Origin of the sequence: Edwardsiella tarda ATCC 15947 = NBRC 105688, assembly GCF_003113495.2 — a bacterium.
GTDB lineage: Bacteria > Pseudomonadota > Gammaproteobacteria > Enterobacterales > Enterobacteriaceae > Edwardsiella > Edwardsiella tarda.
In genome coordinates this window covers 1,322,638-1,379,917 of sequence record NZ_CP084506.1, presented here as the reverse complement: position 1 = coordinate 1,379,917, position 57,280 = coordinate 1,322,638, and the positions used below count along the sequence as shown (strand labels likewise).

Annotated in this window: 55 protein-coding genes (2 of these 55 running past the window's edge); 29 read left to right on the top strand and 26 right to left on the bottom strand. The window is 58.7% G+C overall.

Translation table 11 applies throughout. The features are described from left to right. From DCL27_RS06375 to fetB, 11 genes are all read left to right on the top strand, one after another. On the top strand, positions 1–1,093 hold the 3' portion of the coding sequence (locus DCL27_RS06375) for an undecaprenyl-phosphate alpha-N-acetylglucosaminyl 1-phosphate transferase (RefSeq protein WP_035601087.1). The gene continues 5 nt to the left of window position 1, outside the view; the window shows 1,093 of its 1,098 coding nt (coding positions 6–1,098); its start codon lies off the left edge, out of view; the stop codon is at positions 1,091–1,093. 190 nt (positions 1,094–1,283) lie between these two features. Continuing rightward, entirely contained in the window at positions 1,284–2,399 is a 1,116-nt protein-coding gene (locus DCL27_RS06370; RefSeq protein ID WP_035601084.1) for a polysaccharide export protein, read from the top strand. A gap of 89 nt (positions 2,400–2,488) precedes the next feature. Further along, positions 2,489–2,917 (top strand): low molecular weight protein-tyrosine-phosphatase, encoded by a 429-nt coding sequence (locus DCL27_RS06365; protein WP_035601093.1) that lies wholly within the window; start codon positions 2,489–2,491, stop codon positions 2,915–2,917. Positions 2,918–2,978: 61 nt separating this feature from the next. Further along, positions 2,979–5,174, top strand: coding sequence for a polysaccharide biosynthesis tyrosine autokinase (locus DCL27_RS06360; protein WP_035601081.1), 2,196 nt, complete (start codon positions 2,979–2,981; stop codon positions 5,172–5,174). Between the two features lie 232 nt (positions 5,175–5,406). Further along, the gene (locus DCL27_RS06355; RefSeq protein WP_170114861.1) at positions 5,407–5,658 is read left to right on the top strand and encodes a hypothetical protein; all 252 of its coding nucleotides are present in this window, start codon (positions 5,407–5,409) and stop codon (positions 5,656–5,658) included. Between the two features lie 89 nt (positions 5,659–5,747). Beyond that, positions 5,748–6,356 carry a YjbF family lipoprotein gene (locus tag DCL27_RS06350; RefSeq protein WP_223931145.1) on the top strand — a complete coding sequence of 203 codons (609 nt, stop codon included), beginning with the start codon at positions 5,748–5,750 and terminating at the stop codon, positions 6,354–6,356. Continuing rightward, the gene (locus tag DCL27_RS06345) at positions 6,353–7,099 is read left to right on the top strand and encodes a capsule biosynthesis GfcC D2 domain-containing protein (RefSeq protein WP_035599510.1); all 747 of its coding nucleotides are present in this window, start codon (positions 6,353–6,355) and stop codon (positions 7,097–7,099) included. Before DCL27_RS06350 ends, DCL27_RS06345 begins: the two co-directional genes overlap by 4 nt. After that, positions 7,096–9,195: a YjbH domain-containing protein gene (locus tag DCL27_RS06340; RefSeq protein ID WP_035599513.1), complete on the top strand. Its 2,100-nt coding sequence runs from the start codon at positions 7,096–7,098 to the stop codon at positions 9,193–9,195. The genes DCL27_RS06345 and DCL27_RS06340 overlap by 4 nt, the downstream gene beginning before the upstream one ends. Before the next feature lie 275 nt (positions 9,196–9,470). Beyond that, positions 9,471–10,517, top strand: coding sequence for a dihydroorotase (gene pyrC, locus DCL27_RS06335; RefSeq protein WP_005293811.1), 1,047 nt, complete (start codon positions 9,471–9,473; stop codon positions 10,515–10,517). 72 nt (positions 10,518–10,589) lie between these two features. Further along, a complete protein-coding gene (gene fetA, locus DCL27_RS06330; protein WP_005293807.1) occupies positions 10,590–11,291 on the top strand; it encodes an iron efflux ABC transporter ATP-binding subunit FetA in 702 nt (233 codons plus the stop codon). Next, positions 11,284–12,042, top strand: a complete 759-nt coding sequence (fetB, locus tag DCL27_RS06325; protein WP_005287357.1) for an iron efflux ABC transporter permease subunit FetB — start codon at positions 11,284–11,286, stop codon at positions 12,040–12,042. The genes fetA and fetB overlap by 8 nt, the downstream gene beginning before the upstream one ends. 84 nt (positions 12,043–12,126) lie before the next feature. Here fetB and fumA read toward each other — a convergent pair whose 3' ends face one another. From fumA to DCL27_RS06290, 7 genes are all read right to left on the bottom strand, one after another. Then, the gene (gene fumA, locus DCL27_RS06320) at positions 12,127–13,773 is read right to left on the bottom strand and encodes a class I fumarate hydratase FumA (protein ID WP_005287361.1); all 1,647 of its coding nucleotides are present in this window, start codon (positions 13,771–13,773) and stop codon (positions 12,127–12,129) included. A 538-nt stretch (positions 13,774–14,311) separates the two neighbouring features. Next, complete coding sequence (locus DCL27_RS06315; RefSeq protein ID WP_005293801.1) at positions 14,312–14,473, bottom strand: hypothetical protein; 162 nt, start codon at positions 14,471–14,473, stop codon at positions 14,312–14,314. A 373-nt stretch (positions 14,474–14,846) separates the two neighbouring features. After that, positions 14,847–15,623, bottom strand: a complete 777-nt coding sequence (gene tcyN, locus DCL27_RS06310; RefSeq protein WP_035599515.1) for an L-cystine ABC transporter ATP-binding protein TcyN — start codon at positions 15,621–15,623, stop codon at positions 14,847–14,849. Between the two features lie 98 nt (positions 15,624–15,721). Then, entirely contained in the window at positions 15,722–16,276 is a 555-nt protein-coding gene (gene fliZ / locus DCL27_RS06305; protein ID WP_005293799.1) for a flagella biosynthesis regulatory protein FliZ, read from the bottom strand. A gap of 31 nt (positions 16,277–16,307) precedes the next feature. Next, positions 16,308–17,030, bottom strand: coding sequence for an RNA polymerase sigma factor FliA (locus tag DCL27_RS06300; RefSeq protein ID WP_005287369.1), 723 nt, complete (start codon positions 17,028–17,030; stop codon positions 16,308–16,310). A gap of 189 nt (positions 17,031–17,219) precedes the next feature. Next, positions 17,220–18,479: a FliC/FljB family flagellin gene (locus DCL27_RS06295; protein ID WP_109691543.1), complete on the bottom strand. Its 1,260-nt coding sequence runs from the start codon at positions 18,477–18,479 to the stop codon at positions 17,220–17,222. 271 nt (positions 18,480–18,750) lie between these two features. After that, entirely contained in the window at positions 18,751–20,001 is a 1,251-nt protein-coding gene (locus DCL27_RS06290) for a FliC/FljB family flagellin (protein ID WP_109691544.1), read from the bottom strand. Positions 20,002–20,282: 281 nt separating this feature from the next. On the opposite strand from DCL27_RS06290, the gene fliD reads away from it, so the two are divergent. From fliD to fliT, 3 genes are read left to right on the top strand one after another with little or no spacing between them, the layout of a single operon-like run. Beyond that, positions 20,283–21,701: a flagellar filament capping protein FliD gene (gene fliD, locus DCL27_RS06285; protein WP_035599443.1), complete on the top strand. Its 1,419-nt coding sequence runs from the start codon at positions 20,283–20,285 to the stop codon at positions 21,699–21,701. A gap of 14 nt (positions 21,702–21,715) precedes the next feature. Then, positions 21,716–22,123 carry a flagellar export chaperone FliS gene (gene fliS / locus DCL27_RS06280; RefSeq protein ID WP_035599440.1) on the top strand — a complete coding sequence of 136 codons (408 nt, stop codon included), beginning with the start codon at positions 21,716–21,718 and terminating at the stop codon, positions 22,121–22,123. Between the two features lie 4 nt (positions 22,124–22,127). Further along, the gene (gene fliT, locus DCL27_RS06275; protein WP_035599437.1) at positions 22,128–22,490 is read left to right on the top strand and encodes a flagella biosynthesis regulatory protein FliT; all 363 of its coding nucleotides are present in this window, start codon (positions 22,128–22,130) and stop codon (positions 22,488–22,490) included. Between the two features lie 308 nt (positions 22,491–22,798). Here the strand turns inward: fliT and DCL27_RS06270 are convergent, their stop codons facing one another. Further along, positions 22,799–23,095 carry a hypothetical protein gene (locus tag DCL27_RS06270; RefSeq protein WP_005287388.1) on the bottom strand — a complete coding sequence of 99 codons (297 nt, stop codon included), beginning with the start codon at positions 23,093–23,095 and terminating at the stop codon, positions 22,799–22,801. 73 nt (positions 23,096–23,168) lie between these two features. Further along, complete coding sequence (gene fliE, locus DCL27_RS06265; protein WP_005297033.1) at positions 23,169–23,483, bottom strand: flagellar hook-basal body complex protein FliE; 315 nt, start codon at positions 23,481–23,483, stop codon at positions 23,169–23,171. A gap of 251 nt (positions 23,484–23,734) precedes the next feature. Here fliE and fliF point away from each other — a divergent pair, with 251 nt between their 5' ends. The 13 genes from fliF (at position 23,735) to fliR (ending at position 34,532) form a co-directional block, all read left to right on the top strand. Next, positions 23,735–25,456: a flagellar basal-body MS-ring/collar protein FliF gene (gene fliF / locus DCL27_RS06260; protein WP_035599435.1), complete on the top strand. Its 1,722-nt coding sequence runs from the start codon at positions 23,735–23,737 to the stop codon at positions 25,454–25,456. Further along, positions 25,453–26,445: a flagellar motor switch protein FliG gene (gene fliG / locus DCL27_RS06255; RefSeq protein WP_005287405.1), complete on the top strand. Its 993-nt coding sequence runs from the start codon at positions 25,453–25,455 to the stop codon at positions 26,443–26,445. The genes fliF and fliG overlap by 4 nt, the downstream gene beginning before the upstream one ends. Next, positions 26,438–27,190 carry a flagellar assembly protein FliH gene (gene fliH / locus DCL27_RS06250; RefSeq protein WP_035599431.1) on the top strand — a complete coding sequence of 251 codons (753 nt, stop codon included), beginning with the start codon at positions 26,438–26,440 and terminating at the stop codon, positions 27,188–27,190. Before fliG ends, fliH begins: the two co-directional genes overlap by 8 nt. Then, the gene (gene fliI, locus DCL27_RS06245) at positions 27,187–28,545 is read left to right on the top strand and encodes a flagellar protein export ATPase FliI (RefSeq protein WP_035599427.1); all 1,359 of its coding nucleotides are present in this window, start codon (positions 27,187–27,189) and stop codon (positions 28,543–28,545) included. Before fliH ends, fliI begins: the two co-directional genes overlap by 4 nt. A gap of 26 nt (positions 28,546–28,571) precedes the next feature. Next, positions 28,572–29,012: a flagellar export protein FliJ gene (fliJ, locus tag DCL27_RS06240; RefSeq protein ID WP_005297020.1), complete on the top strand. Its 441-nt coding sequence runs from the start codon at positions 28,572–28,574 to the stop codon at positions 29,010–29,012. Continuing rightward, on the top strand, positions 29,009–30,262 hold the full coding sequence (locus DCL27_RS06235; RefSeq protein WP_035599424.1) for a flagellar hook-length control protein FliK: 1,254 nt from the start codon (positions 29,009–29,011) through the stop codon (positions 30,260–30,262). The genes fliJ and DCL27_RS06235 overlap by 4 nt, the downstream gene beginning before the upstream one ends. Positions 30,263–30,411: 149 nt before the next feature. Continuing rightward, entirely contained in the window at positions 30,412–30,891 is a 480-nt protein-coding gene (gene fliL, locus DCL27_RS06230) for a flagellar basal body-associated protein FliL (RefSeq protein WP_005287421.1), read from the top strand. Between the two features lie 5 nt (positions 30,892–30,896). Beyond that, on the top strand, positions 30,897–31,910 hold the full coding sequence (gene fliM, locus DCL27_RS06225) for a flagellar motor switch protein FliM (RefSeq protein WP_005287424.1): 1,014 nt from the start codon (positions 30,897–30,899) through the stop codon (positions 31,908–31,910). Beyond that, positions 31,903–32,316 carry a flagellar motor switch protein FliN gene (gene fliN, locus DCL27_RS06220; protein WP_005287426.1) on the top strand — a complete coding sequence of 138 codons (414 nt, stop codon included), beginning with the start codon at positions 31,903–31,905 and terminating at the stop codon, positions 32,314–32,316. Before fliM ends, fliN begins: the two co-directional genes overlap by 8 nt. A 1-nt stretch (position 32,317) precedes the next feature. Then, complete coding sequence (fliO, locus tag DCL27_RS06215; protein ID WP_005287429.1) at positions 32,318–32,722, top strand: flagellar biosynthetic protein FliO; 405 nt, start codon at positions 32,318–32,320, stop codon at positions 32,720–32,722. After that, positions 32,722–33,462 carry a flagellar type III secretion system pore protein FliP gene (fliP, locus tag DCL27_RS06210; RefSeq protein ID WP_005287433.1) on the top strand — a complete coding sequence of 247 codons (741 nt, stop codon included), beginning with the start codon at positions 32,722–32,724 and terminating at the stop codon, positions 33,460–33,462. The genes fliO and fliP overlap by 1 nt, the downstream gene beginning before the upstream one ends. Positions 33,463–33,474: 12 nt before the next feature. Beyond that, positions 33,475–33,744 carry a flagellar biosynthesis protein FliQ gene (gene fliQ / locus DCL27_RS06205; RefSeq protein WP_005297013.1) on the top strand — a complete coding sequence of 90 codons (270 nt, stop codon included), beginning with the start codon at positions 33,475–33,477 and terminating at the stop codon, positions 33,742–33,744. A 2-nt stretch (positions 33,745–33,746) separates the two neighbouring features. After that, positions 33,747–34,532, top strand: coding sequence for a flagellar biosynthetic protein FliR (fliR, locus tag DCL27_RS06200; RefSeq protein ID WP_035599417.1), 786 nt, complete (start codon positions 33,747–33,749; stop codon positions 34,530–34,532). 60 nt (positions 34,533–34,592) lie between these two features. Here fliR and DCL27_RS06195 read toward each other — a convergent pair whose 3' ends face one another. The 7 genes from DCL27_RS06195 to cmoM form a co-directional block, all read right to left on the bottom strand. Then, positions 34,593–35,240 carry an MBL fold metallo-hydrolase gene (locus tag DCL27_RS06195; protein ID WP_005297009.1) on the bottom strand — a complete coding sequence of 216 codons (648 nt, stop codon included), beginning with the start codon at positions 35,238–35,240 and terminating at the stop codon, positions 34,593–34,595. An 81-nt stretch (positions 35,241–35,321) separates the two neighbouring features. After that, positions 35,322–35,870, bottom strand: a complete 549-nt coding sequence (locus DCL27_RS06190; RefSeq protein ID WP_005287445.1) for a YcbK family protein — start codon at positions 35,868–35,870, stop codon at positions 35,322–35,324. 271 nt (positions 35,871–36,141) lie between these two features. Further along, a complete protein-coding gene (ldtD, locus tag DCL27_RS06185) occupies positions 36,142–37,794 on the bottom strand; it encodes a L,D-transpeptidase (RefSeq protein WP_035599414.1) in 1,653 nt (550 codons plus the stop codon). 449 nt (positions 37,795–38,243) lie between these two features. Continuing rightward, complete coding sequence (gene mukB / locus DCL27_RS06180; protein WP_035599411.1) at positions 38,244–42,701, bottom strand: chromosome partition protein MukB; 4,458 nt, start codon at positions 42,699–42,701, stop codon at positions 38,244–38,246. Continuing rightward, complete coding sequence (gene mukE, locus DCL27_RS06175) at positions 42,698–43,429, bottom strand: chromosome partition protein MukE (RefSeq protein ID WP_005297001.1); 732 nt, start codon at positions 43,427–43,429, stop codon at positions 42,698–42,700. The genes mukB and mukE overlap by 4 nt, the downstream gene beginning before the upstream one ends. Next, positions 43,410–44,732 (bottom strand): chromosome partition protein MukF, encoded by a 1,323-nt coding sequence (gene mukF, locus DCL27_RS06170; RefSeq protein ID WP_005287459.1) that lies wholly within the window; start codon positions 44,730–44,732, stop codon positions 43,410–43,412. Before mukF ends, mukE begins: the two co-directional genes overlap by 20 nt. Further along, positions 44,729–45,514 (bottom strand): tRNA uridine 5-oxyacetic acid(34) methyltransferase CmoM, encoded by a 786-nt coding sequence (cmoM, locus tag DCL27_RS06165; protein WP_005287462.1) that lies wholly within the window; start codon positions 45,512–45,514, stop codon positions 44,729–44,731. Before cmoM ends, mukF begins: the two co-directional genes overlap by 4 nt. A gap of 194 nt (positions 45,515–45,708) precedes the next feature. Here cmoM and elyC point away from each other — a divergent pair, with 194 nt between their 5' ends. Both elyC and DCL27_RS06155 read left to right on the top strand, forming a co-directional pair. Next, entirely contained in the window at positions 45,709–46,506 is a 798-nt protein-coding gene (elyC, locus tag DCL27_RS06160; protein WP_035600704.1) for an envelope biogenesis factor ElyC, read from the top strand. Beyond that, positions 46,503–46,787, top strand: coding sequence for a hypothetical protein (locus DCL27_RS06155; protein ID WP_223931147.1), 285 nt, complete (start codon positions 46,503–46,505; stop codon positions 46,785–46,787). Before elyC ends, DCL27_RS06155 begins: the two co-directional genes overlap by 4 nt. 18 nt (positions 46,788–46,805) lie before the next feature. Here the strand turns inward: DCL27_RS06155 and DCL27_RS06150 are convergent, their stop codons facing one another. The 10 genes from DCL27_RS06150 to DCL27_RS06105 all read right to left on the bottom strand — a co-directional run. Then, positions 46,806–48,176 carry an 8-oxoguanine deaminase gene (locus DCL27_RS06150; protein ID WP_035600701.1) on the bottom strand — a complete coding sequence of 457 codons (1,371 nt, stop codon included), beginning with the start codon at positions 48,174–48,176 and terminating at the stop codon, positions 46,806–46,808. Positions 48,177–48,222: 46 nt separating this feature from the next. Further along, positions 48,223–49,629, bottom strand: a complete 1,407-nt coding sequence (locus DCL27_RS06145) for a nucleobase:cation symporter-2 family protein (RefSeq protein ID WP_035600698.1) — start codon at positions 49,627–49,629, stop codon at positions 48,223–48,225. A 369-nt stretch (positions 49,630–49,998) separates the two neighbouring features. After that, the gene (locus DCL27_RS06140; protein ID WP_005296991.1) at positions 49,999–50,892 is read right to left on the bottom strand and encodes a YcbJ family phosphotransferase; all 894 of its coding nucleotides are present in this window, start codon (positions 50,890–50,892) and stop codon (positions 49,999–50,001) included. Positions 50,893–51,012: 120 nt separating this feature from the next. Continuing rightward, positions 51,013–51,765, bottom strand: a complete 753-nt coding sequence (gene kdsB / locus DCL27_RS06135) for a 3-deoxy-manno-octulosonate cytidylyltransferase (RefSeq protein WP_035600695.1) — start codon at positions 51,763–51,765, stop codon at positions 51,013–51,015. After that, the gene (locus tag DCL27_RS06130; RefSeq protein ID WP_005287482.1) at positions 51,765–51,941 is read right to left on the bottom strand and encodes a Trm112 family protein; all 177 of its coding nucleotides are present in this window, start codon (positions 51,939–51,941) and stop codon (positions 51,765–51,767) included. Before DCL27_RS06130 ends, kdsB begins: the two co-directional genes overlap by 1 nt. Positions 51,942–52,204: 263 nt before the next feature. Next, positions 52,205–52,414 (bottom strand): cold-shock protein, encoded by a 210-nt coding sequence (locus DCL27_RS06125; protein ID WP_005287486.1) that lies wholly within the window; start codon positions 52,412–52,414, stop codon positions 52,205–52,207. A 217-nt stretch (positions 52,415–52,631) separates the two neighbouring features. After that, positions 52,632–52,841: a transcription antiterminator/RNA stability regulator CspE gene (gene cspE / locus DCL27_RS06120; RefSeq protein ID WP_005296986.1), complete on the bottom strand. Its 210-nt coding sequence runs from the start codon at positions 52,839–52,841 to the stop codon at positions 52,632–52,634. Positions 52,842–53,146: 305 nt separating this feature from the next. Beyond that, on the bottom strand, positions 53,147–54,142 hold the full coding sequence (gene lpxK, locus DCL27_RS06115; RefSeq protein ID WP_035600693.1) for a tetraacyldisaccharide 4'-kinase: 996 nt from the start codon (positions 54,140–54,142) through the stop codon (positions 53,147–53,149). Further along, complete coding sequence (gene msbA / locus DCL27_RS06110) at positions 54,139–55,893, bottom strand: lipid A ABC transporter ATP-binding protein/permease MsbA (RefSeq protein WP_035600690.1); 1,755 nt, start codon at positions 55,891–55,893, stop codon at positions 54,139–54,141. Before msbA ends, lpxK begins: the two co-directional genes overlap by 4 nt. Positions 55,894–55,929: 36 nt before the next feature. Further along, a protein-coding gene (locus DCL27_RS06105; protein WP_223931148.1) for a DNA internalization-related competence protein ComEC/Rec2 crosses the window boundary here: on the bottom strand, positions 55,930–57,280 show its 3' portion. Its footprint extends 950 nt past the window's final position; 1,351 of the gene's 2,301 nt are visible here — the last part of the coding sequence; the start codon falls outside the window, past its right edge; it ends in the stop codon at positions 55,930–55,932.

Genomic DNA, 57,280 nt, shown 5'->3' with positions numbered 1-57,280 from the left:
AACCTCTGCGTTTATAGCGTTCTCTGGCACATTATTAGCCATTGGTGGTTTACGTCCATTATCAGCCAAGTTTCACCTGCTCGATCTTCCTAACCAGCGCAAACAGCATGATGGCGCTATTCCACTTATCGGTGGCCTCGCCATTTGCATCGGTATCTATCTTAGTGTATGGCTGACATTGCCGCTTGAACCCACGTTACTCTTCTTATTAGCCTGCGCAGGATGTATCACCCTGATGGGCGCTGTTGACGACGCAAAAGACATCTCCCCTTGGCTTCGCCTGACACTACAGGCGCTGCTGATCTTGATTCTCTGCTTCGCCACCGATATCAGCCTACACCAATTCGGTGATGTATTGGGCATCGGCAATCTGACGATCCCTTTCCCGGCGCTCAGTCTTGTCATCACGGTTATCGCAGTCTGTGCGGCGATTAATGCCTATAATATGATGGATGGTATTGATGGTTTAGCAGGTAGCATGGCCGGCATCACACTGCTGGGACTCGCCGTACTCTTTGCCGATACCATGCCGATAATAAGCCAACTCTGCCTGGTGAGTGTCATCGCCCTCATCCCTTACATGATCATTAATCTGACCATTCCCCCCTTTAAGCACAAGATCTTCTTAGGTGACGCAGGTTCGATGTTCTTGGGTTTCATCATCGGTTATCTGGTGCTGTTGGGCTCACAACATCTGAATACCCTGCCTGCATTTCGTCCGGTCATCGCCCTATGGTTAATCGGCTTACCGCTCATGGATATGGTGGGAATAATGATACGCCGTATTCGTAAGGGGCAGTCACCATTGCGCCCTGACCGTAATCATATGCACCATATTTTACTGCATGCGGGATTCAGTGCGCGTGAATCGCTGTTATTGATGGTGCTAGTCGATATTGCCATCGTCTGCTTCGGTGTGTTCGCTGAGCAACTACAGTTTCCCGAGTGGCTGATGATGGCACTCTACTTGTTATTATTTGTTGTCTACACCTTGGCTTTATCTTACGCTTGGAAGCTTGGACGCTGGGCCAAACGCATAAAGAATACCAGACACTGTCCGTCAGCCAAGACGAACCATCTACGGCATCACTGAATATTGCCGCATGAGTAAAATTTACCGCTCATGATAAGGCAGATATCGCATCGTAGTCCCCTTATTATTTCGCGGGACACAAAGCACTGAGGTAATTTTCCCTCATGTGCAGGTTAGCATAGAGATGGATAGTCGCGTCAGCACTCGAATATTCGATCATTTCTCATTTTACGCTTAATAAGGTTTAGCAGTGAAAACGATCCAACTGATTCCACTATTACCGGCGGTACTATTACTCAGTGCCTGCACCGTAGTACCGGGTACCAATTTATCCACCTCCGGCAAGAGTCGAGTCGCCACAGGCCAAGTCGATATCGACAATTTAGCCGATATTTATCCGGTCACCCCAACCCTGCTCGACCAAATGCGTAAGGCCCCTGTCGTCGGGAAAGCTAACCCTGAACTTAATCGTCAAATCAGCGCCTATGAATACCATATTGGCGTGGGTGATATCCTCAATGTCACCGTCTGGGATCATCCTGAGCTCACTATTCCTGCGGGATCTTATCGTAGCGCGAGCGAAGCCGGTAACTGGGTACATGCCGATGGTACGATCTTCTATCCATATATTGGGAAAGTCTCCGTCGTCGGTAAAACCGTTTCCGCAGTACGCAGCGATATCGCCCGCCGACTGGCACAGTTTATTGAAAGTCCACAAGTCGATGTCAATGTAGCCGCCTTCCGCTCACAAAAAGTATATATCTCCGGCGAAGTCGCCAAGCCGGGAGCTCAACCGATCACCAACGTCCCCATGACGTTGTTGGATGCCTTCAATCTCGCAGGGGGGTTGACTGCAACCGCGGACTGGCAGCACGTGGTATTAACCCGCAAGGGCAAGGAGCAGACCCTGTCGCTGCAAGACCTATTACAGTATGGCGATCTCTCCCGTAACCAATTGATGCAAGATGGCGACATGCTCTATGTGCCACGTAACGATGCTCAGAAGGTCTTCGTCATGGGTGAGGTGAATAAGGCGTCCACCCTAACCATCGGTCGGGAAGGAATGAGCCTCACTGAGGCACTCAGTTCGGCCGAAGGGCTCAATCAGAATGCGGCGAATGCCACGGGGATCTTTGTCCTACGCCCTGCCGGGAAGAACCAGCCTAAGGCATCGATCTATCAGCTCGACTTGAGTGATGCGACTGCGCTGGTAATGGGGACCGAGTTTACGCTACAGCCTTACGACGTTGTGTATGTGACGACGGCGCCGGTAACGCGCTGGAACCGTGTGTTGAGTCAGATCCTCCCCACAATCGATGGGTTTAACAAGCTGACCGAAGGGATGCAACGGATACGTCGCTGGTAACCCAGCGACACTCACACGCCGCGTCCGCCATATTACGCTTATGACCGGGTGCGGGAATCATGACCAACAACGACGCCCTATTTAAAACTATGTTCAAAAAAATTCTTATCGTCTGTATCGGGAATATCTGCCGTTCCCCGACCGGTGAGTATTTGCTGCGCCAACGTCTCACCGATCGCCATATCAGCTCTGCGGGTATTAGCGCACGTGTCGGGGAGCCGGCCGATACGCTCGCAGCGGAGGTCGCCCAGCAACACGGTCTCCTCATGACAGGGCATTGCGCCCGCCAACTCACACGCGCCTTATGCCAAGACGCCGACCTCATCCTGGTGATGGAAAAAAGCCATATCTCCGCCGTGGCCTCCATCGATCCTGGCGCTCGCGGCAAGACGATGCTCTTCGGCCACTGGTCTGGTGAGAGTGAAGTGCCTGACCCCTATCGCCTGAGTCGTGAAGCCTATGAACACGTGTACGCATTATTAGAGCGTGGTGCCGATAGTTGGGCCAAAAAACTATGACACGCCTCGTCATGTCTAATCAGACCTGGATTTCTTCTGATAAAAAAATGGATTGTGTTTAATGACCATGTCTTCTGTTTCGTCCCAGCCACGTAATGCTGCGGTGGAAAATGATGAGATCGATCTGGGGCGCTTGCTCGGCTACTTGATCGACGGCCGTTGGTGGATTATCACCATCACGGCCCTGTTTATGATCCTCGGACTGGCCTATGCCCTGATGGCCACTCCCGTCTATAAGGCGAATGCGCTCCTTCAAGTCGAGAAAAAAGCCAACGCCTCCGCGCTATTAGGTAATTTAAGTAATATGGCAGACATGCTCGGTGACGATCAGCCTGACGCCGCCGCAGAGATCGAACTAATCACATCACGGATGGTATTGGGGCGAACCGTACACGAGCTTAATCTGAACACCCTCGCCACACCGGACTATTTCCCGTTACTCGGGCGGGGCGTTGCGCGTCTCCTGGGACAGTCGACGCCACATCTCTCCATTAAACACTTCAGCATCACTCCCAATCTGCTGAATACGCCGTTGACCCTGACCGCACTCGGAGACAACCGTTTTACTCTCGACGTAGAGGGGAAAACCGTGCAAGGTGAGGTCGGTAAGACGCTAACCACCCCCGAGTTGACGCTCCTAATCAGCGACATTGAAGCCGATAAAAATCAGACGTTCACCCTGCGCCAGGAGCCTGCGCTGGACGCCATTACCCGACTCCAGCAACAACTCCAGGTCAGCGAGAAAGGCAAAAATACTGGGATCATCGAATTAGCATTAGAGGGCACCAATAAGCGCCGGATTCGCGAGATTCTAAATAATATCAGTCAAAACTATCTCCAACAGAATATCGTCCGGAAAACCGAAGAGACGCAAAAGAGCTTAGACTTCCTGAAGGAGCAACTCCCTCAGGTTAAGAGCGCGCTGAATGACGCGGAAGAGAAACTCAACCTGTATCGACAAAAAAACGAGTCTGTCGATCTCTCGCTGGAAGCCAAGGCGGCGCTAGAGACCATGGTTGGACTGGAGAAGCAGTTAAACGAGCTAACCTTCCGTGAAGCAGAGTTACAACAGTTATATACCCGCCAGCATCCCGCCTATATCGCCTTGCTGGAAAAGCGTCAGACCTTGCTGAACACCAAAAATGCCATCAATAAATCGATCCAACGCTTGCCTAAGACACAACAAGAAATCCTACGTCTGACGCGCGATGTGCAAGTCGATCAGCAGATCTTCGTACAGTTACTGAACAAGCAGCAAGAGCTTAGCGTGATGAAGGCCGGCACCATCGGCAACGTCCGCATCATCGACGAAGCCGCCGTGGTAACCCAAGCCGTTAAACCGAAGAAGGCTTTGATCGTGATTCTGGCGACACTGCTGGGCGCGATGCTTTCTGTCGGCCTGATTTTGGTGCGTGCCGCCTTCCATCGCGGCATTGAGAGTCCCGAACAGCTGGAAGAGATCGGCCTCTCCGTTTACGCCACCATCCCCTACTCCGGGGAGCAGTCCGGTATCGAGCAGAAACAGAAGAAGCATAAAAGGATTATGCCGCTCAACGAGTCGTTACTCGCCGTCCGTAACCCGGCCGATCTGGCGATGGAGGCGCTGCGTAGCTTACGTACCAGCCTACACTTCGCCATGATGGAGACACAAAACAACACCGTGATGATTTCCGGCCCCGGGCCAAACCTGGGCAAAACCTTCGTATCGACCAACTTCGCGGCCACCTTGGCGATGGGGGGTAAAAAGGTGCTGCTCATCGATGCCGATATGCGTAAAGGCTATATCCACAAGGTAATGGGCCGCTCATTGGATAGCGGGTTAAGCGATTATCTCTCCGGCCAGAGTGAGCTGCCTCAAACGATCAACCAGACGGGATTCGATGGACTAGACTTTATCTGTCGCGGTAGTCCCCCGCCCAACCCCTCCGAGCTGCTGATGCATCCGCGCTTCCAGGCACTACTGGATTGGGCTAACCAACACTACGATTTCGTCATCATCGACTCGCCGCCGATCCTCGCGGTGACGGATGCCGCGATCATTGGTCAGCATGCCGGTACCTCGCTGCTTGTCGCCCGTTTCGCCAAGACCGCCGTGAAAGAGGTGGAGGTCGCGGTACGTCGCTTCGAACAGAATGGCGTCGTCATTAAGGGCATTCTGCTCAATGCGGTAGAGAAAAAGGCCAGCAGCTATTACGGCAACTACAGCAATGGTTATTACCATTATGGCTATAGCAATAAGGGGGGGAAATCGTCCTGATAAATACGCTAGCAAGGATGATTGCAGCCCTGGCCTCCGCCAATAAGAGCCATTCGCGAAGCAGTGGACGAGGGAATACGCTACCTCTGCCCTCCATCGCCTAGACCGTGGTTAGTCATGACATGATTTATCGATTGACTAAGACAGGGTACGACAAGCAAGAGGGTTACCGTGTCTTGGATCATCTGCAGGTAGTAGTAACTAGATAACAAATCAACAAGGAGTTGTACTTATGAAGAAAATAGCCTTAATGCTGGCGACGGCCTTAGCCTTGTCCCCTTGTGCCATGGCGGCCGGTACCCCGGTAGCTGCTGGAGCTGCATCAACCAGCGGCACCGCTGCAGGCGTCGGCGCCGGTGCCGCTGCGATCGGAACCAGCACGATCGTCGCTGTCGGTGTGGCGACCGCCGTCGTAGCCGGCGTCGCCATCGCCAGCTCAAACGATGACTCTAGCAGCACTGGTACTACCACCAGCACGCGCTAATCCCTTTAAGGCTGCATCAGCAGCCTTATTTTTTAACTGACTCCCTACCGACTATGCCTCTTATTCGTAATTTGCTGCTTATTAGTGTGATGGCTCTCAGTGCGTGCTCCAATACTGCATCGATCACGGGAGAGACCCTAAAATATGCCCTCATCGGCCCCGGCGATGTCACGGTCAGCGCGACCCAGGTAACACAACTCCCTTATGCCAGCGCCTATTTAAAGATCGGTGACAATCCTAGAGCATTTGTCGTATTAGCCTACGTCAACGGCGATGAGCTTTCCTGGTTAACGGCGGACAATGTCATGATCGTCACCCGCCATGGTCGTATCATCAAAACGGTTGGTCTAGAGAACGATCTGGTATTAAACGCAGAGAAATCAGCCGACCCACTCGCTCAACCCGCACGCGCCGTCGCCGAGTGGCAAATGCTCGCCGAGTGGCAATCCCGTTATGTCAGCGGCTACCGACTGAACGGCCAACTCACCCGCCAGACAAGCGAGACGCTGGACCTCGTGACCCGCCGCCTGGTTAGCGAGCGTTTTGACGAATACGTCACCACAACCCCCGATATCGGCAGCTGGCATAACCAATTCTGGCGTGACCCACAGAGCGGACAAATCGTAAAGACTCGCCAACAGTTGGGCCCAGACATGCCGATCATTGAACTCACTATCTTGAAACCTTTCTCGTCATGAAAATAGCGCTCCTTTCTCTGTTACTCGTCAGCGGCCTGTGCCAGGCGCAGGCCGACGTTCAACTCTCCTATCAGGGGAAGCCATTACCCGAGATCAAACTCGGCGATGATGCTCGCCTGGCCACCCTGCTCAACGATAGCCGACTACCGTCAGACATCTATTGGCGTAGTGCGCAAATCACCACACCGGCCCACCAAGTCGCTATCGAACAACAACGTCGTGCACTCCTGAATGAACTGGGCGCATTGGAGACACTGTGGCGACAGCAAGGCGAGGAGGCCTGGGCAGAGAGTACCCGCCATCTCATCCGACAACTGTCGGCATTACGCCTCACGGGGCGCCTGCCTATCGTGCTCGATCCCCGCCAAGCGCAACGCTCACAGGCCGACAATCCCCGTCTCGTCGGCGATTACCAGCTCTTTATCGCGCCGCGCCGAGCACAGGTTATGATGTTGGGACTGATACACGCATTACCGACGCTCCCCTTGATCCCGGCCCAAGGCGTCAATGAATACTGGCGACGCGATGCGCTCTTACCCGCTGCCGATAGCGCCCATGTCTGGCTCATCCAACCGACAGGTGACATCAGTCAAGTGCCGGTCGCCGTCTGGAATAAGCGCCTACGCGAGCCCATGGCTGGTGCCAGCATCTTGATCGGGTTTGACCCGAATACGCTTCCCTCTCGCTTCCAAGGGATTAACCAACGTATCGCCGAGATAATTTCAAACCGAGTACCCGAATGATGATTTCACGACTTTCCTATATGGCCCTAGCTATCTCGGCAACGTGTAGCGCGGCGCCCAGTTATCCCGATCCTTACGCGCCTTCGCAAGATGATTTCGGCGGCGTCGGTCTACTGCAAATGCCAAGCGCCAGGATGGCCGAAGAGGGAGAGTTCAGCTTCAACTACGTCGATAACGATGAGTACCGACGCTGGTCAATTTCCCTGCAGCCGTTTGACTGGTTAGAAACCACACTACGCTATACCGATGTCCGTACCCGTCATTACAGCGCCAACACCGATTTTAGCGGTGATCAAAGCTATAAAGATAAATCCTTCGATGTGAAGTTCCGCCTCTGGCAGGAGTCTGATTATCTGCCACAAATCGCGCTTGGTTTTCGTGATTTGATGGGCACCGGCCTGTTTGACAGCGAATATATCGTCGCCAGTAAACGCTATGGCCCCTTCGACTTCACCTTAGGCGTCGGCTGGGGCAACATGGCGCAGAGCGGTAACATCCGTAACCCCTTCTGCGACTATCGCACAGGCTGGTGCCAACGCAGCAATAGCTACTCGGCTAATGGTGGCAAATTCGAGTTCGACAACCTATTCCATGGCCCGGCGGCGCTCTTTGGCGGTATCGAATATCAAACGCCCTGGCGCCCACTACGTCTGAAACTCGAATACGATGGCAACGACTATAGCCAAGAGTTCGCCAATCGATACGGGGCACTTCCACAAAGCTCTCCTATCAACGTGGGCGCCGTATATCGCCTATCGGAAAATCTGGAGACCCACCTCAGCTACCAACGAGGTAATACCCTGATGTGGGGGGTGACGTTACGCACCAACTTCAACCATCTCTATCAGGCACATCTGGATGAGCCCAAAGTGACGCCGCGCCACCAAGCCGCGCCGCAAAACCTGGCACAGGTAGATTGGCCGACCCTCAGTCAGCAGGCGAAGGAGAACGCGGGCTACCGGGATACTATCTGGTCCGGCGACGCTCAACGCCTCACCGTCAGCGGTGAACAGACGAAGTACCGCCAACCCGGCGTCGCGGAGGAGCGTCTCGCCCTGCTCGGTGCCAACGCGTTGCCGCCCTCCGTCAAGTCATTGCACATCGTTGAACGCAAGAAAGGATTGGCTATCCGAGATACCGACATCGATCTCGAATCGGTACGCCAGGCTCATAGCGATCAGCCCTTGGGCCAAGAAACCGTGATGCACTCCACGGTCACGCCCGTGTCTCTCGCCCCCGCAACCACGCAATTCGCCAGTCGCAATGCGCCGCTCAGTTACAGCATAGATCCCGTCCTGACACAGTCGATCGGTGGACCGGAATCATTCTATATGTACCAAGTCGGCGTTAATCTGAATGGCGAGTGGCGCATGAGTGAAGAGAACTGGTTGAGCAGCACGCTCTTCGTCAATCTGGCCAACAACTACGACAAATTCAACTACACGACCCCACCGGCGGATGGTGCGGCCTTACCGCGCGTCCGTACCTGGATCCGCGAGTATGTCAGCTCCTCCGATGTGCTGCTCAACAACCTCCAAGCCACTCACTTTACCCAGTTCTCTCCCGAGTGGTATGGCCAGGCCTATGCCGGCTATCTAGAGATGATGTACGCCGGTGGCGGTACAGAACTGCTCTATCGTCCCTTCGGGCGCTCATGGGCCGTCGCCGCTAACCTCAACTGGGTCAAGCAGCGCGACTGGAATAACACGTTAAAAATGGCCGATTACGATGTGGTAACCGGGCATATTACAGGCTATTGGCAGCCGCCCTATGTCGATGATGTCAGCGTACGCCTCTCGCTAGGACGTTATTTAGCCGGGGATTATGGCGCGACCCTCGATCTTGCCAAACGCTTCTCCTCGGGGATTGTCGCCGGCGTCTTTGCCACCAAAACCAATGTGTCATCCGACGAGTATGGCGAGGGCAGTTTCACCAAGGGGATCTATATCACCATCCCATTTGATTTAATGTTAGTTCGTCCGACCACCAACAAAGGCACCATCAGTTGGCTACCGCTGACGCGTGACGGTGGGCAAATGTTGAATCGGAAATATACGCTATACGACTTAACCAGCCACGCGTCCGCCCCCTTCTAAGCGCGACACGACAATGGAGCGTAGGCCGATCGGCCTGCGCTCCCTTTTTTCAGATATCCCCTCTCCGACGAACGCGCGACGTCTCCATCACGCCCCTCACCCCACTCTCTGCGCACAAATTCGTCCCGCCGGTGTAACTAACGGATGCATCATGCACCGTTTCCCGTTATCCTTACCGCCCGGCACCGTTTACTGTACCGCGTCGTGACCCGTTGCTATTCGGCAACGCAATCGCTACGCAACCTCGCAAACATCTCTATCAGCCGGAGTTCGTAATGACCGTAATGCAGTCCACCTTGAAGATCCGCCGCCCCGATGATTGGCACCTCCATTTGCGTGACGACGAGATGTTGCACAGCGTATTACCCTATACCAGCCGCCACTTCGCCCGTGCCATGGTGATGCCGAACCTGACGCCACCGGTCTCCTCCGTGCAGCAGTGCCTCGCCTATCGCCAACGTATCCTAGATGCCGTGCCGCAAGGGCAACGCTTTACCCCGCTGATGACCTGTTACCTCACCGACGCCCTGAGCGTCGATGAGCTGATGCTCGGCCAGCGCGAGGGGGTCTTCAGCGCCGCCAAACTCTACCCGGCCAACGCCACCACCAACTCGGCCGCCGGTGTCACCTCTATCCCGGCGCTCTACCCGCTGTTCGAGGCGATGCAACAGAGCGGTCTGCCGCTATTGATCCACGGTGAAGTGACCCAGGCTGACATCGATATCTTCGATCGCGAGGCGCGTTTTATCGACCAGGTGATGATCCCGCTACGCCGTGACTTCCCGCAGCTGCGCATCGTCTTCGAACACATCACCACCCAAGAGGCCGCCCAATTCGTTGCCGAGGGCGATCGCTACCTGGCGGCGACCATCACCCCGCAGCACCTGATGTTTAACCGCAACCACATGTTGGTGGGGGGCATCCGTCCCCATCTCTACTGCCTGCCGATCCTCAAGCGCAGCGTGCACCAACAGGCGCTACGTAAGGCGGCCACCAGCGGCCAATCCTGTTTCTTCCTCGGCACCGACTCCGCCCCGCATCTCCGCGGACGGAAAGAGTCCGCCTGTGGCTGCGCCGGCGTCTTCAATGCCCCCAGCGCCCTGCAGGCTTACGCCACCGTCTTCGAACAGGAGCAGGCGCTGCAACACCTGGAAGCCTTCTGCTCGCTGAATGGCCCGGCGTTCTATGGACTCCCGGCAAATGAAGAGTATATTGAGTTGGTTCAAGAACCTGCGACGATGGTCGACAGCATTGCCTGCGGCGAAGAGACCCTGATTCCCTTCCTGGCTGGCGAAACGCTGCGCTGGTCGGTTCGCGACTAATCTTGCCTAACACATGCTACGGGCCTGTCCCCCCGGGACGGGCCTTTTTATTGCTACTCCATGAGGGAAAACATGGTGACCACCCCCTTACTGGCGCTCGACCACATCCACTTCAGCGCCAATGGACGCCCCATCCTGCACGATGTCTCGCTGGCGCTACAACCCGGCGAATTTAAAGTCATTACCGGCCCCTCGGGCTGCGGCAAAAGCACCCTACTGAAGATCGCCGCCTCGCTGCTAGATCCGCAGCAGGGCGAGATCCGCCTCCAGGGTAAGCCGCTGAGTGACTACTCGCCGGAGGCGTACCGCAAGCAAGTCTCCTATAGCTTCCAGACGCCGGTCCTGTTCGGCGACACGGTACGGGATAATCTGCTATTCCCTTACCAAATCCGTAATGACCCGCCCGACATGGACCGCATTCGCCGTGGCCTGATGCAGTTCGCCCTGCCGCTGCATACCCTGGATCAACGCATCGAAGATCTCTCCGGGGGCGAACGCCAACGTGTGGCGCTGTTACGCAACATCCAATATATGCCGCAGGTGCTGCTGCTGGATGAGATCACCAGTGCACTGGATAACCACAACCGCGCCATCGTCCACGAGGTGATCAACCAACTGAATCAGCAACAGGGGATCGCCATCATCTGGGTAACGCACAATAGCGACGAGATCACCCAGTGCGATAACATCCTGACGCTACCGCGTCTGGCCGATGATGAAGACGAAGCAGAGCAGGATGATAGTCCGGCTCAGGAGGGAACACGCCATGAATAGTCACAACATTACCGACCAATCTCTGGTGATGGCGCTGGCGTTAGTCGCCATCGCCCTGGTCATCAGCGGACGCGAGAAGCTGGGGCTCGGCAAGGATATTCTGTGGAGCGTCAGCCGTGCCATCGTCCAGTTGATCGTGGTCGGCTACGTCCTGAAATATATCTTCCATCTGGATAATGCGCTGCTAACCCTGCTGATGGTGCTCTTTATCTGCGTCAACGCCGCCTGGAACGCCAAGAAACGCAGTAAAAATCTGAGCAATGCCTTCGCCATGTCGCTGATCGCCATCGTCACCGGCACTGCCCTGACGCTGACCATCCTGATCGTCAGCGGCTCCATCGTCTTTACCCCCATGCAGGTGATCCCGATCGCCGGGATGATCGCCGGTAATGCGATGGTGGCCGTCGGCCTGTGCTACAACAACCTGCGTCAACGCTTCCACGACGAGCGTCAGCGCGTGCAGGAGATGCTTAGCCTGGGCGCCAGCCCGAAGCAGGCCTCGGCGGCGATCATTCGCGCCAGCATCAAGGCGGCGATGATCCCGACGGTCGACTCCGCCAAGACCGTCGGTCTGGTCAGCCTGCCGGGTATGATGTCCGGGCTGATCTTCGCCGGTATCGATCCAGTCAAGGCCATCCGTTACCAGATCATGGTGACCTTTATGCTGCTGTCGACCGCCAGCCTCTCCACCATCATCGCCGGCTATCTGGCCTACGCCAAGTTCTACACCGCGCGCGACCAGTTGCGTTAAGGCATAAAAAATCCCCGCAGCATACCTCTGCGGGGATCGATTCATGCTGTGCAGCGCCGCCGCTATCCTGGCGGCACGGACGGCTTACTTCATGCAGCCATTGCAGCGTGTGCTCAGGATCTGCTGGAAGAAGTCGTTACCCTTATCATCCACCAGAATGAAGGCCGGGAAGTCTTCTACCTCGATCTTCCAGATCGCTTCCATTCCCAGCTCCGGGTAGGCCACACAGGTCAGGCTCTTGATGCTCTGCTGTGCCAACACCGCCGCCGGACCGCCGATGCTGCCCAGGTAGAAACCGCCATGTTTATGGCAGGCATCGGTCACCTGCTGGCTACGGTTACCCTTCGCCAGCATGATCATGCTGCCACCGTTAGCCTGGAACAGATCGACATAGGAGTCCATACGCCCCGCCGTGGTCGGCCCCAAGGAGCCGGAAGCGTGGCCTGCCGGTGTCTTGGCCGGGCCGGCGTAGTAGATCGGATGATCTTTCACGTACTGCGGCAACGGTTTGCCCTCGTCCAGCAACGCCTTCAGCTTGGCATGGGCGATGTCGCGCCCGACGATGATGGTGCCGGAGAGAGAGAGGCGGGTCGATACCGGGTACTGAGAGAGCTGAGCCAGGATCTCTTTCATCGGGCGGTTAAGATCGACCTTGATGGCCTCCCCTTCGCCAGCCTGACGCAATGCTTCGGGAATATATTTGCCCGGATTGTGCTCCAGCTTCTCGATCCAGATCCCCTCACGGTTGATCTTGGCCTTGATGTTGCGGTCGGCGGAGCAGGAAACCCCCATACCTACCGGGCAAGAGGCGCCGTGACGCGGCAGGCGGATCACCCGGACGTCATGCGCGAAGTATTTACCGCCGAACTGCGCACCCAGCCCCAGCTCCTGTGCCGCTTGCAACAACTCCTGCTCCAGCGCCACATCGCGGAAGGCCTGGCCGTATTCGTTACCCTCGGTCGGCAACGCATCGTAGTATTTCGTCGAGGCCAGCTTGACCGTCTTCAGGGTCGACTCGGCAGAGGTCCCACCGATCACGAAGGCGACATGGTACGGCGGGCAAGCGGCCGTCCCCAAGGTACGCATCTTCTCGACTAAGAACGCCTTCAGTTTTTCCGGCGTCAACAGCGCCTTGGTTTCCTGATACAGATAGGTCTTGTTGGCCGAACCGCCGCCCTTGGCGACGCAGAGGAACTTATACTCTTCGCCGTCGGTCGCATACAGATCGATCTGCGCCGGCAGGTTGGTACCGGTGTTGACCTCATTGTACATATCCAGCGCGGCGTTCTGGGAGTAACGCAGGTTATCTTCGATATAGGTGTTATAGACCCCGCGTGACAACGCCTCGGCATCGCCGCCACCGGTCCACACCCGCTGCCCCTTCTTACCGACGATGATGGCGGTACCGGTATCCTGGCACGTCGGCAGCACACCCTTGGCGGCGATCTCCGAGTTACGCAGGAATTGCAGCGCGACATACTTGTCGTTCTCGCTCGCCTCGGGATCGTCCAGGATGGCGGCGACCTGACGCTGATGCGCCGGACGCAGCATGAAGGAGGCGTCGTGGAATGCCTGCTGTGCCAGCAGGGTCAGCGCCTGCGGCTCCACCTTCAACATCTCCTGACCTTCGAAGCTCACCACGGAGACATGCTCCTTGCTCAGCAGATAGTATTCGGTGTCATCGCCTTGCAGCGGAAACGGATCTTGGTAATGGAACGGTTTATTTGACATTTTGCTCTCACTTACACCATCAGCTTCAGTAAATTTTCGGACGGCCTGGTGCGCCTGCCTGTTAATTTAATTATCTTGATGTTAACACAGCATTTACAAATAACATTGTGCGATCGCGCTCAGTATGGATATGAAACCAGGCAACCTGAGACCAGAGTTAATCATCAGATAGTTTTATCCTGCCAAATAACCCAGGTGAAGTAACCGGATCGAAATCAAACTATTAGGGATTAATTGTCGTATGTTTGGTAAAAGCGGGGATAAATCACTTTGATTTAAAAAGGAAATGAACAAAATGGTGCAAATTCACTCGCACGTTACACACGGAGGGAGATCGCCGCGAGCAGAGAGCGGACGTAACCGCAGGATGGACAAGCGGAGGCGTATGAAAGAAGAGATATCGCGACCACACCGGGGATAAGGGCATGCCGCCCACAGGCCGTCAACGGCATAAGGCGAAATTCGGGGGAATTTTCCGCGCGAGGGGCGTGACGACCACGCCCCTATAGCGCATTATCCGATGACTCCGCTGCGAGGTTTATTTGCTGATATAGGGTGCGGAAATATCGACGTGACGACAGAAGTCAGAAAATAGCCGCTGATGCTCACATACCTTATCCGCGCTAAATAATACCGCGTAGACGAACAACCCCGCCGCCAGCGCGATGCTGGTGAGCAATACCCATCCTTTGATTTTCACTGTCCCGCTCCATCCTTAAGCCTACCGAGGCATCAGTGTATGCGCAGCAAGTTAAACTGGAGCTCTACGGCCATGAGAGCAGGGAAACGATGCGGCGAAATGCCCATAGATGAAACGTACCCGGCACAGAAAAGACACGCGCTACATGGAGGTGCCGAACACGTTTCTCTATTCACACTCCCTACCTCAAGCCTAGCCAGCCTCCGCGAAAGATGCAAGCCTCTCCCGGCACAAGCCGCTGTTAACTAAGGGATAGGCTAACTCGATCGGCACGCTATGTCGGGAGCTGGTACGGGGTGGTGCGGGGAGTCAGGGCGATATCGTGCCCCCTCGCAAAGCGCGGGGTGCACCGTTTTCACAGCGAGGATGAGCCCTAAATCTCAAACTCAGGCGTCATCACCTCGGCCAGATACTGGGCGAGAAACTGACGGGTACGCGGCTGCTGCGGGCGGTTGAACAGCTGTTCGGCCGGCCCCTGTTCGATAATGCGCCCACCATCCATAAAGATCACGCGCTGTGCGACGTCACGGGCGAAACGCATCTCGTGGGTGACGATCACCATGGTACGCCGCTCCTGCGCCAGGGAGCGCAAGGTGGCTAACACCTCCCCCACCAGCTCGGGATCCAACGCCGACGTCGGCTCATCGAACAGCAATACCTGTGGTTGCATGGCCAGCGCCCGTGCAATGGCCACCCGCTGCTGCTGCCCCCCAGAGAGGCGCTTCGGATAGGCGTGCGCCTTATCGGCTAACCCCACGCGCGCCAGCCACGCCAACCCTTGGCGTTCCGCCTCTTTCCGCGCGACGCCATTGACCACGCGAGGCCCCTCGCTGACATTCTCCAGCGCCGTAAGATGGGGAAACAGATTGAAGTTTTGAAAGACGAAGCCCACCTGCTGACGCAGGCGACGGATCTGCACCTTCTGCCGCGTCAACGGACGCGCGGCATCCACCTCGATGCCGGCGACGCGAATATGACCAGCATCGGGCGACTCTAACAGATTGATACTCCGGAGTAAGGTGCTCTTACCTGAGCCGCTGGGGCCGATGATGGCCACCACCTCGCCCGGTTGGATGCTCAGGTCGATACCGTGCAAGACGCGTTGATGATGATAAGACTTCACCAGTTGTGTCAGTTCGATGGCGCTCACGCTCTGTTCTCCTCATCGCGCCCTCTCTCGGCGCCTTCTGCGGCCACTGTAGCAAGCCATCACCGCATGAAAAGGAATAAAAAAGCATATGCTAATCGTTAACTGAAATAACTGCTCCGTTCGACCTCGTGCTGACTCTCCCGCCCGGCACAGAGGAACTGGCGGTACTTACGCAGCGCGATGCGATAGTTGTTCTGGCTACACGCCGGCAAACGCGCCAACCACTCCCATTCGGCGTTGGGATCATTGAGGGTCTGCGCCGAGAGCTCACGCAGCTCCGCCATCTCATCCAAACGGCGCAAACGCACCACATACTCCCGGATGCTGCTATGGCGCATGTCGGTCTGCTCACACAGATACTGTTTAAAGCCCATGATGTCGAAACGGCTGCCTTGGGCGTGACAATAGACATCGCTACAGAAGCGGCATAACACCAGCAGCGACTGTTGCAAGTCGGCCCAGTCATCGTCATCGATCAGCCGCTCCATTTGTGCCTGACGCGCGCGGTTTAGCAGGTGACCGCCCAACACCAACGAGATGCGATCTAATGCGCGTCCGCAATGGCCACAGTGGCTTTGGCTATGTTTAAAGTCTTTCAGATAACGGCTCAACGGCCGTGGTTTGCTGAGGGATGGAAAAGAGATGAATGGCATCGCAGCACTCCGCTATAGGCATAGAGACGGCTTAATGCTGAGAGAGGAGACGACTGCGCAAACGCTTAATCGCCTGGCTATGTAGCTGGCTCACCCGCGACTCACCCACCTCTAACACCGCGCCGATCTCCTTGAGGTTTAACTCTTCCTGGTAGTAGAGCGTCAAGACCAACTTTTCCCGCTCCGGCAAAGCCTCGATGGCGGCGATCACCCGACCGCGCAGATCGCTCTCCAGCAACTGGCGTAGTGGATTTGCGCTCTCCTCCTCGCCCCATACCGGCTCCGCATTGTCGCCATGCTCCTCACGCCACTCATCGTAGGAAAAGAGCTGGCTGCTATTGGTATCCAGCAGGATCTGCTGGTACTCCGCCAACGGAATCCCCATCTCTTGGGCGATCTCACCGTCGCTCGGCACCCGTCCCAGGCGCTGTTCGGCACGCTGCATCGCCGCCGAGACGCCTCGGGCATTGCGGCGCACGCTACGCGGCACCCAGTCTCGACTGCGTAATTCGTCCAACATCGCGCCACGAATACGCTGGATCGCGTAGGTGGTAAAGGCGGTACCCTGCATGGCGTCATAACGCTCCACCGCATGCAGTAGCCCGATGCCGCCCGCCTGCAGCAGGTCATCCAGCTCCACACTGGCCGGAAGACGAACCTGTAGGCGCAGTGCCTCATGACGTACCAGCGGCGCATAGCGCTGCCATAACGTATTTTTGTCAATCACGCCTTCAGCGGTATACAAATCAGTCACGTCGACAAAACTCGGGTTAATGAATGCTGAGCTATTATCCCGGATCTTAGCGGGAGCAATGGTGCAATTAGTCGGTAAAAAAGCCTCCTTTTAACCGCTTTGTTCTGCGTAACAGGGCGCGCTACGGTGCGCTAAGCATGAAAAAACCCCGCCGAGGCGGGGTTTGACAGAGACGGACTCGGCTGAGAATTAACGCAGCAGAGACAGGACGTTCTGGGTAGACTGGTTAGCCTGAGCCAGTACGGAGGTACCGGCCTGCTGCAGGATCTGCGCACGGCTCATGTTGGACACTTCGGTCGCGTAGTCGGCGTCCTGAATACGAGAACGGGAAGCGGACAGGTTGTTGACGGTGCTGTTCAGGTTGTTGATAACAGAATCGAAACGGTTCTGTACCGCACCCAGGCCGCTGCGCAGGTCATCAACCTGAGACAGGGCTTTATCCAGGGTTGCCAGCGGATCGGTGGTCTTGGCCGTGGTAGACAGGGCAGAGCCTTTGGTCACAGTGCCGTCTTCGGCGACGCTAGCCTTGAAGTATTTAGCGTCAGCGCCAGTACCTTCTTTGATAACGTAAGCAGAAGCGCCTTTCTCGGTACCGGTGTAAGCATGCAGATTAGCGGCATCAGCCCCTTTCGGAGCCACTTTAGAGGCAACCTGGCTAACAGCGTTAGTCGTACCTGACGGCGCAGCTGAAGTAGTGTCTACTGAGGTCAGTTTACCATCGTCACCGATAGTTGCCTTCGCATATTTATCCGCGCCAGTACCGCCTGATTTGTAAACAGCGTAAACGTCGCCTTTATCGTCTTTCACATAGCCAGTGATATCATCGGTACCCGCTTTCTTACTATTGGTATCGATGTTAACCATCGGGCCATCGACCTTGGTCGCAGCAGCAGCGGCAACCTTAGTCGGATCCACGCTATCAGCCACGTTAAACTTATCCAGGCCCAGGCTCTGTGCGTTGATATTTTTCAGATCGATATCGATGGTTTCACCGTCGTTGGCGCCCACCTGGATGGTCAGCTTCTGATCCTTGCTCAGCACCTTCACGCCGTTGAAGTCGGTCTGCTGGGAGATACGGTCGATCTCAGACAGACGCTGAGTGATTTCGTCCTGGATGGACTGCAGGTCGCTGGAGGAGTTGGAGCCGTTCTGCGCCTGTACGGTCAGACGACGGATGTTCTGCAGGTTGTCGTTGACTTCGTTCAACGCGCCTTCGGTGGTCTGCGCCAGGGAGATACCGTCGTTGGCGTTGCGGGATGCCTGGGTCAGGCCGTTGATGTTGGCGGTGAAGCGGTTAGAGATCGCCTGGCCGGCGGCGTCATCTTTAGCGCTGTTGATACGCAGGCCAGAGGACAAACGCTCGATGGCGGTACCCAGGGCAGACTGGGATTTATTCAGGTTATTCTGTGCCATCAGCGACAGGCTGTTGGTGTTGATTACTTGTGCCATAATAAATTTCCTTACTACATGATTGGTTATACAAATCTATTTATCGACCCCCTGTGGCAAAGCTTTAGTATCGTTTTCTCTTTTTTTGTTTAAATTCTCGGCAGTTAATCCTAATAGACGACGATATGACCGCCACGCTAAATCGTATCCCCGCCTCCGACCTGGAGAGTGATGTGCCAACTCTCGTGAAGGGAAACAAAAAAACCCGCCGATAGGCGGGTTTTGTTTTGGAACGCGCGGCAATGAGCGCCGCACACACTGCAATGCGCGATTAACGCAGCAGAGACAGGACGTTCTGGGTAGACTGGTTAGCCTGAGCCAGCACGGAGGTACCGGCCTGCTGCAGGATCTGCGCACGGCTCATGTTAGACACTTCGGTCGCGTAGTCGGCATCCTGAATACGTGAACGGGAGGCAGACAGGTTGTTGACGGTGCTGTTCAGGTTGTTGATAACAGAATCGAAACGGTTCTGTACCGCACCCAGACCGCTACGCAATTCATCTACCTGAGACAGGGCGTTATCTAGGGTCGCCAACGGATCGGCAGTCTTGGCAGTGGTAGACAGGGCAGAGCCTTTGGTTACCGTACCATCATCGGCGACGCTAGCCTTAAAGTATTTAGCGTCAGCGCCGGTACCTTCCTGAATAACATAGGCGGAGGCACCTTTCTCAGTACCGGTATAAGCGCGAACATTGGCAGCTTCCGGACCGGTTGGGGCCACTTCTTTCTTGATAGAGGTTACAGCTGTTGTACCGCCACCGGTATATTCAGTGGTATCAACAGCGGTAACTTTACCTGTTGTGCTATCGATAGTAGTTACTTTAAACAGCTTGCCATCAGTGTTTTTCGCATACAGGTCAGCACCCTTCTGCTCATAACCAGTAATGTCTTTAGAGTCAGCTTTTAATGTCGCCTCGTTATTGATAGCAACATCAACATTGGTCTTCACTTTAGCCGGAGCTGCACCGGCGACCTTAGTCGTATCCACGCTGTCAGCCACGTTAAACTTATCCAGGCCCAGGCTCTGTGCGTTGATGTTTTTCAGATCGATATCGATGGTTTCACCGTCGTTGGCACCAACCTGAATGGTCAGCTTCTGATCCTTGCTCAGTACCTTCACGCCGTTGAAATCGGTCTGCTGGGAGATACGGTCGATCTCGTTCAGACGCTGGGTGATTTCGTCCTGGATGGACTGCAGGTCGCTGGAGGAGTTGGAGCCGTTCTGCGCCTGTACGGTCAGACGGCGGATGTTCTGCAGGTTGTCGTTGACTTCGTTCAGCGCGCCTTCGGTGGTCTGCGCCAGGGAGATACCGTCGTTGGCGTTACGAGACGCCTGGGTCAGGCCGTTGATGTTAGCGGTGAAGCGGTTGGAGATCGCCTGGCCGGCAGCATCATCCTTGGCGCTGTTGATACGCAGGCCGGAAGAGAGACGCTCGATGGCGGTGCCCAGGGCAGACTGGGATTTATTCAGGTTGTTTTGCGCCATCAGCGACAGGCTGTTGGTATTAATGACTTGTGCCATAGTGTGCTTTCCTTGGAATGTTGCGCCATTGCGCATCACAGTTAATCGGTCGGGCCTGATTGCCCCACGGCGTCATCAGCCACCGTCCCCTCAGGTATCGGCCCTCCCCTGACAACCTTTAGCAAATTTTTTTATTTTTTTGTCACACCGCCAATCGGCGAAAAAGCCCCCATTTTTCTGCTTCTATTTCCCCCATCGTTTTTTACGATCTTTCTGTAAACTTTTCTTGGACAGAGCCGATAACGCGTATAGCGCACTAGTCATTCAGAAAGGAAATATTCATGGCAACCATTTCATCACTGGGGATCGGCTCTGGACTCGATCTCAACTCCCTGCTGACCAAGCTAACCGGGGTCGAGAAACAACGCTTGGTGCCTTATACCACCCAACAGAGCAGCTATAAGGCCAAGCTGACCGCCTATGGCACCCTGAAGGGGGCATTAGAAAAGTTCGATGATGTGAGCAAGGAGCTGGCGAAAAGTGATGCGTTCACCATCACCAAGGCCAGTAGCCACGACCAGTTTACCGTCACCACCAGCGCCAGCGCAGTGCCGGGCAACTACGCGATCAATGTGACCCAGTTGGCTCAGGCACAGAGCCTGACTGCACAGACTCATGCCACCAGCCAGACGGAGCAAATGGGCAGCGCCGGGGCCAGCGGCCGCGAGCTAACCATCACCGTCGGCGAGCCGCCGAAAGAGACCAAGATCGCCCTGAGCGACGAACAAACGTCCCTGACCGGGTTACGCGACGCCATCAATAAGTCTGGCGCCGGCGTCAGAGCCAGTGTGATCCAGATCTCCGATAAGGAGTACACCCTGTCCGTGACCGCCGCCGAGACCGGGGCGAAGAGTAATATCAAGCTCAATGTCAGCGGGGACAGTAAGTTAGGCGATATGCTTAACTACGATAGCAGCCACCCCGCGACCGGTACGACGAATATGGCCCAGACCGTTGAAGGTCGAGATGCCAAGATGACCCTGAACGGCATCGAAATCACTCGCAGCAGCAATAAGATTACCGATGCGCCCCAAGGCGTGACGCTGGAGCTAAAAGCCGTCACCAAAGACACGCAAAACCTGGTGATCAGCAACGACAGCGAAGGCGTGAGCAAGAAGATCCACGATTGGGTCGACGGCTATAACTCGCTGATCGATACCTTCGCCTCGCTGACCAAGTTTACCCCGGTCAAGAAAGGCCAGGCCGAAAACTTCACCAACGGCCCTCTGCTGGGCGACAACACGCTGCGCGCCATCCAGTCCGGCGTCAAAGGGGTGATGAGCTCGGCGCAAGACAACCCTAACATCAAGGGGCTGGGGAACCTGGGCATCAGTACCGATCCGCAGACCGGCAAACTGAGTATCGACGACAGCAAACTGAAGAAAGTCATCGACGAATACCCAGAACAATTGCAGCACTTCTTTGTCGGCGACGGCAAAGATAGCGGTATGGCTAACATGATCCACAAAGAGATCCAGAGCTATATCAAGAGCGATGGCGTCATCGACTCGACCACCAAGAGCATCAACAACAGCCTGCAGCACCTGAGCGATCGTATCGATAGCGTCAATCAGAGTATCGACGAGACCATCAACCGCTATAAGGCCCAGTTTGTCCAACTGGATAAGATGATGGCCAAACTGAACAGCACCAGTAGTTATCTCACCCAACAATTTAATGCTATGAGCAACAGTAAATAAGGGTAATCGTTACTATGTATAACGCAATGGGCAGCCAAGCCTATGCAAAAGTCGGACTGGAGAGCGGCGCGATGAGCGCCAGTCCACACCAACTGATCGTGATGCTGTTTGACGGGGCGCATAGCGCCCTGGTTCGCGCAGCGCTGCATATCGATGCTGGGCAAGTCGCACTAAAAGGGCAGGCGCTCAGCAAAGCCATCAACATCATCGATAACGGCCTCAAGGCTGGATTGGATCTGGAGAAGGGTGGCGAGTTGGCACAGAACCTGAGCGCGCTGTACGACTATATGGTGCAACGTCTACTGCAGGCTAACCTGCACAACGATGCCGACGCCGTTCGCCACGTGACAGAACTCCTCGACAACATTGCAGACGCCTGGCGCCAAATAGGCCCCCACTCTCCAACCACCCAGCAGGGGTAACACTATGTATGGACTACCGCCGCTACTCCAAGCCTACCATCAGGTTCTGGCCTTAAGCGAGCGCATGCGTGACTTAGCACAGCAAGACCAATGGGAGGCGCTGATCGCGCTGGAGGTGGACTACATTACGGCGGTATCGAACACGGCCCAACTGATGTCACAGTCTGAACCGACCCCGGCGCAGCAAAACCAACTGCGCCAGATAATACAGCAGATCCTAAGCAACGAGGCTGACGTGAAAAAACAGCTCCAGGCCAGGATGGACGAATTACGCCAGTTGATCGGCAACGGTAACCGTCAACAGGCCTTGAGCCATGCCTATGGTCAGTTCACCGGCGAGATCCTGCTGCCCGGCGAGCACCTATAATAACGCATCATCACATCGCCTCTCACCCTCTTTCCACCAGTCCGCTGGCGTCCCATACTGTCATAGCAGCCTCGATGACAAGATGCGGTGCGCCGGGCACTGGCCCCGTCTCCCCCTCTCCTTCACGCCCCCTGAAGCAAGAGATAAAAAGACCCCGCACCAAGGCACGGGGGAATGAAAGCAAAAAGTAGACTGTATCAAACAATGTGAGCGATAAGCCGTGAGCAATCGAGTTCAGCTATCGCTATATAACTAAATATATATCGAATGACGTGACATTGCTAGTGCACTGATCGATGTCGATGAATTTATCGCTTATCGCTGGTGACGGCGTGTACCGGTTGATAGACACACAGATACGCCGCGCGGGCCTGCCCGGTGGGGCTCGACTTCAGCCCGGGAATGGCATAGGCGCGATCGAAACCATTATGTCGGCAATAGGATAATGCATCGGCCTCCATGGCCGCCCGATCGACCTGGGCGGGATCGAAGCGATACACCAGGGAGTGTGAAACCGGATCCTCCTCGCTACGCACGAAGTGACCCGGAGCGCTGCTACAGGCGCTGAGTAAGACTAACGACGCCAACAGATAGAGCGAGCGCATGATGCTCTCCTTAACGAGGCAGGAACAAAGAGGCCCTATTGTATCGCCTCACCAGGGACAGTAAAGCACACGGCTAAACCTGCATGTTCATGATGTCCTGATAGGCGGCGACCAGACGGTTACGAACCTGGATCCCCATCTGTAGGGAGACGCTGGATTTCTGCAGATCGAGCATCACATCGTTAAGCGCCACGCCGGGCACGCCCATCTCGAACTGCTGTGCCTGGACGCGGGCATGGTTCTGATTGTCACTGATGCGATCGATGGCCGCCTTCAGCTCGGTGGAAAACGCGCCCGGTGCCACGCTCTCTTGTGGCGTGCGGTTACTGGCGGAAAGCGCGGTGGCCTGAAGTTGTTGTAAGACGTTCTCGATGCCGGTGACTGCCACGAAAGGCTCCTTAATGATTGAAACTGCCGATTGCATGACAACCTACCATAAGACGCCAAAGGCAAAGCGGGTAAATGACACCAAAAATGACCCTTTCTCCCGCCATCGTTTTGCCAGCACATGCCAATAATAAAGTGCCTGCTTTTGCAGGTATTCCGCGATTCGCATTGCCGCGTCAGGGAGTCTGATTTGTTACACATCCATTCATACCGGCCTCAGGTCCGGACGCAACTGAACAATAAGGTAAGCCCATGAACGCTTCAGCCACCGGTACCGCAGGCACCGCAGCAAAGAGCGCTGAAAATAGTATTAAAGCCATACTGGAGCGCGTACGGGCCAATCCCAAAATTCCCTTACTGTTGGCCAGCGCCGTCGCCATTGCCATTGTCGTCGTACTGGCGCTATGGGCGCGCGCGCCCGACTATCGGGTTCTGTACAGCAACATCAGCGATCGCGATGGCGGCGCCATTGTCACGCAACTCAGCCAGATGAACATCCCCTACCGTTTCGCCAACAATGGCACCACGCTGATGGTACCGGCGGACAAGGTGTATGACCTGCGCCTCAAGCTGGCCCAACAGGGGCTACCTAAAGGAGGCGCGGTTGGCTTCGAGCTGCTCGATCAAGAGAAATTCGGCATTAGCCAATTCAGCGAACAGGTCAACTACCAGCGCGCCTTAGAAGGGGAGCTGGCACGTACCATTGAGACGCTCGGCCCGGTGGTCAGCGCCCGCGTGCATTTGGCCCTGCCCAAGCCGTCGCTATTCGTACGCGAACAGAAACAGCCCTCCGCCTCGGTCACGCTGACGCTGGAACCGGGACGCGCCTTAGATGATGGCCAGATCAATGCCATCGTCTATATGGTCTCCAGCAGCGTCGCCGGCCTGCCGCCGGGTAACGTCACCGTCGTCGATCAGTTCGGTCATCTGCTGACCCAGCCCGACGGCACCGGGCGCGATCTGAATGCCGCCCAACTGAAGTTTACCTCCGAGGTGGAAGGCCGCCTGCAACGCCGTATTGAGACCATCCTGCAGCCGATGCTCGGCAGCGGTAACGTCCATGCCCAGGTCACCGCCCAACTCGACTTCGCCAACCGTGAGCAGACCGATGAGGAGTACAAGCCGAATCAGTTGCCAAACCAGGCGGCGATCCGCAGCCAGCAGATCAGCCAGAGCGATCAGTCCGGTGGCCAGCTAAACGGTGGTGTCCCGGGTGCGCTGTCGAACGAACCGGCGCCACCGGCGACCGGCAACATCGATAAGCCGCGCAATAGCACTGGAACCAACGGGCGGAATCGCAACGAGTCGACACCAAGCCGTAGCAGCACCCTTAGCAATAATGGTCGACTGGCGAGCCGTAACGAGAATATACGACGCGACGAGACCACGAACTATGAGGTCGATCGGACCATTCGTCATACTCAAGAGCGTGCTGGCGGCATCGAACGCCTGTCCGTCGCCGTGGTGGTCAACTACGCCACCACCCCGCAAGGGAAAGAGGTCGCGCTCTCACAAGAGAAGATGGATCAGATCAATAACCTGGTTCGTGAGGCGATGGGCTTCTCCCAGAATCGTGGGGATACGCTGAGCGTCGTCAACACACCGTTCAACAGCGTAGCCGATAACGGCGGCGAACTGCCCTTCTGGCAGAAACAGGCCTTTATCGATCTGCTGAGCACGTTGGGCCGTTACCTGTTAGTCGCCCTGGTCGCCTGGCTGCTGTGGCGCAAGCTGGTGAAACCGATGCTGACCAAACAGCAGCAAGCCGCCGCCCTGCGCCAGCAAGTCAATACCTCACCGGTATCCGCGCAGCCGGTCAAGCAACCGAGCAACGAAGAGCTACAACAGCGTCGTAAGCTACAACAGCGTACGACCGCCGAAGCGCAAACCGAACGCGTACGTGAAATGGCAGAGCAGGATCCGCGCGTTGTCGCGCTGGTGATCCGCCAATGGATGAGCACAGAACCACAATGAGCCTGACTGCGACCGAAAAAAGCGCGGTATTATTGATGACCATCGGCGAAGACCGCGCCGCCGAAGTGTTTAAACACCTCTCGACCCGAGAGGTACAACAACTCAGTAGTACCATGGCCGGGATGCGCCAGGTCTCGCATCAGCAACTGAGTGAGGTGTTGAATGAGTTTCAGGATGAGGCCGAGCAGTTCGCCGCCCTGAGCGTCAATGCTGGCGACTACCTGCGTTCGGTGCTGGTCAAGGCACTGGGCGAAGAGCGCGCCGCCAGCTTGCTGGAAGACATCCTGGAGTCACGCGATACCGCCAACGGCATCGAAACCCTCAACTTTATGGAGCCGCAGGCGGCCGCCGATATCATCCGCGAGGAACACCCGCAGATTATCGCCACCATCCTGGTGCACCTGAAGCGCGCCCAGGCGGCGGATATCCTGGCGCACTTCGACGAGCGCCAGCGTAACGACGTCATGCTGCGTATCGCCACCTTCGGCGGGGTGCAGCCGACGGCGCTCCAGGAGCTGACCGACGTGCTGAATAACCTGCTCGACGGCCAGAATCTCAAGCGCAGCAAGCTGGGGGGCGTACGTACCGCCGCCGAGATCATCAACCTGATGAAGAGTCAGCAGGAAGAGTCGGTCATCGACGCCATGCGCAGCCACGACGGCGAACTGGCGCAGAAGATCATCGACGAGATGTTCCTGTTCGAGAATCTGGTGGATGTCGACGACCGCAGCATCCAACGTATCCTGCAGGAAGTGGAGAACGAGTCGCTACTGATCGCCTTGAAGGGGGCGGACGAGGCCTTGCGCGAGAAGTTTATGCGCAACATGTCTCAGCGTGCCGCCGATATCCTGCGCGACGATCTGGCCACCCGTGGCCCGGTACGCCTGTCGCTGGTCGAGGCCGAGCAGAAGTCCATCCTGCTGATCGTCCGCCGTCTGGCGGAGAGCGGCGAGATCGTCATCGGCGGTGGCGAGGATACCTATGTCTAACTCTCCCTTTCGTAAGCAGGTCCTCGCCAAAGACAGCCCGGAGGCTCGCGATCCGCGTTGGCAACGCTGGGAGATGCGCGACTTCGCTGCGCCGCGTCGTCCGTTACGCGCCCGTAACGAAGCCAATGCGGCCGAGGATACCAACGCCGCCGCCCAGGCGCAGGCCGCCGCAACCCAGGCTGAGCTGGAGCGTCTGCGCCACGACGCCCAACAGCAGGGGTTACAGATCGGCCTGCAACAAGGCGAGAAACAGGGCTACGACGCCGGTTTTCAGCAGGGACTGGCCGAGGGACGCACCCAGGGCATGCAGCAGGCGCTGGCCGAGCAGCAACCGCTGCTGGACAGCTGGCGCACACTCTCCGGCGAGTTTCAACGCTCCCTTAACTCCTTGGATGGCGTCATCGCCGCGCGCCTGATGCAGCTGGCGTTGACCGCCGCCAAGCAGATCATCGGCCAGACACCGCTGTGCGATGCCAGCGGTGTCCTGCAACAGATCCAGCAGTTGATCCAGCAGGAGCCGCTGTTCAGCGGTAACCTCCAGCTGCGCGTCAACCCCCAGGATCTGCCGCTGGTGCAGCAGCATCTCGGGGTGCAGTTGGAGCAACAGGGCTGGAAGCTGCTGGCCGATACCCAATTGCATCGCGGCGGCTGCAAGATCAGTGCCGAGGGCGGCGAGCTGGACGCCAGCATCGCCACCCGCTGGCAGGAGCTGTGTAAGCTGGCCGCGCCGGAGCTGCCGCTATGAGTAGCCGGCTCGACACCTGGCTCGGCGCCTTGGCGACCCTCGAGCGCCGCATCCCTACCCTACCGGAGGCGCGACGCTACGGTAAGTTGACCCGCGCCACCGGCCTGGTGCTGGAGGCGACCGGACTCCAGTTGCCGATCGGCGCCACCTGCCGCGTCGAACGCCACGACGGTCAGCAAATCATCGATGTCGAGGCTGAGGTCGTCGGCTTTAATGGTCGCCAACTGTTTCTGATGCCGCTGGAAGAGGTCGACGGCATCGTTCCCGGCGCTCGCGTCTGGGCCCCCGCCGCCGCCCTGCACAGCGGCAAGCAGTTACCCCTCGGCCCGGCCTTGCTCGGGCGGGTACTCGACGGCAGCGCGCGTCCCTTGGATGGATTACCGCCGCCCGACGAGAGCGACCATGGCGGGCTCAGCAGCCAGCCCTTCAACCCGTTACAACGCACACCCATCACCCAGGTCTTGGACGTCGGCGTGCGAGCGATCAACGCCCTGCTGACGGTAGGGCGTGGCCAGCGTATGGGGTTATTCGCCGGCTCCGGGGTCGGTAAGAGTGTGCTGCTGGGCATGATGGCACGCTACACCCAGGCCGACGTGATCGTGGTCGGCTTGATCGGCGAACGTGGTCGAGAGGTGAAAGACTTCATCGAAAATATCCTCGGTGAAGAGGGACGTAAACGCTCGGTGGTGATTGCCGCCCCGGCGGATGTCTCGCCGTTACTGCGCATGCAAGGTGCCGCCTACGCCACGCGTATCGCCGAAGACTTCCGCGATCGCGGCCAGCATGTCCTGCTGATCATGGACTCCCTGACCCGCTACGCCATGGCACAACGCGAGATCGCCCTGGCGATCGGCGAACCGCCGGCGACCAAGGGTTACCCGCCCTCGGTCTTCGCCAAACTGCCCGCCCTGGTCGAGCGTGCCGGTAACGGTATCAGCGGTGGCGGCTCGATCACCGCCTTCTATACCGTACTGACCGAGGGGGACGACCAACAAGATCCCATCGCCGACTCGGCGCGCGCCATCCTCGATGGTCATGTGGTGCTATCGCGCCGCCTGGCCGAGGCGGGTCACTACCCAGCCATCGACATTGAGGCCTCGATCAGCCGCGCCATGACCTCGCTGATCGATGAGGCGCACTACGCCCGGGTTCGTCGCTTCAAGCAGCTACTCTCCAGTTATCAGCGCAACCGGGATCTGATCAGCGTCGGCGCCTATGCGCGCGGGAGCGATCCCCTACTGGATCAGGCCATCGCGCTCTATCCGCAGCTCGAGGCTTTCCTGCAACAGGGCATTTTTGAACGCAGCGACTACGCACAAGCCTGTAACGCGCTACAGGCACTGTTTACTGAGTGATAGCCGCATCCAGGCCGGAGGTTGAGATGTCATCAGCATTAAATACCCTGCGCGAACTGGCGCAACAGGATGTCGATCAGGCGACTCGCGCCCTGGGCCATGCCCGTCAGGCATGCCAGCAGGCTCAGCAACAACTGGAGATGTTGCTGAACTACCAGGATGAGTACCGCCAGCGTCTGAATCGCGGGATGAGCGGCGGTATCGCGGCGGCCAGTTGGTATAACTACCAGCAGTTTATCCTGACGCTGGAGCAGGCCATCGAGCAGCATCGCGGTCAACTGGCCCAATGCCGCACCCGCCTGGAGAGCGCGACACATAGCTGGCAACAGAAACACCAGCGTCTCAACGCCTTCAGCACCTTGCACGAACGCGCCGAGGCGCAGCGCCAGAGCATACTGAACAAACAAGATCAAAAACGGATGGATGAGTACGCTCAGCGTGCCAGCCTGAGGAGAGAAAAATCATGACAACGCCCGTGGCCATCACGCTTACCTCGCTCGGCGCCCAGTCGGATAGCCCGACGGCGACGACGCCAGCCGTCGATGGCTCCCCGTTTGCCGATATCCTGGCGCTGCTCAGCCAACCGGGAGATAAGCAGGCGCTACTCCAAAACCTGCAAGCCTCGCTCGACGGCGACGCCAAAGGCCCCCAATCGGCCTTGCTCGGCCGCCTCTCACAGTTAGATGCACAGCAGCGTCAGACGCTGCTTGAACAGTTGCGTACCGCGACGCCGGACGGTGTCACCCCCTTGCCCGATACCCCCCTTGCCCTGCTGCAGACGCCACCCATGGCGACGGACACCCCTCGCTCTCCCGACGTGGACCAGGCCGGTGCACAGCAAGCCATCGCCGCCTTGCTAGCCATGCTGCCGGCGCGCGCTGACGCACCGCGCCCGTTAACGGCAGAGGCGGGCGTGAGCCAACATGATGATCTGGCGCGTCTGCTCACCCCCCGCCAAGGAGCGCATGATGCCTCGCTGAGTCATCTGCTGGAGACGGCGCGCGGCGATGAACATAGCGCGGTACGCGCGAGCGACTTCACCCCGCTGCTGCAAGCCAAGACCTCCCCCACGACGCCGGGGATCAATAGCGTCGACACCGGCAGCACCCTGATCAGCCTGGATGCCCCGAACCGCCGCGCGCTGAGCCATGAGGGGCAGACGCCCACTAGCGCGCAGGCCATCACGCCGACGGCGCTACACCACAGCGTGAACATGACACCGGCCACGCCGTCGGTGAATGCCGCGCCGCTGGCCTCACCCGCCACCGCCAGCGCCCCCCTGCTCAGTGCGCCATTGGGGAGCAATGAGTGGCAACAGGCGCTCGGCCAACAGGTGTTGATGTTTACCCGCAACGGGCAACATCAAGCCGAACTGCGCCTACACCCGCAGGATCTCGGCGCGATACAGATCAGTCTGCGTCTGGACGATAATCAGGCTCAGTTGCACATGGCCGCCGCCCATAGCCAAGTCCGAGCCGCCTTGGAGGCGGCCCTGCCTCACCTGCGCACCGCGCTGGCGGAAAGCGGCATCCAACTGGGGCAGAGCAGCATCGGTGGCGAGGCGCAATCCCAATGGAACGGCGGCCAACAGCAGCGCCAAGAGTCGGCGTCCGGTGCCGTCTTCAGCCTGGCCGACAACGCGGCCCCGGCCCCGTTGGATCCGGCGGCGCCCACCGTCGTACGCCGCCATCTGGGTGCCGTCGACATCAGCGTGTAGCGCAACGCGGCCGCGCTAACGGGGCAATCGCTCGATTAGCCCCGTTTTTTCACGTTATTCCTGCCATTGTTCCGACGACGCGGCAGGGATAATAGCGTTAGCGAATTTCCACGCGCCTTGCGCACACAGCTACAGGAATCATCCCCCTTATGTCTGATATGTCACTCCCTAACCGCTCCGGAAAACGGCGCAAATGGGTATTGATCCTGTTGGTGATCTTGGCCGCGCTGGCCGCCGGCGGCGGCTACTTCGGCTGGCACTATTATCAACAAAGCCAATCACACGTTGCCAAACAGGCACCCGCACCGCTTCCCGTCTTCATGGCATTGGATCCGTTTACGGTTAATCTGTTGGGCAATGACGATGATAGCGATCGCGTCCTGTACGTCGGCATCACCTTGCGTCTGCCGAACGAGCTGACGCGCAAGCGTCTAAACGACTACCTGCCCGAAGTTCGCAGCCGTTTACTACTGCTGCTCTCACGCCAACAGGCCTCCGCATTGGCGACCGAGCAGGGCAAGAAGGCATTGATGGACGAGATTAAAGCCACCCTGCGCGCGCCAGTCATCAACGGCCAAGCCGGCCAAGTGGTCAATGATGTCATGTTCACAGCGTTCATCCTGCGGTAACCCTTATGTCCGATAGCATTCTGTCTCAAGCCGAAATAGACGCGCTGCTCAATGGCGACAGCGATGCCGCGCCCAGCGAGCAGCATGCGTCCCTAGAACATCGCGATGGCGAGGTTCGCCCCTATGATCCCACCACGCAACGCCGCGTGGTGCGCGAACGCCTACAGGCGTTAGAGATCGTTAACGAGCGTTTCGCCCGTCAATTCCGTATGGGGCTGTTTAACCTGCTACGGCGCAGCCCCGACATCACCGTCGGTGCGGTACGCATCCAGCCCTATCATGAGTTTGCCCGCAACCTGCCGGTACCGACCAACCTCAACCTGGTCCACCTGAAGCCGCTACGCGGCACGGCATTGATGGTCTTCGAACCCAGCCTGGTCTTTATGGCGGTGGATAACCTGTTCGGTGGCGATGGCCGTTTCCCGACCAAGGTGGATGGGCGTGAATTTACCCATACCGAACAACGGGTGATCCAGCGCATGCTACGCCTGGCTCTCGATGCCTATCGTGATGCCTGGGGGGCCATCTTCAAGCTGGAGGTCGAATACGTCCGTTCGGAGATCCAGGTGAAGTTTACCAATATCACCACCTCGCCTAACGATATCGTCGTCACCACGCCCTTTACCGTGGAAGTCGGCGCGCTAAGCGGGGAGTTCAACATCTGCATTCCCTTCTCGATGATCGAACCGTTGCGCGAACTGCTGGTCAACCCCCCGCTGGAGAACTCCAAGCAGGAGGATCAGCACTGGCGCGATACGCTCAGCAAGCAGGTGCAGCATTCCGAACTGGAGCTGGTCGCTAACTTTGTCGATATTCCGCTACGTCTCTCCGACGTACTCAAGTTACAGGTTGGCGACGTGCTACCCATCGATCGGCCGGATCGACTGATCGCCAATGTCGACGGTGTACCGGTGTTAACCTGCCAATATGGCTGCTACCACGGCCAATACGCACTACGCGTAGAAAAAATGATTAATCCTATTTTAGATGTGACTTCGCGAGGAAATTCCGATGAGTGACGCCAACAAGCCGTCAGCTGACGCTCAGGATGACGCCGCCGACCTGTGGGCGGAAGCTATGGGAGAACAACAGGCCGCCAGTCAACACAGCGGTGATATCTTCCAGAATCTGGAAGAGGGGGCAACCCTGGGGAGCAGTGCCGGCCAAGATATCGATCTGATCCTCGACATCCCGGTAAAACTGACCGTGGAGCTGGGTCGTACCAAGATGACCATCAAGGAGCTGCTGCGCCTGTCGCAGGGCTCTGTCGTGTCGCTGGACGGGCTGGCGGGCGAACCGCTGGATGTGCTGATCAACGGCTATCTGATCGCCCAAGGGGAAGTGGTGGTCGTCAACGACAAGTTCGGTGTACGTATTACCGACATTATCACCCCCTCCGAGCGCATGCGCCGTCTGAGTCGCTGAGATGTCAACCGCCATCGCCGCGCTACCCAGCGCCCCCGCCTTACCGACGGAGAGCGTACTGACCCAAGTGGGCGGTACGCTGGGCGGTATTCTGCTGCTGATCCTGGTACTGGCTTGGCTGGCGAAACGCCTCGGCTTCGTCGCCCGCCCGCGTGGCGAGCGGCTGCTCAACGTGCGCGCCAGTTGTAACCTCGGCCAGCGCGAACGGCTGGTCGTCGTCGAAGTCGACAACCAATGTCTGCTGCTGGGCGTCACCGCCCACACCATTACTCCTCTGCATACCTTCGAGGCACCGCCGACGCCAACCTCGCCTCGCGCAGGCAAGCAGGCGCAGGCCGCCTCGTTCCAGCAGTTATTGCGCCAGGCCGCTCGCCAGCGATTTGGCCGAAACAAAGAGAACTCCTGATGCGGCGTATCCTGCGTTATACCCTGCTGCCGGGGCTACTACTCTGTGCGCCGGCGGCGCTGGCCCAGTTGCCCGGCATCATCAGTCAACCGCTTGCCCACGGTGGGCAAAGCTGGTCACTGCCGGTGCAGACGCTGGTCTTCCTGACCTCGCTCAGCTTCCTGCCCGCCGTGTTGCTGTTGATGACCAGCTTCACACGGATCATCATCGTCCTCGGTCTGCTCCGCAACGCGTTGGGTACCCCCTCCGCGCCGCCAAACCAGGTATTGCTGGGGCTGGCACTGTTCCTGACCTTCTTCATCATGTCGCCGGTACTCGACAAGATCTATCAGGATGCCTATCAGCCCTTCAGTGAACAGAAGATCAGCATGGAGACAGCCCTGGAGCGTGGCGCTAAGCCCCTGCGCGCCTTCATGCTGCGCCAGACGCGAGAGACCGATCTAGCCCTGTTTGCTCGCCTGGCAAAACAGCCGCAGATGCAGGGGCCGGAAGATGTCCCGCTGCGCATCCTGCTGCCGGCCTATGTCACCAGCGAGTTGAAGACGGCGTTCCAGATCGGCTTTACCGTCTTCATTCCGTTCCTGATCATCGACCTGGTGGTCGCCAGCGTATTGATGGCGCTGGGGATGATGATGGTCCCGCCAGCCACCATCTCGCTGCCCTTTAAACTGATGCTATTCGTCCTGGTGGATGGCTGGCAACTGCTACTCGGCTCCCTGGCGCAGAGCTTCTACACCTAACCGGAGAATGCCATGACACCCGAATCGGTAATGGCCCTGGGCTATCAGGCGATGAAAGTGGGGCTGGCGCTGGCCACCCCGTTGCTATTGGCGGCGTTGATCAGTGGCCTGCTGATCAGCCTGTTGCAGGCGGCGACGCAGATCAACGAGATGACGCTATCGTTTATCCCCAAGATCCTCGCCGTCTTCGCCACCCTGGTGGTGGCGGGTCCCTGGATGCTAAGCCTGCTGCTAGACTATATGCGCACCCTCTTCAGCAGCCTGCCGAATCTGATCGGCTAGCCATGATCACCTTCGATCCCGCCCAGCTCACGCTGTTACTCGGGCAGTTTTTCTGGCCCTTCGTGCGTCTACTGGCGCTATACAGCACCGCACCGCTGCTGGGCGAGAAAGCGATCCCGCGTAAGGTCCGCATCGCCCTGGCGGCGCTGACCGCCTTTCTGATCGCCCCCCAGTTACCGCCGACCACCATCACCCTGGCCAGTGGCGGCGCCCTGTGGCTGGCGATCCAGCAGATCCTCATCGGCTGTGCCATCGGCCTGACCATGCAGCTGGCCTTCGCCGCGGTGCGCCTGGCTGGCGAGGTGATCGGCATGCAAATGGGGCTATCGTTCGCCACCTTCTTCGACCCCTCCGGCGGCCCCAACATGCCGGTGCTGGCGCGACTGCTCAATCTGCTGATGCTGCTACTGTTCTTGTGCTTCAACGGCCATCTGTGGATCATCTCGCTGCTGTCCGACAGCTTCCATACCCTGCCGCTCTCCACGGCACCGCTGGCGGGGAATGGCTTTCTCGCCTTGGCGCAGAGCGGTCACCTGATCTTCCTCAACGGCATGATGTTGGCCTTGCCGCTCATCACCCTGCTGTTAACGCTGAACATGGCGCTGGGGTTGCTCAACCGCATGACGCCTCAGCTCTCCATCTTCGTGGTCGGTTTTCCCCTGACCCTGACCATCGGCATGCTGACCCTCGGGATGTTGATCCCGATGCTGGCCCCCTTTACCGAGCACATGCTGCAAACGCTCTTCGACCGCCTGGCGGTGATCCTCAGCGAGATGCACGCCCCCTAACCTCTCGGCCAAAAAAAAGACGCTGACGCGTCTTTTCTCTCGGTAATCGTCGCTGACGGCCTACCAGTTTTCTGGCTCGTCACGCACATAGGGATTGCTACGCCGCTCCTCGCCGATGGTCGACATCGGACCATGACCCGGGATAAACGCCACATCGTCGCCCAGGGTGAACAACCGGGTCCAGATGCTATTGATCAGATCTTGATGGTTACCGCCAGCAAAGTCGCTACGCCCGATGCTGCCACGAAATAGCACATCCCCCACCTGCGCCAGGCGTGCCTGCTCGCAGAAATAGACCACATGGCCCGGCGTATGGCCCGGACAATGCAAGACCGCCAAACGCTCCTTGCCTACCGTCAGCTCATCGCCCTGTTGCAGCCAGCGGGTCGGCATAAACGGCTGACAGTCGGTAAAGCCAAACATATCGGCCTGCTGCGACAGCTGCTCCAGCCAATATTGATCTTCCTGCTGCGGACCGTAGATCGGCACCGATAGGGTCTGCGCCAGACGCGCCGCCGCGCCAACATGATCGATATGGCCATGGGTCAACAGGATCTGAGTCACCGTCAAGTCACGTGCGGCGATTTCCCGCAAGATTTTGGCGCTCTCCCCGCCGGGATCGACGACCGCCGCCTCTCGTGTCTGCTCGCACCACAGCAGGGTGCAGTTTTGCTGGAAGGCCGTAACCGGAATGATGTGATATTTCATCTTAATTCTCCGCGCATAAAAACGCCGGCTTATAGCCGGCATCGCCGTTATCTGACCCCATCATACGCATCCTCGCGTCGATCACCAACTCCTGACCGGCCCGGTATCGATATGGACAAAGTTACTGCGCGGATAATACCCCACACCGCCGGCTCGCATCTTCAGCGCCGCCTTGCGGATGTTGGCCAACGCGACTCCCTCGATATGGAAGTCCATCGCCTGCCCCTTGGTATGGTAGCTCTGCTTAGCCACCCCACGGCTACGCGCGCGCAGCTCGCGGTTGGTAAGCGGTGAGCGATAGCCGGAGACCAACTGGATCGGCTTCTGATTGCCCAACAACAGTTGCAGGCGAAAGATCTGATCGAACAGGCGCGGATCGATGCGCTTTACCTGATTGGCGCGGTAATCGCGGAAGAAATGGTTGAGACGTGCCAGCTCTTCCGGAATATAGGCTTGGCCATCGAAGAACTCGGCGCGCAACCGCTCACCCGTATTGAGATTATTGAGCACCAGCACACGCGGGCGCGGCGTCGAAAGGGTCGCCTGGGCTACCCCCGGCAGCAGGGCAAATCCTATTGCCGCACCACCGAGCGCCAACCATTTACGGCGTTGAAAGTCTATCGGTTCCATGAGCAAATATTGACCTGGCAAAAAATCGCTGAACGTCACGCCTAATGCGCACAAAGTGGGGCCTGTCCGGCCCCTATCGTTTAATGCCTTGCGCCACGCGCCCCCCTGATGATGCGGGAGGTGAAAGCGTTTGCGCGGCATCCTATTTGCGCACCTTAACTGCCCCTTCCGACGGCGTCAACCAGCCAGATGGCCGCCGCCGCCGGCCATCACAAAATTTTTGCCCGTTCCACCGCCGTGACTAAGTGCAAAGCGGCAGGATAACCACCTGCTACAGATGGAAAAGCTGACGTGCCTGCGCGGCGCTGCGGCTCCCTTCACGCGCCAGCTGATCATAATTGTAAATATCTGTGCGGAACTGCGGCGCCCCATCGCCATCCACCCACGCGGTCTGATAATAGAGACGCACCGGAATGCGCTGGCGGATCGGAACATATTGGGTATTCCCCGCCTGCAACGCCGCCGCGACGCGCTGATCGCTCCAACCGGCATCAGCCAACAACATATCCGCCAGCGTCGAGGCCTTATTCACCCGGACACAGCCGGAACTGAGGGCGCGGATGTCCTGATTAAACAGCGCATGATTCGGCGTATCGTGCAGATAGATGGCATCCTGGCTCGGCATATTGAACTTGAAGCGTCCCAGCGAATTGCTCGCCCCCGGCGCCTGACGCACCCGGTAGGGGAAGTTGCGCGCCGAGACACTGTTCCAGTCGATCATATAGGGGTTGATCACCTGCGCGTCGCTGCTCCAACCGGAGAGCAACGTATAACCGTGGCGATCGAAGTAACCGGGATCGCGCATCGCCTTGGGCACGATGTCCTCGCGCACCAGCTTGGTCGGTACATTCCACGGCGGATTGACCACCACGTTATTCAGCTCGCTGTTCATCAGTGGTGTCTTACGGCTCGGCCGCCCCACGATCACCCGCGAGGCCAACACATCCTTACCATCACGGTAGTAGATCAGCGAGTAGTTGGGAATATTGACCATAATGCCGGTCTGCATCGCCGCCGGTAGGATACGCAGGCGCTGGATATTCAGTGCCAGCAGTGCGGCGCGGAGTTGCGGAGTGACATTGAGCCAGGCATAGGTACGCGGGCCGATGACGCCATCCGGCGTTAATCCCTGATCCCGCTGGAAGCGCTTCACCGCCGCCACCAACGCCGGCGTGTAAACCTCCCCCTCGTCCGCCTGATTCGCCGACAACACGCCACTCCGCCGTAAGATCTCACGCAGGATCGGTAACGCGGGGCTACTGTCGCCCGGGCGGATCGTCGGCCCGCTGGGCAGCTTCGGCCAGGGTTGGCTCTCGCCCAGCAAGGTCGCTAAGGCGGCGCGCATCGCCGGGTATTGTGGACTGGAGGGCGCCAACGAACGGATGAACACCGTCAGGGTTCCCTGATGCAAGGCTCGTTGCCAATTGTCGACTAAACCGGTCGGCGGGGTCGCGAGCGTGTAGCGCTTGCCGCCATACAGCCAACTCTCGCCATTGGCCCCCACCCCGGCGACATACTGCAGGTAGCCCAGCAACGCATCGGATAGCAACACGTCGCGCGCCATGCCCTGGATGCGCTCATCCGTCAGCTCATCGGCCCAACGCGCAAACTGGGGTTGCACGCCAGCCAGCGCCAGCTCCGCCAACTGCTGTTGAAAGTCACGCCGCGCCTCGTTATCTCGCCACATCGGCTGCATCTGATTGGCGGCATACAGTTGTGCCAACAGCGAGCCATAATGTAGCGTGATCCCGGCGGGCAGCCATGACTGTAGTTCGGCGGCAGGCGTCGACGGGGATAGTGCCTGGGGCGCCTCTCGGGATGCTCCCCCTTCCTCGGCTAATGCACTCCCCCCCCACGGCAACAGCGTCACCGCTAACAACGTTCCGGCCAGACGCCGGTGAAAAGCGAATCTCGCGCTCAGCATGACTTCCTTGCTCCCATCTTGCCAACAGCAATACTGTCAGGCACATACAACCAATTATACAGGATAAACCGCCATTGGGCTGCCCGGCAGGCGTAATACCGCCATCGGCCAAGTCTTGCGGAGTGCAGAGTCGTGCCCCGTAGAGTGTCCAGGCGCGACCCGATAAAACTACCGGTTATTTTGCCAAAAAAATGTGCCGGGCAAAAAGTCTAGCCACGACAGATTGATTGCAATGTATTTCACTACATTAGTAAAAGATAGTGTGAATTAAAGGGCTACGGCATTTTTCGGAGCGCGGCACGCGCGTGCCGGGCGGAGACAAGCGAGTCAGCGGCATTAGGGGGAAGGCGGCATATCATCAATCAGCCAGCGGGGCAGAAAGCTGACGGCCCGCAACCAGCGGGCCGTCATGGGCGCCACTCACACCCGCTTTACACCATATGCGCCCGTCAGGCCGACGCCTCCTGGTGTAGTGTCTCCGCTACCTCGCCGGTGCGCTCGCTCGCGAAGCCGCGCAACCCGACCACGTGGACATGCTCGGTGTGATTAAACACCTTACGCACCAGCTTATAGGTGGTGCCCTTCTCCGGGCTGATGTTTTCCGGCGCGGCGATAATCAACTGCATCTCCAGACGCTCACACAGCTCGAACAGGGTCGCGATCGACTTGGCATCCAGACGCGCCGCCTCGTCGAGGAACAGCAGGCGGCAGGGGGAAATGTCCTTACCGCGCAGACGACGCGACTCCTCTTCCCAACTCTGCACCACCATCACCAGGATCGACATCCCGGTACCGATGGCCTCCCCGGTCGACAATGCCCCGCTCTCGGCGCGCAGCCAACCATCGGAGCCGCGATTGACCTCCACCTCCATCTCCAGATAGTTGCGGTAGTCGAGCAGCTCCTCACCGATGGTCTGCGGCGTGCGCTGCCCCATGTCGATCTGCGGGTTCAGGCGCTGATACAGCTTGGCCAACGCCTCGGAGAAGGTCAGACGCTGGCTATTGAACAGATCCTGATGCTGCTCCTGCTGCTCGGAGAGCACATTCAACAGCATGGCGTGGGTCTCACGCACATTGACGTTGAGGCGCACGCTGTTCACCTGACCAAACGCCACCGACTGCAATCCCTGGTTCAGCATACGGATGCGGTTCTGCTCGCGCTGGATGGTCTTGCGGATGATGTTCGCCACGCTGCGCGCGCTGATAGCCAACTTCTGTTCGCGCGCCGTCAACTCCTCCGTCAGCCGCGCCAGCTCGATCTCCATCTGCTCGATGGCATCGATCGGGTCGTCGCTGCGGATAATATCCTGGCGAATACGTTCGCGCAGATGTTGATAGACCGCGACATAGAACTGCACCTTACGCTCGGGCCGCTTCGGATCTTCCGACAGGCGCAGCACGTCGCGCAGGTGTTCATTATCGGCCACCGCCAGACGCAGGGCGCCCAACGCCTTATCCGACATGGAGCGCAGCTCCTCGGCGTCCATATAGGCCAGCTCACGCCGATGTAGCCGGCGCTCGACACCGTTATCCTTCACCAGACGCATCACCGCGCACCAGCCCGCCTTGGCCTGGGTCACCTGGGCGCGCAGCAGATGGTAGTCGCGCTCCACCTTACGCAGCCGCTTGATTAGCGCCTCCATCTCCGCCTCACAGATGGTGATCTGCTTCTCCAACTGATTACGGCGACTCCGGTTCTCGTTCAGGGCGGCATGCAACTCGTCACGACGCGCGCGGGCGCGCGCCTCGGCATTCGCATCCGCCGCCACCCCGATCGCCTGCATCTCCTGCTGCAGCTCTTGCAACATGTCACGCTTCGCATCGAAGGCGCTCTTCAACGAGGCCAACACCTGATTGTACTGGGCCAGCTGAGCCTGATGGTGACGCAACTGTTCGCGACTGCGGCTACGATCGGCCTCGGCGTGTTCCAGACGCTGACGCAGACGCTCGTTGAGGTCGGCATTCTCGCTCAACATGCCCACCGCATCGCTGTAACTGAAGTGCGCGCGCCGTTGGGCGACCTCCGTCAGGGCGAAGGCCTGCTGCTTCGCCAGACGCTGCGCCTGCTGCGCCTGCTGGTAGTCCTGCTGCAATTGCTCGTGCTGTTGCGGATCGCTCTGCAACACCTCGATCACCGCCTCCAACGCCGTGAGCGCGGCGGTATGCTGGTGCAGATAACGCGCCGCCTCCTGCGCCTGCTCCCGCTCCTCGCGTAGCTCCGCGACGCGGTCGGGCAGCGTCTCGTCCGCCAACAACGCCGCCTGCGGCGCCAGACGATTGAGTAGGCCGATCAACTCGCGCGCCTGCTGCAACTGTTGACGCTGCTGCTGCGTCTGCGCCTCTTGGCCGGCAAACTCTCGTTCGATCTCGCCACGTCGCTGCTGCAACTGACGCAGCTCCTGCTCCGGATCGGCCTCGAAGGCCAACGCCAGATGGCTGCCGATAAAACGACTAAAGGCGTGATGCAGACGCTGGATCTTCTGGACGTCGAATGACAACGTGGCGTAGCGCTCCGCGAGGGCCTCCCGCTCGCCATACAGCGTCTCCAGGCGGCTCTCACGCGCCGCGCGGCCAAACAGCGGCAGCGATGGGAAGCGCGAGTAACGCCACTGGCGATCGGCGATCTTCACCACCACCGCCTTCTCCAGCTCCTCAACGGCAAAGACGCTGTCGTCGAAAGATTGCGGATCCCCCTCGATCAAATAGAGATCTTCCGGACACTCCTCCAGCCCGGCAAGCTGGGCGCGTACCGCCGCCAGATCCGGCACCACGATGGCATGACGCGACGGGCCATATAAGGCGGAGAAGTAAGGCGCATCCTCCAGGGTGACGTCGTCATAGATCTCCGACAGCAGTACCCCACCGAAACGTTCGGCCAGGGCGATCAGGCGCGCATCCTCGGCGCCGCCAGGCTGGCTGAGCCGCTCGATCTCACGCTCCAGCGCCCCCTTGCGGGCGGCGACCTCATCGCGCTCGACGGTGTATTCGCGCTCACGCTCCAGCAGTTGTTGCATCTGATCGGTGACGGCGCGGCTATCCTCCAGCGTCTCGCCACACTGGGCCTCCAGCGCGTTCAACGCCTCCTGCGCCGCGATCCAGGCCGGGGCGCGGGCGCTGAGCCACTTCACGCGCTCGGCGCTCTGCTCCAGCTCCTGACGCAACGCCATGCTGCGTTCGCCCGCCTCTGCCGCCTGTTGGCTCAGGCTGTCGATCTGCGCCTCCAGTTCGGCCTGGAGCGCGTCCAGCGCCTGGATATCACATTCACGCCCACTGCGCTTGACGCACTCCTGCAACAACCGCTCGGCATCCTGTTGCGCATTGAGGCGCTGTTCCAGCTCGGCCAGACGGACGCCGATCGGGCCCACGCGCTGTGCCTGATGCTGCAGCGCCGGCCACTCGCGTAACAGTGCACGTCCGGCCTGCCACGCCTCGCTGCGGCTCACCTCGCCCACCACCTGACATACCAGACGGTAGGCCTGTTCAAACTGACTGTGCGCGGCATTGGCCACGCTCAGCTTCTGCTCCAACTGCAGCAACAGCTCCGTCGCCTCTTGCTCGCGCGCCGCGAACGTCTCCAGCCAGCCGTCGACATCGTCGGCGCTCAGCGCCGGTAACTGGCACAGCATCTGCGCGCGCTCCAAGGCTTGGAGCGCCTGTTGATACTGAATGGCGCGCGTCTGCTGCACATCCAGCGCCTGCTGGTAGTCGGCCAGCTGGCTCTTCAACTCGTCAACCTCGGCCTCGGCCGCCTCGCTACGCTCCTGCCAGGTGTCGTACTGCTCCTGCGCCTCGGCAGCCACTTCGCTCTGTTCATCCAGGCGGTAGCTCAGCTCCTCCAGGTCGCCCTGGTAGCGTTCGATCTTCTCCTGCTGGCGCATCGCCGTCTGCACCAGGTTAAGGTGATCGCTCGCCGCCTGGTAATCGGTTTCTAGATCGGACTCGGCGCCGTTCTGCTCCTCCAGCTCACGCGCCATCTCCACGTGACGGTATTGCTCGCTCAGCAGCTGCTTACGCCCCCCCAACAGCTCGCGGCGTAGGGTCAGCGCCTGATCCAGATGGCTGCGCCGCTCGTTGGCATGGCGCATATAGTCCGCCGACACGTAGGCGGTGGCCTCACTGATCAGGTGCTTAAAGAGATCGCGATCGGACTGCGTGACCCGGATGGCCTCCAGCGTCATACGGTTTTCGCGCAGCGCGGCCTCCATGTCTTGGAACGCCTTACGCACCCCACTGTTTTCCGGCAACAGGTAGTCACGCAGCGAACGGGTGATGGCGCTGGAGATACCGCCATACAGCGATGCCTCGATCAGACGATAAAACTTGCTGCGATCCGCGGCGGAGCGCAGACGACGCGGCACCACGCCCAGATCGAACATCAGCGCATGATAGTCGGTGATCGAGTTAAACGTCTTAAACTGCACCCCTTCAATGGCCTCGACGCGCTCCTTCAGCTCCGCCAGCGGCAGCACGCGCGCCTGGCGCTCGCCCACCGTCTCGGTCAGTAGCTGCGTCGGCTGGATCGCCGTCGGCAATCCCTGGATGGCGAAGGGCTTGATGTCGACCTTACGATCACGTCCGGCCACCTGCTGTAGGCGTACCCCCACCAGTACCCGCTGATGACGCGAGTTGACCACATCCAACGCGGCATAGCAGACGCCGGGGCGCAGCTTACCGTGCAACCCCTTGTCGCGTGAACCACTGGTAGCGCCGGCTTCGGTGGTGTTGCGGAAATGCAACAGCGTCAGATCCGGGATCAGGGCGGTGACAAAGGCTGCCATGGTGGTGGATTTCCCCGCCCCGTTACCGCCGGAGAGGGTAGTGACCAGCTCGTCCAGATCAAAGGTCCGGGCAAAGAAGCCGTTCCAGTTGACCAGGGTCAGCGAGCGAAACTTACCGCGTTCAATCATTCCTGTTCATCCTCCGCATCCTCGGATTCCAGCTCCGTCGGGGTATACTCGGCCCCCTCGCCGTCCTCATTCAGCGCCAACGATGGTTCCAGCCTGACCGCCTCACCGTCACGGATCAGGCGCAGTTGGGCGTCACGGGCGTCGTCACCGCTGCGCACATCGGCGCCGAAACGGAACACCGACTCGGTGATGCGGAACTTGCTGCTGTCATTGGTGATAAAGAAGACCATGCCCAAGCGACGCAGGCGATTCAGCGAGGTACGCAGCTTCTCCTGCAACTTCTGCCGGTCGAGATCGGAACCGGTCGAGCGCTGATTCACCAATTTGAGCAGCTTATTCTCGTCGGTCAGGGTCAGCAGCTCGTCGTACAACTCCTGCTGGCTGAAGATCCCCTCGTGGGCCAGCCGCTCCGGGCTGAGGTAGAGATAGCAGAGGATCTTGCCCACCAGCATGTCCAGCTCGGAGAGCACCGAGCGCGGGATCAGGGTGGTAGAACGCGGACGCAGGTAGAAGAAGCCCTCCGGCGCGCGGATTAACTCCACGTTATAACGCCCGTAGAACAGCTCCAGCTCCTCTTGGAAATCCATCAAGAAGGCGTGATTATCCAGATCGTCAATGCCGATGTGGCGCCCTGCTCGCAGCTGGCTATCCAGCGCGGGAAACAGCGGATTGAATACCGCTTGCGCCAGCTTGGCCGGCATCGTGTTTTCAGTATTTGTCGATGACATGGGCCTGTACCTTGGCTCCGTACTCATTGATCGCCTGCCACTGGGCCGGCAATCCGGTGAAATCTGCTTCGGCTACACCCAGGCGCACCGCCTGGTCAACCAAAATTCTTGCCACGTCGAAATGGCGCTGACGCGGATAGCGCGCCAGGTAGTCGCGCAACACGCGGCCAAGATCCAGCGGGCGCTGCTCCTGGCGATACACCTGCAACTCCTGTTCGAGCAGGGCCGCCAACCGCTCACGCAGCTCCGAGAACTCCTCATACTCCAGATCGGGCGGCAACTCACCGGTCACCTCTGCATTGAGTAGCATCAGCTCCTCGTCACGCATGTCTAACAGACGCTCGGCATTGGCGTAAGTCAGCGCCCAGGGAGCATCGAGATAGTGCTGTACCGACTGGCGTAAACGTTGGGCGAATACCCGGTTCTTGTCCATATCGATGGCGGTACGAATAAACTTGTGGACGTGGCGGTCATAGCCGATCCACAGATCGATCGCCTGTTGCCCCCAGCTGATGATCCGATCCAGCTTAGCCTGCAAGTCGAACACCAGCTTATCGACGAACTCCAACGCCGTCTGGCCTAAGGTCGCCTCCTGAATACGCAACAGGTTCGCCTGTAGCTTGTCACCCGCCGCCTCGAGCGTGTCCTGTAACTCGCGCAGCGTACCGGAGGTTTCCGACAGCAACAGCTCGCAACTGGAGATCGCCGCCCGCCAATCCTGATTCAGCAGCCCGGCGATGTCGCTTTTCACCCCCTGTTGCTGCTCATCCATCAGACGCTGGGTCAGATCGATACTGTCGAAGATTTCTGCCACCGAGTACTTCAGCGGCGCAAAGACGTTACGTTGCCAGTGAAACTCATCGCCCCCCTCTTCCGCCGCCTCGGCCGCCGTGCGCAGCTCCTGTGCGACGATGGAGAGTTGCATCGACAGACGGAGAGTTGAGAACTCACGCTGGCGGATGTAGTAGTCGGAGAGACTGATCCCCAGCGGCGTCAGACGGTAGATTGCGCTCCCCTCCGCCAGCTCGCTGGTAAAGCGATTAAGCAGACGCTGCTTAACCAAGTCGTTGATCGCGTTGTTGGCGCGTTGGGTGATGGTTTCCTGCGTCTGTTCGAATGCCTTGCTGACATGACGGAAGACATCGACCAGATCTCCTTCGCTCATCTCACCATCTAAACGCTCGCCATTCAGGGTGGCGATGGCCAGCAGAAAAGCCAGCCGCTCCGTCGGTAAGCTTAAGGAGAAGTCATTTTTGCGCGCCCAGGCAACCAGCTCCGGTACCGTCTGGGAAAAATCGCTCATAATGGATCCTTAATGTCACCTTTGTGCGCCATCACATGGATGTAGCGCCCTAAACTCACAAAGGGCTCCTGACGGCAGTAGCGCTGCTCCAGCGCCAGTAAGTCGTCAAAGGCCCCCTCTTGTTGGCTCTTGTCACGCAGGTAGTCGTGGAAGACCCGCACCCCGGTTTTTCCACTGATGGTCAATCCCAGCTGTGCCAGCCAGTCGTAGACCTGTACGGGATCCAACGGATGATCGGGTGAGAGCGAGCGCCGCTTGCGCTTCGGCATGCCGCGCTTCACATACTCCATATTCCCCACCAGGGTATTCAACATCAGTAGTCCGTTGTAGTTATAGAACATTAACGACAGCGCCCCACCCGGGGCCAAACATTTTTCCAACGCCGCCAGTACCGCCTGTGGCTCCGCCACCCATTCAAGGACGGCATGAAACAATACCAGATCCACCGGCGCGGCCAAATGGTGATGCATCTCCTGCGCCGGACTTTGTACCAATTCCATGCGCGCGCTAACACCTTGCTCGGCGGCATGTTGCGCCGCACGCGCCAGCATCTGTTCGGAGATGTCGCACAGGATCACCTGATGGCCGCGTGCCGCCAGCTGACAGGCGATTTGCCCCTGCCCGCCGCCGGCGTCCAAGATACGCAGCGGACGTTGCGGTAAGGTCGCCAACAACGTCTCCAGATCCTGCCACAGAACCGCCTGACGGATACGCCCCTTGGTGGTGCCATAAATATTACGCGCAAATTTATCCGCGATATCGTCAAAATTACGATCCTGCATGCTCCTCACTCCGCATCCCGCCGCCGTACCACGGGTGACTGGGGGCGACGACGTCGCCCCGTCGGTGGCCCGGCGTTACGTGACGCCACCGAAGGATAAAGGGTCCATTTTGACACAGACTATCGTAGAATGAATATTATCAGTCTGATATTCGATGCGAATGACGTTTTTTCACTCAAAAGAGGGCGTTAGCCATGCTGTTTGCGCTAAAAAAAGTGATCGGTACGCTACTGCTACCGTTGCCCTTATTGTTGTCGCTATGCGCGCTTGGCCTGGCGCTATTGTGGTTCAGCCGCCATCAGCGTATGGGGAAAGTGTTGGTTTCGCTCGCTTGGTTGGGAATTTTCCTACTCAGCCTGCAACCCTTGGCCGATCGCCTGTTGGCGCCGCTGGAGGCGGAGTATCCGACCCTCAATCACGGCCAGCAGGCGCATTACGTGGTGGTGCTGGGCGGTGGCTATACCTATAACCCACAGTGGGCCCCCAGCTCCAACCTGATCAACAATAGCCTGGCGCGGCTGACGGAGGGGATACGCCAACTCGCACTCAACCCCCAAGCACAGCTGATCCTGACCGGCGCGGCGGCACGAGGGAATCCCTACAGCAGCGCCGCCGTCGCGGCGCAGGTAGCGCGCTCGCTGGGCGTCGCGGAACAACGCATCATCGTATTGGATAGCCCGCGCGACACGGCGCAGGAGGCCGAGGCGGTGGCGGAACGCGTCGGCCACGCCCGGTTGATCCTGGTGACGTCAGCTAACCATCTACCGCGCGCGTTGCGCTTCTTCCGCCATCAGGGGCTCGATCCCATCCCCGCCCCCGCCAACCAGTTGGCGATCACCAGCCCCCTTAACCCGTGGGAGCGTTGGATTCCGTCACCGCTCTACCTTGGCCATAGTGAGCGCGCCTGGTATGAGACGCTAGGCCGTCTCTGGCAAGGGCTCCTCGGCCAGACGCAGGATCACCGCCCAGCGGCGATACAGGAGAAATCATGATGTCATTGGCCCGATTACGCCGCTATCCTCGCCTCGTCAGCCTGCTCGCCGCGCTGTTGAGCATCGAATGCCAGGTGCTGCTGTTCGATGCGCTCTCCAAGCCGCAGAATGTCGCCCTGAATGGCAACCCGCTGGAGACCATCAGCATGCTGGGCTTCTTCTTCGCCTGGACCACCGGCCTCAACACGCAGGCGGCGCTGCTGGCCGGTGCCGCCTGCCTGCTGCCCTTACCGCTGCTGGTCTATCTGGCGTGCCGGCGCTGGCTGCGACAGACACGCTAACGACTGAACGGCGGTGTCCTACAACGCATGAGAATGCAACAGCAGCGTACTCAAACGGTTATGCTTCGCGATCACCTGCGGCAGATCGATGGTCTGTAACTGACCGTCGCGGATCACCACCCGGCCATTGATCACGCTAAGCGCTACATTCCCCGGGTTACAGAACAGCAACGCGGCCAGTGGATCATGCCGCGCCCCGGCGGTCCCCAAGCCACGCAGATCGAAGGCGACGAAGTCCGCCGCCATGTCCGGCGCCAAGCAACCGATGTCATCGCGGTTGAGGATCTGCGCACCGCCCCGCGTCGCCAGCCATAACGCCTCGCGCGCACTCATCGCCTGCGGTCCACTGGCGACACGCTGTAACAGCATCGCCTGGCGCACCTCCGCCAGCAGCGAACCGCCGTCGTTGGAGGCCGACCCATCCACTCCGATGCCAACCGGGACACCGGCATCCACCATCTGGCGGATCGGGGCGATACCGGAGGCCAATCGCATGTTGGAACAAGGACAATGGGCCACGCCGGTCTGGGTTCGGGCGAATAGCGCGATCCCTTCGGGGTCGAGTTTGACGCAGTGCGCATGCCAGACATCCGGGCCGGTCCAGCCGAGGTCGCGCACATACTCCGCCGGGGTCATGCCGAAATGACGTTGACTGTAGCTGACGTCGTTGTCGTTCTCCGCCAGATGGGTATGCAGCGACACGCCGTGACGACGCGCCAGCTCGGCGCTGCGCTTCATCAACTCGCGGCTGACCGAGAAGGGGGAACAGGGCGCCAGCGCGATACGTAGCATGCTGAAACGGGCCGCATCATGGTAACTTTCGATCAGGCGCAGCGAATCCTCCAGGATCGCCGCCTCCGACTCCACCAGCGCATCGGGCGGTAAGCCGCCGCGGCTGCGCCCCACACTCATGCTGCCGCGACAGGCATGGAAGCGCATGCCGATCTCGCGGGCCGCATCGATGCTGTCGTCCAGGCGGCAACCGTTGGGGAAGAGATAGAGATGATCGCTCGAGGTGGTGCAGCCGGAAAGCATCAGCTCGGCCATCGCCGTCTGCGCCGAGATGTAGATCATCTCCGGCGTCAGCCGCCCCCACACCGGGTAGAGCGTCTCCAACCAGTCGAACAGCTCCGCATCCTGGGCACCCGGCAGCGCACGCGTCAGGGTTTGGAACATGTGATGGTGAGTATTGACCATCCCCGGGATCACCACATGGCCGCGCAGATCCAACTCCTCATCGGCACCGGCCGCCAGCAGCTCCTCACCGCCCACCGCCACGATGCGACAGCCCTCGACTAGCATGCAGCCTGAGCGGATCTCACGCCGCTGATCGTCCATGGTGACCAACAGATCGGCATTCTTAATCATCAGCGTTTTCTTGTTGTGCATACCCTTCCCTCTCGTGACTCGGCGACCATCGGGCGATGGTTCGCCACTAAGACGCTTCTGACGGGCTCTCTTGCTTAGCCGCCCGCCGCTCTGCGCGCATCTTCACCACCCGCTCATCATGCTGATAACCATTGAAGAAGAGGTTCAACGCCACCGCGCTGACACTGGCTAACAGGATGCCGCTGTGCAGCAATGGCTGGAGCGCGGACGGTAACTGGCTGAAGAAGTGTTGTGATACCGTCGGGATCATGCCGACCCCCAGGCTGATGGCGACGATATACAGGTTAAAACGGTTATGGCTAAAGTCGGTGCGGGAGAGGATGCGGATCCCGGTCGCCAATACCATGCCGAACATCACGATACCGGCCCCGCCCAACACAAACTGCGGCACCGAGGCCACCACCACCGCCATCTTGGGGATCAAGCCGAACATCAACAGGATCACCCCGGACATCACGCACACCCAACGGCTGGCGACGCCGGTCACACTCACCAGGCCGACGTTCTGCGAGAACGACGTATGGGGGAAACTATTGAACATGCCACCGATGATGGTACCGATGCCGTCGACCCGTAAGCCACGCACGATGTCATGTTGCTTGGCCGGGCGACCGACGATATCGCCCAGGGCCAGAAACATCCCCATCGACTCGATGAAGGTGATCAACATCACCACCGTCAGGGTGATGATCGAGACCGGCTCGAAGGTCGGGAAACCGAAGGCGAAAGGATGGATCGGGGCGAACCAGGAGGCGTCGGCCAGGCCGCTGAAGTTGACCTCGCCCATCCCCAACGCCAGCACAAAGCCGAAGACGATGCCCAGCAGCACCGAGATATTGCCGAGAAACCCCTTGGCATAGCGGGTCACCAGCAGAATAAACACCAACACCAGTAGCGAGGTGCCCAAATAGAGCGGGCTACCGTAGTTGGGATTCCCCTTGCCGCCGGCGGCCCAATCGATGCCGACCTGCATGATGCTGATGCCGATGGAGGTGATCACCACCCCGGTGACCACGTTGGGGAAAAGGGGCATCAGACGCCCGACCAGGGGCACCATCAAGGTTGCCAGGATCCCCGAGGCGATGGTCGCACCGAAGATCCCCGTCAGGCCGATGGTCGGATCGGCGCCGATGGCCAGCAACGGCGTCACGGCGGCGAAGGTCACCGACATGATCACCGGCAAACGGATACCGGCGAAACGGCCGATCCCCAGGCATTGCAACAGGGTTACCACCCCACAACAGAACAGATCGGAACTGATCAGGAAGGCGATCTGCTCCTTAGGTAGGCCGAGGCTGCCCCCGATCACCAATGGCACCGCCACCGCCCCGGCATACATCACCAGAACATGCTGCAATCCCAGGGTAAAAAGCTGCACGATAGGTAGCTTACGTTCGACTTCATCGACGGGCTGGCTCTCGCTGGCCGCCAGCGGGTTCTTCATGACGCTCATGGACTCATCACTCCTTACGGCACGACGGCGACGGCCGCCGGCTACGATTCGAGAGGCATACGCTTCCCCTGATTCATCGGGTGCATCGATCATGGCACGCAGATCGCCCACCCGGTGGCGGACGATAGTCCTATCACCATGCACAGAGCGTGCGCGTTTAACGGTTAAAACGTCAGTCAGGTAAAAGTGAAACGAGATTTGAGGAGGGAGTCACATTTATCCCCGCGGTAAGCGCAGGATGGTGCCGATGAGGGGGCACGAAAGGTTAAACGTTTGCTCGACGCTATCAAAGTGGTAGCGCGGCGTATCATTTCTGCAACGATTGGCTCAAAGTGATTACCCGCGCAGCGACGCGGGCAATGCGCGCGATTAGCCCAACCAGGGAAGCAACTGCTGGGCGGCGCGCGTCAATACCGCCTGCTCTTGCACACCCGTATGCAGGTAGCGGTTAGTCGCCTCCCATAGCATGTACAGCCAGCGCCGTGCCATAAACGCTTCGCTGACCGGTGCCTTACGGAGATAACTCGCCAGCAGATCGGCCGACGGCTCATCCTCGCTGAGACGGAACAGATCGTATTCGCGCGGGGCCCATAGCGTCATTCCGGGATTGAGCATCGCCAGCAGCTGATCGCTACGACTATCTTTCAGGATGCTGCGTAGCGTCAAGTTACCATGCACCAAGACCGCGCTATCGTCGAAGCCATTGAACAGCATATCCAGCTGCGCCTGGCTACGGAACAGGGCGCGGCGTACCGGCATCGAGAGCGCGCCCATACGCGCCGCATCCAACAACGACCAGATCACCGTTACGCGCTGCTGATACCACTGTGGCCAGCCGTTCTCCTGCACGCTATCGACATTCCCCACACAACCGTGGCTATCGATCCGGTGCCACGCCAACAGCCCCTCGACAATCTGCTCCTTCAGACTCTCCCAACGCGCCGGGTTACGTGCCGGTGCCTCGGCGGCGACACCGCGCAGCCGCTCGATCAGCAAGATCTCCTGAAACGGCGCCTGACAGGTGGTGAGCACGCCGAATACCGCCGGCAGACGCACCGTCCCCTGGCGCGCCAGCATCGACAGCTTGTAGGCCTCTTGCTGCGCCACGCCGGCGCATAGATAGCTCTTGGCAACCAGCGGGATCGCCGCGCCCTGGCGAGTATAGAGGGCATACAGATAGGCATAAGGCTGCTCGCTGATCTGCTCCATACGGCCGATGGGCTCACCCAACGCCGCGCTCAATTCCGCCCTCAGTGCCTCCATCCCCGCCTCCCTTATCGGCTCGTCGTCTCGATCTATCATGAGCAAAAATCGCCGATCACACGCCCAGTAAGATCAAAAAAGCGTGCAATCGCACGCTTTTCTCTTCGGTTAACTGACCATTCAGCCTTGTGCCACGATGGCGCGCACACAGGCGAGATCCTCCGGGGTATCGACCCCCGGCCCCGGCACCTGCAACGCCACATCCACATGGATCTTCTCACCATGCCACAACACGCGCAGTTGCTCCAGCATCTCGATCTGCTCCAGCTCACTGGGTGCCCAGGTGACATAACGGCGGATAAAACCCGCCCGGTAAGCGTAAATACCGATATGGCGTAGGAAACTCTCGCCGATCTGCGCCTGTGAGGCGGCGAAACGCTCACGATCCCAAGGAATCGTGGCGCGGGAGAAGTAAAGGGCATAGCCCTGATGGTCACGCACCACCTTCACCGCATTCGGATTAAACGCCTCGGCCGCCTCATGGATCGGTACCGCCAAGGTCGCCATCCCGGCCTCACTGCGCGCCAGGTTTTCGGCCACCTGACGAATAATCGCCGGTGGAATCAAGGGCTCATCGCCCTGCACGTTAACGATGATGTCATCGTCGGCGAAGCCACAACGCTCCACGACCTCGGCCAAGCGCTCCGTCCCAGAGTGATGATCGGCGCGCGTCATGCACACCTCGCCTCCGGCCTGCAACACGGCTTGCTGCACCTCAGGGTGATCCGTCGCGACGATCACGCGATGGGCTCCAGAGGCTCGGGCCTGCTCCATCACCCGCACGACCATCGGCTTACCCGCGATATCGGCCAACGGTTTACCCGGCAGGCGGGTCGAGGCATAACGCGAGGGGATAATCGCAATAAAACTCATCAGTTCTCTTCCAATGGCAAAGTACGAGCCTCACACTCCAACATCACGGGGATGCCATCACGCAGTGGGAAGGCCAAACGGTCGATCTTACAAACCAGCTCCTGATGCTCTTGGTCAAACACGAGCTTTCCGTTACAGACGGGGCAGGCAACAATCTCGAGTAAACGGTGATCCATGTGTAAAGGGTCCTAGCTACCAATTTGCTATCCACAAGTGGCGTTAGCATACCCCCTTCGAGGGAATTTATCATCCGTTGACACGTGCCGTTTCTGCTTGGTTCACATAATCGCCGCCGTCGCGGACACACTCATCGATACACGTCAGTCGGGGATGGGATACAACAGGGGTGGGGAAAAGGTCGGTGTAACGGGAGTAAACAGGAGGGACTATCAGCAGCCAGCGGTGAAACAAGTAGGGAAAACGCTGGCTGCACGGTACATCAGTAGGCGATCACATCTTCGGCGATCTGGCTGCGGCGACCACGCGGTGTCGAAAACTCGACCCGTTGCCCCTCACGCAGTAGCTTATTGCGTGAGCTGGCGATAGCGGTACGGCTAACATACAGATCATCCCCACCATCGAGGGGAGAGATGACACCCAGACCCGCACTCGGGTCATACCACTTCACGAAACCCATCTTTAATGTCATTATTTTTATCCTTCTTTCTCTACACCCGCGCCGGCAGTGCCCGCTCTGGGTGGTCATGCTCTATCAAGTTATCGTTATCAACTCCGTTGAGCCTTGGTGAATCCCAAATAAACAAAAAGCCCACCATTAAGGCGGGCTTTCTCGAGAACAACGCACGTCACCAGCGAAGAGGTCGCCGAGCTAACGATTGTGCGTTGTCACGTGTCACACCGTGTAATTACAGAGCGACGACGTTGGCGGCAGCCGGCCCGCGCGGGCTGTCCTGAATGGTGTACTCTACACGCTGGCCTTCAGCCAACGTTTTGAAACCGTCACCGGTGATGGCAGAGAAATGTACGAATACATCTTTACCGCCGTCATGCTGCTCGATAAAGCCGAAGCCTTTGCTTTCGTTAAACCACTTTACCTGACCAGTCTTCTTAGACATTTGAATTACCTTAAATTTTAACTGAAATTGCCCCATCGGGGGGTTAGGCCGAATGCAGAAACTAACTTATGGGTGGCACTAAGAAGAGGGCTCTCGAACAAGCGGAATCACCAAGGATAACGTCTTAAAAGAGTAACAGCATTATTCTCATGTCGTACATAAATCGGGTCTGTTTTACAGGCCAACACCATTTACGCATAAAGCTGACGATTGAGCAAGACGTTTTTTCTCTGAAAATCTCTCTGTGGAGACATAAAACCACTAAATGTCCCCCGCCGACCATCGACGGGGGTATCCAGCCAGCCTCAGATAGCGCGCCGCCGAGCGATCAGCGCGGCGATACGCGCCAATAACGCCTCGCCCTCCGCCGGAGGCAAGTCGGCGCTCACGGGAAGGTACCACCAATTATCTTGGGCAAAGGCACGGCACTTCACCGCGTCTTTCTCCGTCATCAGCAACGCCTGCCCCTGCGGCGTCAGCGCCGCCAGCGTCGAGGCTTGATAGGACTGATGATCGGCGAAGGCATGCGTCGCCTGTAGCGTCAGCCCTAGCTGCATCAACGTCTGGAAGAAGCGTGGTGGGTGGCCGATACCCGCCATCGCTACCACCTCCCCCGTCAGCATCGCGGCATCGCACCGTTCACCGCTACGAAGATTGACCAGGGTCGTACCGCAGAGCGTCATCGGGATCTCGCCGGGATGCGCCGCCCCTCCGTTAACGATCACCGCATCGACCGTCTTCAGTCGGCAAGCCCGCTCACGCATCGGCCCTGCCGGTAGCCACCAGCCATTGCCGAAACGACGGACGCCATCGACCACCACCAGCTCCATGTCGCGCGCTAGCGCGTAATGTTGCAAGCCATCGTCGGTGATCACCACATCCAACGCCCCTTGCGTCAACAGCGCTTGAATCGCGGCGCTACGCTGGGGAGCCACCGCCACGCGAGCCCCGGTACGTTGAGCGATCAGTAACGGCTCATCGCCGCACGCCTGACTGGTCGTCGTGCTATCCAACACCAGCGGATAGTGCGCCGCATGACCGCCATAACCGCGCGAGACCACCCCGACCCGGTAGCCGCGCTGCTGTAGCTGCTCGACCAACCAGATCACCAGCGGTGTCTTGCCGTTACCACCCGCCGTCAGGTTGCCGACCACCACCACCGGCAATGGCGCGCGCCACACCGCCCGCCAACCACGCCGATAAGCCTGGCGGCGTAACCAGGCGATCAGACCGTACAACCAGGAGAAAGGCAGCAGCAATAGGTAAAGCGGTGAGCGCCCAGACCAGATACGCGCGATCATTGGCCGAACTGCATCCGATAAAGCTGGGCGTAGACGCCTCCCTTATCCAGCAGGGTTCGGTGAGCGCCACGCTCTACGATACAGCCGTCTTCCACCACCAGGATCTCGTCGGCGTTTTCGATGGTCGACAAGCGATGCGCGATGACCAGCGAGGTACGGTTCTTCTGCAACTCGTCCAACGCCGCCTGAATGGCTCGCTCCGACTCGGTATCCAACGCCGAGGTGGCCTCGTCGAGGATCAGAATCGGGCAATCGCGTAACAGCGCACGCGCGATGGCGATACGCTGACGCTGGCCACCGGACAGCATCACGCCATTCTCGCCGATGATGGTATCCAAGCCCTGCGGCATCTTGTCGATAAAGTCCATCGCATAGGCCAGACGAGCCGCATGCTCAATCTGCTCACGCGTGTAGACGTGGTCACGCGCATAGGCGATGTTGTTCGCGATGGTATCGTTAAACAGATGCACGCTCTGCGAAACCAACGCCACCTGATCACGCAGCGAGCTCAAGGTATATTCACGCAAATCATGGCCATCGATCAGGATCTTACCCTGTTGGATATCGTAGAAACGCGTCATTAAATGGGCGATGGTCGACTTGCCGGATCCGGAGCGGCCAACCAGCGCGACCGTCTTATTGGCCGGGATGGTCAAGCTGATATCCCGCAACGCCGGCGCCTCTTTGCCCTGATAGGTAAAGGTCACCTGCTCAAAATGGATATCGCCCTTGGCATGATCGGCGGTCAGGACGAGTTTACCTTCGTCCTTCTCCTGCTCCATATCCAGAATGGCAAACAGTGTCTGACACGCCGCCATCCCACGCTGGAACTGGGAGTTGACGTTAGTCAGCGACTTCAGTGGGCGCATCAGGGCGATCATCGAGGAGAACACCACGGTGATGGTCCCGGCGGTCAAGGTCTCCATCACGCTCGGGAAGCTGGCGGCATACAGCACGAAGGCCAGCGAAAACGAGGCGATCAACTGGATGATCGGATCGGAGATCGACGAGGCCGTCACCATCTTCATGCTCTGCTGACGCATGTGGTTGCTGACCTTGTTGAAGCGCTCACTTTCGACCTGCTGTCCGCCGAAGATCAACACCTCTTTGTGCCCCTTCAACATCTGCTCGGCACTGGCCGTCACCTGCCCCATCGAGTTCTGCATATTCTTACTGATGTTGCGGAAACGCTTGGAGACATAACGGATAGCGAACGACACGATCGGCGCCAACACGATCAGGATCACCGACAACTGCCAGCTGTAATAGAACATCAGGCAGAATAAGGCGATGATCGAGGCACCCTCGCGCACCACGGTGATCAGGGCACCCGATGCCGACGAGGCGACTTGCTCGGAGTCGTAGGTGATACGCGACAGGAGCGTACCGGTCGACTGCTGATCGAAGAAAGAGACCGGCATCCCCATCATGTGGGAAAACAGCTTGCGGCGCATATTCATCACCACCTTGCCGGACACCCAAGAGACACAATAGGAGGAGACAAACCCGGAGATACCCCGGATCACCATCAGCCCGATCACGACAAACGGCATCCACCTCAAGATGTCGGAGCCGGTCTTACCGAAGCCATCGTCCAGCAACGGCTTCAATAGCGACAGCATGTAGGCATCGCTGGCGGCATTGATCACCAACGCGACCGAGGCCACAATGAGCCCAGCCTTGAAAGGGTTGATCATCGGCCACAGGCGGCGAAAGGTCTGCCAGGTCGAGAGATCTTTATCATGCAGCATGTAATAAACCAGTTAAGAATGAAACAGCGGATTATTTTACCCGTTATGTTCAGTAACGCCAAACCAAGCATGATACCAGTGTGCATCTATTTGTGAGCGTTGAGCGCGGATCTGCCAGCCCGCGCTGGAAAAGTCGACGCGGATCATCCCGTCATGAGCGCTATCATGCCAGGCGATCCCTTGCTGACGATAACGTTGGCGTACCGCCGGCGCCGGAAAGCGCCACGCGGAGTAGCGCGCGGCCGAGGCCAAGGCGACAGCGGGACGTACCGCCTGTAGCAAAGCGGGCGACGAAGAGGTCGCGCTGCCATGATGGGGAACCTGTAGCAGCGCAGCTCGCAGCGAAGCACCGCTGGCGACCAAGGCCTGTTCACTGATCGCCTCGATGTCCCCAGTCAACAACAGCGCCCCACCCGGCCCCTGCAAACGCAGCACACAAGAATCATTATTACGTGGCGTCGCTACCGGGCGAGGAGGCCAAAGAAACGCCAGGCGCAACCCCCGCCAATAGGCGTGTAGCCCTTGACGGCATGGACGATCGGCAGGATCGGGCGACGCGACCCACGCTAACGGATAGGCCCTCTGTAGGCTGGCACGCCCTCCGGCATGGTCGCTATCGGCGTGGCTGATGATCATCCCATCCAGGATCAGGCCGCGCCAACGTAGGTAAGGCAGTAAGGTCTGACGCGCCGCATCGCCCCCCGGCCAGCGCCCACCGGTATCGTACAGCAAGGCGTGACCATGACGCTGGATCAGCACCGCTAGGCCATGCCCGACATCTATCATCTCCACCCGCCAGCCCGTCGCCTCAGCCTCAGCGCGTTCCGCGAGCGGCCCCGTCAACGCCAACAGGCTCGCCAATAACGCATGCCCGGCATCCCATCCATCCTGGCGCCATGACCACAGTAGCACCATCAACGGCACCCAGCAGGCCGCCAGTAATGTCGGCTCAGACAGATAGAGCCACCCATCGGGCAGGCGAGTCAACAGCGCCAATAATCCATCGAGCAACCACAACGCGGCCTGCCAGGCCAGCGCGCCCAGCGTCGGCGACACCACGAGTGTCAGGAGTAATCCCGCCAACGCCAACGGTATCACCGCCAATGATACCAACGGCACCGCCAGCAGATTGACCCCTGGCGCGCTCCAGCTGAGTCCATGGAATAACAGCAGCTGTAACGGCGTCAACAGCAGCAATAATCCCCATTGGAGATGTAACAATCGCCCCAGCGCGTTACACCCTGCCCAGCGCCAACGTGGGCGAAACGGCCAGCCATCGTGCCAGAGCAATAAGGCCGCCACCGCGCCCAGCGACAGCCATAATGCGCTGGATAACAGCAACAGCGGATCGAGCAATAATGTTAAGGACAGTGTCAGGGTCAAGATA

What these genes read in the sequence shown, in the direction of transcription:
- DCL27_RS06365 (WP_035601093.1), top strand. Translation starts at nt 2,489, where the DNA reads ATGTTCAAAAAAATTCTTATCGTCTGTATCGGGAATATCTGCCGTTCC.
- DCL27_RS06360 (WP_035601081.1), top strand. Translation starts at nt 2,979, where the DNA reads ATGACCATGTCTTCTGTTTCGTCCCAGCCACGTAATGCTGCGGTGGAA.
- DCL27_RS06355 (WP_170114861.1), top strand. Translation starts at nt 5,407, where the DNA reads ATGAAGAAAATAGCCTTAATGCTGGCGACGGCCTTAGCCTTGTCCCCT.
- DCL27_RS06350 (WP_223931145.1), top strand. Translation starts at nt 5,748, where the DNA reads ATGGCTCTCAGTGCGTGCTCCAATACTGCATCGATCACGGGAGAGACC.
- DCL27_RS06345 (WP_035599510.1), top strand. Translation starts at nt 6,353, where the DNA reads ATGAAAATAGCGCTCCTTTCTCTGTTACTCGTCAGCGGCCTGTGCCAG.
- DCL27_RS06340 (WP_035599513.1), top strand. Translation starts at nt 7,096, where the DNA reads ATGATGATTTCACGACTTTCCTATATGGCCCTAGCTATCTCGGCAACG.
- pyrC (WP_005293811.1), top strand. Translation starts at nt 9,471, where the DNA reads ATGACCGTAATGCAGTCCACCTTGAAGATCCGCCGCCCCGATGATTGG.
- fetA (WP_005293807.1), top strand. Translation starts at nt 10,590, where the DNA reads ATGGTGACCACCCCCTTACTGGCGCTCGACCACATCCACTTCAGCGCC.
- fetB (WP_005287357.1), top strand. Translation starts at nt 11,284, where the DNA reads ATGAATAGTCACAACATTACCGACCAATCTCTGGTGATGGCGCTGGCG.
- fumA (WP_005287361.1), bottom strand. Translation starts at nt 13,773, where the DNA reads ATGTCAAATAAACCGTTCCATTACCAAGATCCGTTTCCGCTGCAAGGC.
- fliZ (WP_005293799.1), bottom strand. Translation starts at nt 16,276, where the DNA reads ATGCCATTCATCTCTTTTCCATCCCTCAGCAAACCACGGCCGTTGAGC.
- DCL27_RS06295 (WP_109691543.1), bottom strand. Translation starts at nt 18,479, where the DNA reads ATGGCACAAGTAATCAACACCAACAGCCTGTCGCTGATGGCACAGAAT.
- DCL27_RS06290 (WP_109691544.1), bottom strand. Translation starts at nt 20,001, where the DNA reads ATGGCACAAGTCATTAATACCAACAGCCTGTCGCTGATGGCGCAAAAC.
- fliD (WP_035599443.1), top strand. Translation starts at nt 20,283, where the DNA reads ATGGCAACCATTTCATCACTGGGGATCGGCTCTGGACTCGATCTCAAC.
- fliS (WP_035599440.1), top strand. Translation starts at nt 21,716, where the DNA reads ATGTATAACGCAATGGGCAGCCAAGCCTATGCAAAAGTCGGACTGGAG.
- fliT (WP_035599437.1), top strand. Translation starts at nt 22,128, where the DNA reads ATGTATGGACTACCGCCGCTACTCCAAGCCTACCATCAGGTTCTGGCC.
- DCL27_RS06270 (WP_005287388.1), bottom strand. Translation starts at nt 23,095, where the DNA reads ATGCGCTCGCTCTATCTGTTGGCGTCGTTAGTCTTACTCAGCGCCTGT.
- fliF (WP_035599435.1), top strand. Translation starts at nt 23,735, where the DNA reads ATGAACGCTTCAGCCACCGGTACCGCAGGCACCGCAGCAAAGAGCGCT.
- fliG (WP_005287405.1), top strand. Translation starts at nt 25,453, where the DNA reads ATGAGCCTGACTGCGACCGAAAAAAGCGCGGTATTATTGATGACCATC.
- fliH (WP_035599431.1), top strand. Translation starts at nt 26,438, where the DNA reads ATGTCTAACTCTCCCTTTCGTAAGCAGGTCCTCGCCAAAGACAGCCCG.
- fliI (WP_035599427.1), top strand. Translation starts at nt 27,187, where the DNA reads ATGAGTAGCCGGCTCGACACCTGGCTCGGCGCCTTGGCGACCCTCGAG.
- fliJ (WP_005297020.1), top strand. Translation starts at nt 28,572, where the DNA reads ATGTCATCAGCATTAAATACCCTGCGCGAACTGGCGCAACAGGATGTC.
- DCL27_RS06235 (WP_035599424.1), top strand. Translation starts at nt 29,009, where the DNA reads ATGACAACGCCCGTGGCCATCACGCTTACCTCGCTCGGCGCCCAGTCG.
- fliL (WP_005287421.1), top strand. Translation starts at nt 30,412, where the DNA reads ATGTCTGATATGTCACTCCCTAACCGCTCCGGAAAACGGCGCAAATGG.
- fliM (WP_005287424.1), top strand. Translation starts at nt 30,897, where the DNA reads ATGTCCGATAGCATTCTGTCTCAAGCCGAAATAGACGCGCTGCTCAAT.
- fliN (WP_005287426.1), top strand. Translation starts at nt 31,903, where the DNA reads ATGAGTGACGCCAACAAGCCGTCAGCTGACGCTCAGGATGACGCCGCC.
- fliO (WP_005287429.1), top strand. Translation starts at nt 32,318, where the DNA reads ATGTCAACCGCCATCGCCGCGCTACCCAGCGCCCCCGCCTTACCGACG.
- fliP (WP_005287433.1), top strand. Translation starts at nt 32,722, where the DNA reads ATGCGGCGTATCCTGCGTTATACCCTGCTGCCGGGGCTACTACTCTGT.
- fliQ (WP_005297013.1), top strand. Translation starts at nt 33,475, where the DNA reads ATGACACCCGAATCGGTAATGGCCCTGGGCTATCAGGCGATGAAAGTG.
- fliR (WP_035599417.1), top strand. Translation starts at nt 33,747, where the DNA reads ATGATCACCTTCGATCCCGCCCAGCTCACGCTGTTACTCGGGCAGTTT.
- DCL27_RS06195 (WP_005297009.1), bottom strand. Translation starts at nt 35,240, where the DNA reads ATGAAATATCACATCATTCCGGTTACGGCCTTCCAGCAAAACTGCACC.
- DCL27_RS06190 (WP_005287445.1), bottom strand. Translation starts at nt 35,870, where the DNA reads ATGGAACCGATAGACTTTCAACGCCGTAAATGGTTGGCGCTCGGTGGT.
- ldtD (WP_035599414.1), bottom strand. Translation starts at nt 37,794, where the DNA reads ATGCTGAGCGCGAGATTCGCTTTTCACCGGCGTCTGGCCGGAACGTTG.
- mukB (WP_035599411.1), bottom strand. Translation starts at nt 42,701, where the DNA reads ATGATTGAACGCGGTAAGTTTCGCTCGCTGACCCTGGTCAACTGGAAC.
- mukE (WP_005297001.1), bottom strand. Translation starts at nt 43,429, where the DNA reads ATGTCATCGACAAATACTGAAAACACGATGCCGGCCAAGCTGGCGCAA.
- mukF (WP_005287459.1), bottom strand. Translation starts at nt 44,732, where the DNA reads ATGAGCGATTTTTCCCAGACGGTACCGGAGCTGGTTGCCTGGGCGCGC.
- cmoM (WP_005287462.1), bottom strand. Translation starts at nt 45,514, where the DNA reads ATGCAGGATCGTAATTTTGACGATATCGCGGATAAATTTGCGCGTAAT.
- elyC (WP_035600704.1), top strand. Translation starts at nt 45,709, where the DNA reads ATGCTGTTTGCGCTAAAAAAAGTGATCGGTACGCTACTGCTACCGTTG.
- DCL27_RS06155 (WP_223931147.1), top strand. Translation starts at nt 46,503, where the DNA reads ATGATGTCATTGGCCCGATTACGCCGCTATCCTCGCCTCGTCAGCCTG.
- DCL27_RS06150 (WP_035600701.1), bottom strand. Translation starts at nt 48,176, where the DNA reads ATGCACAACAAGAAAACGCTGATGATTAAGAATGCCGATCTGTTGGTC.
- DCL27_RS06145 (WP_035600698.1), bottom strand. Translation starts at nt 49,629, where the DNA reads ATGAGCGTCATGAAGAACCCGCTGGCGGCCAGCGAGAGCCAGCCCGTC.
- DCL27_RS06140 (WP_005296991.1), bottom strand. Translation starts at nt 50,892, where the DNA reads ATGGAGGCACTGAGGGCGGAATTGAGCGCGGCGTTGGGTGAGCCCATC.
- kdsB (WP_035600695.1), bottom strand. Translation starts at nt 51,765, where the DNA reads ATGAGTTTTATTGCGATTATCCCCTCGCGTTATGCCTCGACCCGCCTG.
- DCL27_RS06130 (WP_005287482.1), bottom strand. Translation starts at nt 51,941, where the DNA reads ATGGATCACCGTTTACTCGAGATTGTTGCCTGCCCCGTCTGTAACGGA.
- DCL27_RS06125 (WP_005287486.1), bottom strand. Translation starts at nt 52,414, where the DNA reads ATGACATTAAAGATGGGTTTCGTGAAGTGGTATGACCCGAGTGCGGGT.
- cspE (WP_005296986.1), bottom strand. Translation starts at nt 52,841, where the DNA reads ATGTCTAAGAAGACTGGTCAGGTAAAGTGGTTTAACGAAAGCAAAGGC.
- lpxK (WP_035600693.1), bottom strand. Translation starts at nt 54,142, where the DNA reads ATGATCGCGCGTATCTGGTCTGGGCGCTCACCGCTTTACCTATTGCTG.
- msbA (WP_035600690.1), bottom strand. Translation starts at nt 55,893, where the DNA reads ATGCTGCATGATAAAGATCTCTCGACCTGGCAGACCTTTCGCCGCCTG.